Consider the following 54619-nt stretch of genomic DNA (forward strand, 5'->3'; position numbering starts at 1 on the left):
CCCGCGAGCAGTTTGGTCACCGAATGAATGACGATATCGGCGCCGCGCTCCACCGGCTTGATCGCGGCGGGGGTGGTAAAGGTGTTGTCCACCGCCAGCAGCACGCCCTTTTCCTTGCAGAGCGCGGCGATCCCGTCGAGATCGGCGATCCGCAGCGTCGGGTTCGACACCAGTTCGATCAGCACCAGCTTGGTCTCGGGCCGCAGCGCGGCGGCAAAGGCAGTGATGTCGGTCGGATCGGCCAGCGAGGTGGCGATGCCCAAGCGCGGCAGATCCTCGGCCATCATCCGCAGCGAGCGCCCGTACAGCTGATCGGCCCCCAGAACGTGATCGCCCGCGCTCAGCAGCCCAAGCAGAACGGCGGACACAGCGGACATGCCGGATCCGGTGACGATGCCGCCCTCCATCCCCTCAAGCGCGTCGATGCGCTGCGCCAGCATGTCGGCGTTGGGGTGACCTTCGCGCGCATAGGTGTAGCCGGAAGTGACGCCATTGTACTGATCGTCGAGCGAATCCGGGCTGTCGGAGGCGTAAACCACCGCCGGCATGATGGGCGTGACCACGGCCGAAGAAACCGATGCGGGTACGGGAACCGGGCGAATGAGAGTCTTGCGGGTGTCCATGGGGCCTCCTTAATTCGGCCACAGGCTTTGCACAGCGCCCCGGTCAGGACAAGATAGAGAATCTAGGCAAGAATCCGCGCAGAACCTAGGTGGAACAATCGCCCCGCATTCACACGCAAATATGAACAAAATCACCGAAAATTCAAAAGCATCTTCAACAATCCTGAGCACCCGCCTGAATTGTTTACTGTCGTCCGCTTTACACTCGTGTAACGGGAAGTTTGCAATAATTAAGGTTGATTTCAGCCCAATTCTTAACACATCCTAGAGACGTAGGTGGGGGCACCTACAACTTACAGGAGCGTCGACGAAGATGCAGAATGATCCTCTCGATGTACGCTGTAGTGATTGCGGCAAGGCTGCCCAGTTCTTCGAGCCTTTCCGGTTTACCTGTGTCGTACGGCTACCTGACGTCCCAGAGCATTCGCATGTCTGGGGCCGCGTTGTCGTAGAAGAACTTTTCCCCGAGCAGTTCAAGTGGCAACAGCCGGACTGCAAGAAGCCGAAGTTCCTGCAACCGGGTGAGACCGGCGAAGGTTATCGGCTGAACGAGCGGGGCATGGTGTGGTGCAAGGCCTGCAAGACCTTCGAGGCGAAGACGATCTCTTGGCCGGAGGACGCCTATTGGCAATGGACGGTGAAGGGCCACAAGCTTGTGGCGCGCAACCGTGATCATGCCGAGCAGATCCTTGGCTTCCTGCAGGAAAGCCAGCGCGCACCGAACCGCAAACCGGCGCTTCGCGGCATTCCGACGCCGCTGCTGACCCGTCGTCTTCAGGACGAAGTTAGCAGCAAGGTCGAATACGCGCTCGCCAACGCCTGATTCAGCATTCGCCGGATCAGACAGGGATTAGCCCGGCGCTGAAGCGTCGGGCATTTTCTTGATAGTTCAGGGCCGACTTCCGCAGCCCTTCGATCGCCGCCTCATCAAGCTGCCGGACCACCTTGCCCGGCATGCCCATCACAAGGCTACCATCGGGGATTTCCTTGCCTTCCGGGATCAGCGCCCCGGCACCGATCAGGCAGTTGCGCCCGATCTTCGCGCCGTTGAGGATCGTCGCCCCCATGCCGATCAGAGAGTTCTCGCCGATCGTACAGCCGTGCAACATCGCCTTATGGCCGATGGTGCAGCCCGCGCCGATGGTCAGCGGAAAACCCATATCGGTGTGGCACACCACGTTCTCCTGAACGTTCGAGCCTGCGCCCACGCGGATCTCCTCATTATCCCCGCGCAGCGTGCAGCCGAACCAGACCGAACTGCCCTCTTCCATGACAATTTTGCCGATGAGGTTCGCATCGGGCGCGACCCAGGCGCTTTCGTGAAGCTCCGGGGCCACCCCGTCCAATGCGTAAACTGTCATACGTCGCCCTCCTCAAACTCTGCCTGCAGCGCGCGCACATGGTTCAGCAGACCGGGCTGCTGGGTGCGGCGCAGCCGCGTGGCGGTGATGATGCTCTTGAGCTGCGCCTCGGTCTCGTCGAGGTCCTCGTTCACCAGAACGAAGTCATACGAGCCCCAGTGCGAGATCTCGTCCCAGCTTTTCTGCATCCGCTTGTCAATGACATCGGCACCGTCCTGACCGCGCGCCTCGAGCCGCCGCTTGAGCTCGCCGATCGACGGTGGCAGCAGGAAGATCGACAGCGTGTGCAGGCCAAGCTCGGAGTTGGTGATCTGCTGCGCGCCCTGCCAGTCGATGTCGAACAGCACGTCCTGCCCGTCGATAATCGCCTCGCGCACCGGGCCCTTGGGCGAGCCGTAGAAATTGCCGAAGACATGCGCGTGTTCGAGCATATTGCCGCTCGACACGGCCTTCTTGAAGTCGATCTCGGGCATGAAATGGTAGTCCTCGCCGTCCACCTCGCCGGGCCGCGGCGCCCGTGTGGTCGCCGAGACCGAGAAGATGATCGACGGGTCCCACGCCCGCAGACGCTTGGCCAAGGTCGATTTGCCCGCGCCCGAGGGCGAGGAAAGGATGATCAGGAGGCCGCGCCGTCCGCTCATAGTCATATTACTCCACGTTCTGCACTTGCTCGCGCATCTGGTCGATGACCGTCTTGAGGGTCAGGCCGACCTGCGTCAAGGCGGCGGAGCCGGATTTCGAGCAGAGCGTGTTCGCCTCGCGGTTGAATTCCTGCATCAGAAAGTCGAGACGCCGCCCCACGGCGCCTTCCGCTGCCAGAAGCTCACGCGCGGCGGCCACATGGGCGGTCAGGCGGTCAAGCTCTTCGGTGACGTCGGATTTCACCGCGATCACCGCCAGTTCCTGCGCGACGCGCGCCTCATCGACCCCACTCACCCCCTCCATCACGCGCTGCAACTGGGCGCGCAGACGCTCGTCCTGCTCGCCCCGACGCGCCTCGACCGCCTCGGCGGCCTGCGCCACCAAAGCCTCGATCTCATCAAGCTGCCCGGTCAGGATCGCGGCCAGAGCCGCGCCTTCGGTGCGGCGCATCTGGGTGAACTCCTCCAGCGCCTCGCCAAAGGCCGCCAGCATCTCGCCGCGCAACTGGGTGATATCGGCGGGCGCGCCAGAGGTGCTCAGCACGCCGCGAAGGGCCACAATCTGCGCCGCGGAGGATGGCGAGAGCACCAGCCCCTGCCCGGCCGCAGCCCCTTCGATCCGCGCCATCGCCGTAAGGATCCGCGTCAGCACCGCCTCATCAAGCTCCGCCGCCGCTTCCTCACCGTTGCCCTGCGTCTTGAGCGAAATCTGCACGTTGCCCCGTGCCAGCGCCTTTTGCGCCGCGGCGCGGACCTGCGGCTCGAGCCCCTCGATCCAGTCGGGCAGCCGAAGGCGCAGCTCCAGCCCCTTGCCATTCACCCCGCGCAACTCCCAGCTCCAGCGGAGCCCCGCGGTTTCCCCTTGGCGTGATGCAAAGCCGGTCATGGATTGCCGCATTTCAGACCCTTTCAAATTCGCGTCCGGGCAAAATTCGACGCCCGCTTTCAATGGCCTACAAGCCCATGCGTGGCCTGTCCAGCCGCACCCCAAAAGGCACTGTTAACCCTTCGGTCACAATTGGGGCGAAAACCGGACGCATTTGAGGTAACTTAATCTCCAATCAACGTCGGCTGCATTCGGGGGCGCGCATCCGGCGAAAAGTGTTAGCATTGGAGCGAGTGCAGATGTTCGGGTTGGGTGGTAACGGCGAGGGTGTGGTGTCTATGACAGAGCACGAGAAGGAACGGCGCCTCGCGCCGCTGCGGCTGATCGAGGCCTATTGGCAGGGGCTCGTCGGCGCCGACGGGCAGATCCCGCTGCGCAGCCAGATCGACCCTCGCGGCATCGAAAGCGCCTTGGAATATGCTTTCCTCGGAGAGCGCATTGCCCCGATGCTGGCAAAGCTGCGCGTGGCGGGCACCCATCTCAACGAGCTTATGGGAATGGAGACCTCGGGCATGCCGCTCTCGGCCCTGATCGCCCCCGAGGATCGCGACCAGCTGGGCGCGGCCATTGCCAAACTCTTTGCTGACGGCGTGGAAGTGCGGATGCACCTTGTGGCCGAGGAAGGCTTCGGCAAAAGCCGCCTGACCGGGGACATGGTGCTTCTGCCGCTGCGCTCGGACATGGGCGATCTCAGCCGGATGATCGGCGCGCTGGTGACCCATGGCCGCGTCGGTCGCACGCCCCGGCGCTTCCGTATCGAAAGCATCAGCATGCATGCGCCCGGCGAGGCTTTGGCCGAGCGCGAAGAGCACAGCATCAAGAAGCCCGTCAGCCTGCCCAAGCCGCCCGTCGCGCCGGTGCGCGCGCTTGCCGAAGATGGCTCGCCCTTCACGCCCGCTCCGTTCAAACCCGCGCAGGACAGCAGCGGGAAACGTCCGCCCTACCTGCGCTTGATCGTCTCTAACGACGATTGAGCCAGTTCGGCGACCCCATCGCGACATAAGAAAAACGCGGCGCCCGAAAGCGCCGCGTTTTGATTTTGCGGACCTGCGTCCGAAAAGATCACTCGGCCGCGATGGGCAGCGGCTGCAGTTCCTGCAGCACCGGATGGAACTCCTTCTGCGTTCCGGCATAGGCCAGCGTCGCACGCAGCATCCCAGCCTTGGATCCGCAGTCGAAACGGTCACCCGAGAAGCGGAAACCACACAGTCCCACCTTCTCTGCGCCAAGCGCGATGGCATCGGTCAGCTGAATCTCGCCGCCCAGACCGGCGGGCAGACCGTCCAGGTCGGCAAAGATCGACCCGTCGAGCACGTAGCGGCCAACCACCGCCTGCAGCGACGGCGCCTTGTCGGCCTCGGGCTTTTCGACCATGCCCGACGCGCGCAGCATCTGGCCGTCGGCCTCGCCCTCGGGCACCAGAACGCCATAGGCCGAAACCTCGTCGCGCTTCACTTCCATGGTCGCAACCATGTGGCCCGGCTCTGAGGTCTCATAGGCTTCGATCATCTCGGACAGGCAGCCCTTTTCGCCGACAATCAGATCGTCGGGCAGGATCACCGCCACCGGACCCGGCAGCGCATGTTCGGCAGCGCAGAGGACCGCGTGACCAAGGCCAAGCGGCTCGGGCTGCATGACAAAGAACACCTGCTCTTCATCGGGGTTGATCGCCGCCTCATGCAGCGAGTCTGCGATCTTGTGCTTGCCGCGCTCGCGCAGCGTGTCGCAAAGGTCTTTGTCCTGATGGACGTAGCGCTCGATGGCGCTCTTGCTGGGGTGCGAGACGAAGATCATCCGCTCGATCCCGGCGGCGCGCGCCTCGTCAATGGCGAACTGCAGCAGCGGCTTGTCGAGAACGGGCAGCAGCTCTTTCGGTGTTGCCTTGGTCGCGGGCAGGAAACGGGTCCCGAGTCCGGCAACGGGGAAAATCGCAGTTCTCACTTTGGATTTGCCGGTCTTCATATCGGGCGTGCTCACGTCTGGAACTCCTTTCGAGTGACCTGATCTCGGTGATCCGCCCTCGTGACGGACCGCCAAAATATCAATGCCGTGCTAAGGCCTGTCTAATCAGCCCCGCTGCACTGCGGCGTATGGGTAAGAGAGTATGGCCAATTTTCCGCAGGTCAAATCCGAGGCACCCGGAGATAAGCGGCGGAACGCTCAACCTCTTGTTTTCTCGAACACCACGAGCCGCCAAATGGTTCCATGATTAAAATTTAGGCAGTAATTTCAGATCAAAACATGCGTGTTATGTCAGCGGGTTGCATCGAAAATACCTCGCAAGCGCAGAAAAATTTCGCGTCCACTGGTGTTATTCCCGGAACAATCGACCTAGAGTCAGCGTTATCAGGACAACAGCAACGGAGAGAGCCCTCTGGGTCGCCGACGGTGCCACCACGTGGCAGCGGCCCCACATGTGTCATGGACGGACAGAGCATCCCAACCCCGCCCGCGCAGCCCGACAGCCTCACCGGCCCCCGGCGCGCCACGCCCTATTCTCGCCTGACCGTGATCGGCATGGGGAGCTGGGGCACCGCCCTTGCCACCACCGCCGCCCGCGCAGGATGCGAGACACGCATCTGGGGCCGCCGCCCCGATCTTGCCAAGGCCATGGCCGAAACCGGCCAGAACCCGGACCACCTGCCCGGCATCGACCTGCCCGCAACGCTGCGTCCAACCTCTGACCTGCGCGAAGCGCTCGACAACACCGAAGCGGTTTTGCTGGTCACCCCCTCCCACACATTGCGCGACGTCGCCCGCTCGATGCGCGAGTTTCTGCCCGAGGGCGTGCCCCTCGCGCTCTGCTGCAAGGGCATCGAGCGCGGCACCGGCTATCTGCTGAGCCATGTGGTCGAGGAAGAGCTTCCCGGCCATCCCGTCGGCGCCCTTTCGGGCCCGACCTTCGCCACGGAAACCGCGCTCGGCCATCCGACCGCCGCCACCGTGGCCTTCAACTTCACACACCATGACCGGATCGAGCCCGAGAAAGCTCCCGCCGCCCGGCTCGCGCTGACCATGCAGACCGACGCGTTCCGCCCCTATATCTCCGACGATCTGGTCGGCGTAGAGGTTGGCGGCGCGGTGAAGAACGTGATCGCCATCGCCTGCGGTATGATGACCGGCGCTGGCTTTGCCGAAAACACCCGCGCAGCGCTGATCACCCGTGGCATGGATGAGATGAAGTTCCTTGCCGAAGCGCTTGGCGGCCGCCGCGAGACGGTGACCGGCCTTGCCGGCGCGGGCGATCTCACGCTGACCTGCTCTTCCACCACCTCGCGCAATATGGCGCTTGGCACGCAGCTTGGACGCGGCATGGCGCGCGACGAATGCTTTGACGGCAAGCCGGTCGTGGTCGAGGGCGAGGTGAACGCCGTGTCGGTGGTCGATCTGGCCCGCCGCCTCGGTGTGCGCATGCCGATCTGCGAAGCGGTCCACGCCGTTCTGCACGAGGGCGCGCCGCTCACCGCCACTTTCCAGCAGCTTTGGGCTGCCCCGATCGAGGGCGAACCCCGCGCCCTCGACCTGCTACTGCATCCCCACGAAGGAGACCCCGCATGAGCCTCGACACCACGAAGGCCCGAGACATCGCAACCTGCCGCTTCGTGCTGGCGACCGATCTCGACGGCACCTTCCTCGGCGGCACCGATGCGGACCGGAAAACCCTCTATGACTGGATCGAGGCGAACCGCGACACTGTGGGCCTGATCTTCGTCACCGGCCGCGACCCGCGCTTCATCCGCGAGCTTTGCGACGGCGGCGTGCCGTGGCCCGAGTTCGTGGTCGGCGACGTGGGCACCACCATCGCCGAGGTGCAGGATGGCGACATCCACCCGATCGAGCCGCTCGAAGAAGAGATCGCCGAGACATGGGGCAACGCCGGTGACACGGTGCGCGCGGCGCTCCACGGCCACCCCGGCCTGACGCTGCAGCCCACCGATTTCCGCTACCGCATCAGCTATGACCTCGATGCCGAGGCGTTCGATCCTTCGGCGCACGACAAGGTGCGCGAGATGGGCCATGACCCGCTGGTCTCGGACAACCGCTATTTCGACGTGCTGCCGCGCGGCATTTCCAAAGGGCCGTCGCTGCGCCGTCTCGTCTCGCATCTGAAGATCGAAGAGCGCCGCGTGCTTGCCGCGGGCGACACGCTCAACGATCTGTCGATGCTGCAATGCGGGCTGCCCGCCGTCGCCGTGGGCGGCGCCGAGGACGCCCTGATCAAAGAGGTCAAGGACCTGCCGCATGTCCATAAAGCGCAGCGCATCGGCGCCGCGGGCATCCTCGAGGCGATCCAGACCTTCGAAATGCACGACCTTCCGAAAGGAGCCTGACCCATGCCCAGTGATCTGGTGATCGTCTACCACCGCCAGCCCTATGAAGAGGTTGAGGTGAATGGCAAGATCGAGTTCCGTGAAAACAAAAGCCCCAACGGCATCGTCCCCACGCTGAAGAGCTTCTTCGGCTCAGTCGACAAGGCCGCGTGGGTGGCATGGAAAGAGGCCGAGGACCCCTCGAACCCCGGTTTCGACCGCGTGGTGGATATCGAGGACAGCTTTGGCAAATACACCGTCTCGCGCCTGCCGCTGACCGCCGAACAAGTGCGCAGCTTTTACCACATCACCTCGAAAGAGGCGTTCTGGCCGATCCTGCACGGGTTCAAGGAAAAGTATAACTACGACCCGGTCGACTGGCCGACCTTCCGCGAGGTGAACTGGGCCTTCGCCGAGGCCGCCGCCTCGGAGGCCGCCCATGGCGCGGCGGTCTGGGTCCACGACTACAACCTATGGCTGGTGCCCGGCTACCTGCGCCAGATGCGCCCCGACCTGCGCATCTCCTTCTATCACCACACGCCCTTCCCGGCAGCGGATATGTTCAACGTGCTGCCGTGGCGCGGCGAGATCATCGACTCGCTGCTGGCCGCCGACGTGGTGGGCTTTCACATCCCGCGCTACGCCTCGAACTTCCTGAGCTGTGTGCGAAGCCTGCGCGACGTGGGCCAAGTGCCGCGCACCAAGGTCGCCGAAGACATGATGTCGGAAGGCTCGGCGCTGTCGGACCGCACGGTGCCGACCGAGATCCACCTCGACGACGGGCATGTGGTGCATCTTGGCGTGACCCCCGTGGGCGTGAACACCGACTACATCAAAAGCCTTGCCGAGAGCGAGGACACCGACAAGCTGGCCGCCCGCTTCCGCTCGGAGATCGGCGACGGCAAGCTGCTGCTGTCGGTCGGGCGCACCGATTACACCAAGGGCGGTGCCGATCAGCTTCTGGCGTTCGAGCGTCTGCTGGAGCGCCGCCCGGACCTGCGCGGTCAGGTGCGTCTGCTGCACGTCTCGGTGCCCGCCAACCGCAATATGACCGTCTACGAGCCGATCCAGAAAGAGCTCGAAGAGATCGCGGGCCGGATCAACGGGCGTTTCGGCAGCTTCACCTTCCAGCCCTGCGCGCTGATCTCGCGCGCCATTCCCTTCGAGGAACTGGTGGCGTGGTATCAAGTGGCCGACGTGGCGTGGATCACCCCGCTCGCCGACGGCATGAACCTTGTGTGCAAGGAATATGTCGCCTCGCGCAAGGATGGTGACGGCGTACTGGTGCTGTCGGAATTCGCCGGCGCCGCGGTGGAGCTTGGCGCGGCAGTGCTGACCAACCCCTGGTCGACGCGCGCCATGGATTTCGCCATCGATCTGGCCATCGACATGCCCGAGGAAGAGCGCCGTGCCCGGATCGCGCTGCTGCGAAGCGCGGTGGAAAAGCGCGACACCAACCATTGGGCCAGCGACCAGCTTGCGCTTCTGTCGCCGAAGGATTTCGGCAAGCAGGACGAGGACGCCGCTCCGGTCGGCGGCGAGACTGAAGACGCCTGAGCGCAAGGCATCGACACAGACAGGAAAGGCCCGCCCGCATCCGCGCGGCGGGCCTTTCTTATCGCCCGGCTGCGATTGCAGCTGCGAGCGCACCAGCCCATAACACTCCAGCAGAAGATGTCGCTCAGGAGGGCGCGTATGAACATCGCCCTAGAGCCCGCCATCGCTGACGACGCCGATACCCTTGCCGCGCTGCGCGTCGCGGCAATGCGCCCAAGCCTCGAGGCGCTGGGGCGTTTCGATCCCGACCGCGCGCGAAACAGGTTCCTTGACAGCTATACGCCTGAGGACACGACCGTGCTGCGCTGCGACGGCGCGCTCGCGGGCTTTATGGTTCAGCGCCATCGGCCCGAGGATCTCTATCTCGATCACCTCTACATCGCGCCAGAATTTCAGGGGCGCGGGCTCGGCGACCGACTCCTCTCCGCCGCGATGGAGCGGGCGCAAAGCGGCGGCCTGCCGATCCGGCTCATCGCCCTCGTTGGAAGCCCAGCCAATGGGTTCTACCGCTCCCGCGGCTTCGTCCCAGGCCCCGACGACGGAATCGACGTCTCCTATCTCTGGCAGCCGCGGCCCGCGTGAGCCACGGCGCTAGGGGTCTCAGTCGTTCGTTTCGTTCCGCCGCATCGGCATCCGGTCGATCGCCGCGAAAAGCTGCTCGGGGGACAGCACCGCGTCTTCTTCCAGCTTCACGCCGCCGTCCTTGCCGACCAGCACCAGCTTAAAGCCGCCGGGCGAGAACCCCTGCCGCAGCGGGCTCGGCTGATCCGGCTGCAGGTCGCTGAGCACCACGATATCGCGGTCGCGCAGTTCCGCCTCGGCCTGACGGAAGAGCGCCATCTGCTGGCTGTAGGTCTCATCGCTTTCGGACGGCGCGAAGAGCAGCACCGGGCGCTTGTCCCAGCGCATGTCCTGCAGGTCGCGCTGCTCTGCGGGAAGCGGGCGGAAAATCTCGCCAGCGGCCTGACCGGCGATTGGAGCGGCAAGCGTGGCTGCGGCGGCGAGGCCGACCGCGGTGAGGGGGAATGGGCGTCGAAGCATCTGCAATCTCCTTGAGGGTTACAAGGACTACGCAGAAGGTGCGGCTCCGGATCTCTCACAATTTCCGCGTTGGCCGAAATTGGCCGAACCGCGCAGCGATTTGTCGCTGCACGTCCCCAAAAGCAAAAAGGCGGCCCCGAAGGACCGCCTTTCTCAATTCTCAGGATGCGCTGGCTCAGGCCGAGGCAACATCCGCCGATTTGTCGCGCAGCGCGGTCAGTTCCTCGGCGACGAGGAAGGCCAGTTCCAGCGACTGCGAGGCGTTGAGACGCGGATCGCAAGCGGTGTGGTAGCGGTCCGACAGGTTCTCGTCGGACACGGCGTAAAGGCCACCGGTGCATTCGGTCACATCCTGACCGGTCATCTCGAAATGCACGCCGCCGGGCACGGTGCCCTCGTCGCGGTGCACGGCGAAGAACTCGCGCACCTCGCGCAGCACCGAGTCGAACGGGCGCGTCTTGTAGCCCGAGGCCGACTTGATGGTATTGCCGTGCATCGGATCGCAGGTCCAGACGACATTGGCGCCCATTTCCTTCACGGTTTTCACCAGACGCGGCAGGTGATCGCCCACATTGCCTGCACCGAAGCGCGAGATCAGCGTCAGCCGGCCCGCTTCGTTCTCGGGGTTCAACTTCTCGATCAGCACCTTGAGATCTTCGGTGGTCATCGAGGGGCCGCACTTGAGGCCGATCGGGTTCATCACGCCGCGGGCAAATTCCACGTGCGCGCCATCGGGCTGGCGGGTGCGGTCGCCGATCCAGATCATGTGGCCCGAGCCCGCGAGCCATTTGCCCGAGGTCGAGTCGATGCGGGTCAGCGCCTCTTCATACTCCAGCAGCAGCGACTCGTGGCTGGTGTAGAAGTTCACCTGATGCAGCGCCGCCGAACGGTTGCTGTCGACACCAGCGGCCTTCATGAAGTCCAGCGTGTCCGAGATGCGGTTCGCCATGTCGCGGTAGCGCGTGGCTTTCTCGCCCTCGACGAAGCCGAGCGTCCACTGGTGCACCTGATGCACGTCGGCATAGCCGCCGGTCGAGAAGGCGCGGATCAGGTTCAGCGTCGCCGCCGCCTGCGTGTAGGCCTGCAGCATCTTGCGCGGATCGGGCTTGCGCGCTTCGGGGGTGAAGGCCAGCTCGTTGATGATGTCGCCGCGGAAGCTCGGCAGTTCGACGCCATCCACGGTTTCCGTGGGGGCCGAACGCGGCTTGGCGAACTGACCGGCCATCCGGCCCACTTTCACCACCGGCACCTTGGCGCCATAGGTGAGCACCATCGCCATCTGCAGCATCACCTTGAAGGTGTCGCGGATGGAATTGGCCGAGAACTGATCGAAGGCTTCGGCGCAGTCACCGCCCTGCAGCAGGAACGCCTCGCCGCGCGACGCTTTGCCCAGCTCTTCGCGCAGGCGACGGGCCTCGCCCGCAAAAACCAGCGGTGGATACTTCGAAAGCTGAGCCTCGACAGCGTTCAGTTCTGCCTGATCTTGATAATCCGGCATCTGAATCCGCGGTTTGGTTCTCCAGCTCGATTTGCTCCACTCGGTCATGGCTCTCTCCCGACGACACTCCGTTAGCGTAAACGTTCCTTGAAACGTGGATCGCGTATAGCGAACCAAATGCGGCAATGCCACAGCTAATACACGCAGCGTCAAGGACGCCACGTCATAGCCCTGCGCATAGCGAAGCGGCAAATGTCCCGCGAAACCTCTGTCATCAAAACGACATGTCTTGACGCAGATTGGCTTTCCTGACCATGTGACCCCGCCTGCCCCTGCGCAGCAGGTAACCAGCAAGGATCCGCGCGATGCCCGACCCGCGAGTGCCCGCCGCACCAGCCAGCCTGCAGAAGCCGCGCCGCTTCACCTTTGTTTTGCTGGAGCAATTCACGCTTCTGAGCTTTTCCGCCGCGATCGAGGCTTTGCGCATCGCCAATCGCATGTCAGGTCAGACGCTCTACGAATGGAGCCTTGCAGGTGCCGATGGCGATACGGTGCGTTGCTCGGCGGGGCCGGAGTTCAAGGTTGCCTCCGAACTGCCCGAATTGGGCCGGGACGATACGATCTTGGTCTGCGGCGGTATCGACGTGCATCTGGCCACCTCCCGCAAGCTGCTGAACTGGCTGCGCCGCGAGGCGCGGCGCTGTCAGGCAGTTGGCGGGCTGTGCACCGCCAGTTGGACGCTGGCCAAGGCCGGGCTGCTCGACGGCAAGCGCGCGACGATTCACTGGGAGAACCACGACGGCTTCGCCGAGGAATTCGAAGAGGTGGAACTGTCAAAGCGGATCTATGTGATCGACGGCAACCGCATGACGGCGGCGGGCGGCACCGCCTCGATCGACCTGATGCTGAAGATCATCGCCGACGATCACGGTGCCGATCTCGCCAATGCCGTCGCCGACCAAATCATCTACAGCTCGATCCGCACCGATCAGGACAGCCAGCGGCTTTCGGTGCCCACCCGCATCGGCGTGCGCCACCCCAAGCTCAGTCAGGTCATCCACCGTATGGAGGCCAATATCGAAGAGCCGATCAGCCCTGCGGTGCTGGCCAAGGAAGTGGGCATGTCCACCCGCCAGCTTGAACGGCTGTTCCGGCGCTACCTTAACCGCTCGCCCAAGCGCTACTACATGGAACTGCGCCTGCAGAAGGCGCGCAACCTGCTGATGCAGACCGACATGAGCGTGATCAACGTCGCGCTGGCCTGCGGTTTTGCCAGCCCTTCGCATTTCTCCAAATGCTACCGGGCGCATTACCAGACCACGCCCTACCGCGAGCGCGGCACCCAAGGCACGGTGCGGGCCGAGGACTAACGGCTCAGCCGTCCTCGCCCGCTCCCGTCTGTGGCGTCATCCGGTAGAGCGTGCCGTCGATCTCGGACAGGAACCAGATCGCGCCGTCCGGCCCCTGATCCACGTCGCGCACCCGGCCCGTCTCCGGCGCTTCGATCCGCTCGACCTCGCGCAGCGGCTCCCCCGAGAGCCGCGAGATGAAATCGAACTTCAGCGAACCGACCAGCGCGTCGCCGTCCCATGCCGGCACGGCGCTGTCCTCAAGGAACACCATGCCCGAGGGCGCAATCGACGGGTCCCAGTAGAACACCGGCTGGGTCAGCCCCGGCTTTTCGGTACCCTCGCCGATCTTCGCGCCGGAATAATGCGTGCCATAAGAGATCACCGGCCAGCCGTAGTTGCCCGCGCGCTCGATCAGATTGACCTCGTCGCCGCCCTTGGCGCCATGCTCGGCCACCCACAGCCGCCCTTCGGCATCCATCGCCGCGCCCTGCGGGTTGCGGTGCCCAAAGCTCCAGATCGCCGCCTGCGCCCCGGCGGTGCCAATGAACGGGTTGTCCTGCGGGACAGAGCCGTCGCGCCCGATGCGCAACACCGATCCATTGTGGCGCGACAGGTCCTGCGCCGCCGCCGCCTCGCCCAGCTCGCCAACCGTGACAAAGAGCGTGTCGTCCGGCCCCTCGACCAGACGCGAGCCGAAATGCCGCCCGCTGGAATTGCCCTGCGTCATCTCAAAGATCAGCTGCACGTCCTGCAGCGCCGTGCCCGCCTCGGGAAGCACCGCGCGCAGCACCGCCGTGCCCGCGCCGCCGTCCTCCTGCGGCTTGGCATAGGTCATGAAGATCTCGCGGCTCTGCGCAAAATCCTCGGGCACCAGGACATCGAGCAACCCGCCCTGACCCCTGTCGGCGACCTCTGGCAGGCCCGAAAGGGGCTCGGCCCGCCCCTCCTTGACGCGCAGCAGAACACCCGCCTTCTCGCTGATCAGCACGCCGCCGCCGGGCAGGAAATCGAACCCCCACGGCATCTCGAGCCCGTCGACAACCGGCGTGATCCGCATTTCACCCGCGCTGGTCTCCAGCGCCAAAGCCGGTCCGCCCGCTAAGGCAATCATCACGCTCAGCGTGCTCGAAAAAGTGATGAAGCGGTCTCGCATGGTCGCATCCTCCTGACCCGACGACATGGGGCGCGAAAGACCTTGGACCAGCGCTTAACCGCCGATCTGTCGGCAACGTGATTGACGTTGGGAGAACGTAATTATCGCTCGCGGAACGCCCTTTTCTTTTGCATTTTGCCCGCATAGGCTCCGCCGAGAATAACAAGTAACCAATCTGGGAGATACCACATGAAGAAGTGGCTTCTGGCCTCTACGCTTCCGCTCGTCACCGCCGGTGCCGCCTTCGCCGATGACGCCAAGATCGGCGTGATCCTCGGCTACACCGGCCCCATCGAGTCGCTGACCCCGGCGATGGCCGACAGTGCCGAACTGGCAATGACCGAGGTGAACGACAGCGGCAAGTTCCTCGAGAACGTCACGCTGGTTCCGGTGCGCGCCGACAGCACCTGCATCGACAGCGCCGCCGCCACCGCCGCCGCAGAGCGCCTTGTCACCACCGACGGCATCGTCGCCATCATGGGCGCCGACTGCTCGGGCGTGACCGGTGCGGTGCTCTCGAACGTCGCCGTGCCGAACGGCGTGCCGATGATCTCGCCCTCGGCGACCTCGCCGGCGCTTTCGACGGTCGAGGACAACGGTCTTTTCTTCCGCACCGCCCCCTCTGACGCGCGTCAGGGCGAAGTGCTGGCGGGCATCCTGCAGGACCGCGGCATCTCTTCGGTGGCGCTGACCTACACCAACAACGACTACGGCAAAGGCTTTGCCGATGCTTTCGAGGCGGCCTTCAAAGAGGCTGGCGGCGAAGTGACCCTCGCCGCGCCGCATGAAGACGGCAAGGCCGATTACTCCGCCGAAGTGGGCGCGCTGGCCTCTGCGGGCGGCGACGTGCTGGTGGTGCTGGGCTATTCCGATCAGGGCGGCAAGGGCATGATCCAAGCCGCGCTCGACACCGGGGCCTTCGACACTTTCGCCATGGGTGACGGCATGTACTCCGACGCGCTGCTGGCCGATCTCGGCAGCGACATCGACGGGTCGTTCGGCTCGGTGCCCTGGGCTCAGGGCGAAGGCGCGGATAAATTCGCCGAGGTTGCCGAAGCCGCCGGTGTGAACGCCGAAAGCACCTACACCCGTGAAAGCTATGACGCGGCGGCGCTGATCGCGCTGGCCATGGCCAAGGGCGGCGAGCCGTCGTCGGCCGCGGTCGCAGCCAACATCCTCGACGTGGCCAACGCGCCGGGCGAGCCGATCCTGCCGGGCGAGCTTGGCAAGGCGCTGGAGATCCTCGCCGAGGGCGGCGACATCGACTACGTCGGCGCCACCAACGTCGAGCTGATCGGCGCAGGCGAAGCCGCTGGCACCTACCGTTACTACGAAGTCAAGGACGGCGCCTTCGAGACCGTCTCCTTCAAGTAAGCAAACCGGCGCGTCCGGGAGCGATCCCGGGCGCGCCTGCCAGCAAGGGCGCGGGAGAACACGCGCCGGACAGAACGCGGGACGCCGAACGCCCGCCACGAGAAACCCCACGCAAACCTCCGGGGACCCAAGATTTGATCCGCGTCGAAAATCTCCACCGCCACTTCGGCGGTTTCCGTGCCGTTGACGGGGCCAGCCTCGAGATCGCCAAGGGCTCGATCACCGGGCTCGTCGGCCCCAATGGCGCGGGTAAAACCACGCTCTTCAACGTCGTGGCCGGTGCGCTGCCGCCGACCTCGGGCCATGTCTTTATGGATGGCGAGGACATCAGCGGCCTGCCGCCGCATGAGCTGTTCCACAAGGGCCTGCTGCGCACCTTCCAGATCGCCCATGAGTTCAGCTCGATGACCTGCCGCGAGAACCTGATGATGGTGCCCGGCAACCAGTCGGGCGAGAGCCTGTGGAACGCCATCTTCGGGCGCGGCCGCATCGCGCAGGAAGAGGCGGCGCTGCTGAAGCAGGCGGACGAGGTGCTCGACTTCCTGACCATCTCGCACCTCAAGGACGAGAAGGCCGGAAACCTCTCGGGCGGGCAGAAGAAGCTGCTGGAACTGGGCCGCACAATGATGGTCGATGCCAAGATCGTCTTCCTCGACGAGGTCGGCGCGGGGGTAAACCGGACCCTGCTGAACACCATCGGCGACGCGATCCTGCGCCTCAACCAAGAGCGCGGCTATACGTTCTGCATGATCGAGCATGACATGGATTTCATCGGCCGCCTGTGCGACCCGGTCATCGTCATGGCCGAGGGCAAGGTGCTGGCCGAGGGCACGGTGGACGAGATCAAGGCCAATGAGGCGGTGATCGAGGCCTATCTGGGCACGGGACTGAAGAATAAGGAGATGATCGGCGGATGATCTGCTTGGACGACTTTGCAGGGGGCTCCGCGTCCGCGCGCCAAAGGCGCGCAGCAAAACATGAAAGGGGCTTCGCCCCCGCGCGCCAAAGGCGCGCAGTGAAAGACAGAGGGGGCTTCGCCCCCGCCGCGCTGCGCGCGTCTCCCCCGGCATATTTGGAAAGAGAAGAAGAGGCGGGCGCGGCATGAGCGGCGAGACCTATGACGATCGCGGCAACAACGACCGCTCGATCACCAATCCCGCAGGGATGGGAGAGGCTATGCCGGTCAGCGGCGGCGGTCATGCTGCACCCGTAGGCAAGACTGAAGGGCCGTTCCTCATCGGCGACGCGATGACCGGCGGCTACGGCAAGGGCGCGGATATCCTGCACGGCTGCACCATCGCGGTGGAGCGCGGCGAGATCGCCGTAATCGTGGGGCCCAATGGCGCCGGTAAATCCACCGCCATGAAGGCGGTCTTCGGCATGCTCGACCTGCGCTCGGGCGCGGTGCGGCTCGACGGTGAGGACATCACCGGGCTCAGCCCGCAGGAGCGGGTGCGGCGCGGCATGGGCTTCGTGCCGCAGGTCCGCAACATCTTCCCCTCGATGACCGTCGAGGAGAACCTCGAGATGGGCGCCTTCATCCGGCGCGATGACATCCGCGAGACCATGGAGCAGATCTATGGCCTCTTCCCGATCCTCAAGGACAAGCGCAAGCAGGCGGCGGGCGAGCTTTCGGGCGGCCAGCGCCAGCAGGTCGCCGTGGGCCGCGCGCTGATGACCCGGCCCAAGGTGCTGATGCTGGACGAGCCCACGGCGGGCGTCTCGCCGATCGTCATGGACGAGCTTTTTGACCGCATCCTCGAAGTGGCGCGCACCGGCATTCCGATCCTCATGGTCGAGCAGAACGCCCGGCAGGCGCTGGAGATCGCCGACAAGGGCTATGTGCTGGTGCAGGGCGCGAACGCCTTCACCGGCAGCGGCAAGGAGCTGCTGGCCGATCCCGACGTGCGGCGGAGCTTCCTCGGTGGCTGAGCGGCGGCGGAGAGGGTTGGATATGGGTATTTGCGGAACGATGAAGCTGCTGGTGCTTTGCGCCATGGCCGCGCCCGCGCTTGCGCAGGAGGGCCCGCAGATGTCGCTGCAGGACGCGCCGGTGCAGCGGCAGGTCGCGCTGGCCTGCGATTTCGCCACGGAATGCCGCGAATCCGCGCCCTGCGGCGAGACCGATTTCGCGCCGGTGCTGAACGGCAGCTCCGGCGGGCTCGACGAGAACAGCATGGTGGTGCGCGCGCAGCTGTCCTCGGGCGGGCGCGGCGTCGAGCTCATAGGGGTTTCGGACGGCAGCACCATGTCGCTTTGGGGCGGTGAGATCGAAGAGCGGCATTTCTTCACCCGCGCCGCCACTGGCGAGACCCGCTACACGGTGCACCGCGCCGAGGGGCCGGAGGTGATCAGCTACCTGGGTGTGTGCAAATGAGGGGTGTGCAAATGAGCGCTTTGCGGATCGCGGCGCTGGCCGCCCTGCCCCTTCCCACGCTTGGCTTGCCCCACCCGGCTGCCGCCGAGGGCGCGCGGCTGGTGCTGGAGTGCAGCTTTGTCACCGCCTGTTCGGAGGCCGGGGCGTGCGCTGCGGGCGACGGGCCCGTGCGCTTCGTGCTGGCCCCGCTGGAGACCGATGCCGCAGGCGCCGGGCGCTATGAGGTCACTGTCGACGAGCAGCCCGCGCAGCCCGCCGAGGCGCTCGGCTTTGCCGGGCCGTTCCTCTGGCAGCCCTCCGAGGGCACGCGGATGGTGCTGAGCCTGACCTCCGAGACAACGGCGCTCTGGACGCGCCAGATCGTCGACAGCGGCACCGATGCGCCGCCCTCGGCGGAGATAGATTTTCTGACATGCGGGATCCTGCCCTGATGGATATCCTCAACGCCTTCGTGGCGCTCGCCAATTTCGTTCTTGTCCCCGCCATCGCCTATGGCAGCCAGTTGGCGCTTGGCGCGCTGGGGGTGACGCTGACCTACGCCATCCTGCGGTTTTCCAACTTCGCCCATGGCGACACGATGGCCTGGGGCACCATGTGCGCCGTGCTGGCCACATGGGGGCTGCAGGCGCTTGGGGTGAACCTCGGGCCGCTGCCCACCGCGCTGCTGGCGATCCCGGTCGGCATCCTCGGCGCTGCCCTGCTGGTGCTGATCACCGACCGCGCGGTCTATCGCTTTTACCGCAGGCAGAAGGCCAAGCCGGTGATCCTGGTGATCGTCTCGATGGGGGTGATGTTCGTCTACAACGGGCTGACGCGCTTCGTCATCGGACCGGATGACCAGAACTTCGCCGACGGTGAGCGGTTCCTGATCTCGGCCCGCGATTTCAAGGCGATGACTGGCCTTGATGAGGGGCTGGCGATCAAGACCACGCAGGCGCTGACCGTGGTGGTCGCGCTGATAACCGTCTCGCTGCTCTTTTGGTTCCTGAACCGCACGCGCACCGGCAAGTCCATGCGCGCCTATTCCGACAATGAGGATCTGGCGCTGCTTTCGGGCATCAACCCCGAGCGCGTGGTCACCGTCACCTGGCTCATCGTGGCGGCGCTGGCGACCATCGCGGGCGTGCTCTACGGGCTCGACAAGAGCTTCAAGCCCTTCACCTACTTCCAACTGCTGCTGCCGATCTTCGCGGCGGCCATCGTCGGCGGTATCGGCAATCCGCTGGGCGCCATCGCCGGCGGCTTTGTCATCGCCTTTTCCGAGGTCGGCATCACCTACGCGTGGAAGAAGGTTCTGGGCTATCTGATGCCCGAGAGCCTTGCGCCCGACGGGCTCGTGCAACTGCTTTCCACCGACTACAAATTCGCGGTCAGCTTCGTGATCCTGGTGATCGTGCTGCTGTTCCGCCCGACCGGACTGTTCAAGGGGCAGACCATATGACCCGCACCCTCGGCCTCTTTGCGCTGGTAGCAGCGCTGATCCTCGGCACCGGCGTTCTGCAAAGCTGGAACTCGGCGCTGATCATTCTCAACATGGGCCTCGTCAGCGCGATCATGGCGCTGGGGGTGAACCTGCAGTGGGGCCTTGCCGGGCTTTTCAATGTGGGTGTCATGGGCTTTGTCGCCGTGGGCGGTCTGGCGGTGGTGCTGGTGTCGATGGCGCCGGTGCCCGAGGCTTTCGCCGCAGGCGGGCCGCGCGTGCTCGGCGCGCTGGCTTTCGGCGCGGCGGTGATCGCCGCGGCGGTGCTGGCATGGAAACGGCTTGGCAAGGGCCTGCGCGGCTGGGCCGTGGCGGCGATCACCATTGCCGGTTTCTTTGCCTATCGCGCGCTGCTCGATCCCGGTGTCGAGGCCATCGAGGCGGTGGATGCGGCCTCGGCGGGCTATCTCGGCGGGCTGGGCCTGCCGGTGCTGCTGGCATGGCCGGTGGGCGGGCTGATGGCGGCGGGCGTGGCCTGGGCGATCGGCAAGACTGCGCTTGGCCTGCGTTCGGACTATCTGGCCATCGCCACGCTGGGCATCGCCGAAATCATCATCGCCGTGCTGAAGAATGAGGACTGGCTGTCGCGCGGCGTCAAGAACGTCATCGGCCTGCCGCGCCCGGTGCCCTATGAGATCGACCTGCAGGCCGATCCGGGCTTTGTCGAAACGGCTGGATCTCTGGGCCTCGACGCCACCACCGCCTCGACGCTGGCGGTGAAGCTGGGCTACTCGGTGCTGTTCGCCGTGGTGCTGGTGGTGCTGCTGATCCTCGCCCAACTTGCGCTGAACTCGCCCTGGGGCCGGATGATGCGGGCGATCCGCGACAATGAGGTCTCCGCCGAGGCGATGGGCAAAAATGTCACCCGCCGCCATTTGCAGGTGTTCATCCTTGGCTGCGCGCTCTGCGGCATGGCGGGCGCGATGATGACCACGCTCGACGGGCAGCTGACACCCGGCACCTACCAGCCGCTGCGCTATACCTTCCTGATCTGGGTGATGGTCATCGTCGGCGGCTCGGGCAACAACCTCGGCGCGGTGCTCGGCGGATTTCTGATCTGGTTCCTCTGGGTGCAGGTCGAGCCCATGGGGCAGTTCGTCATCAATGCGATCACCGCGGGCATGGCCGATGGCAACTGGCTCAAGGGCCATCTGCAGGACAGCGTGCAGCACATGCGCCTGCTGACCATGGGGGTGATCCTGCTGTTGGTGCTGCGTTTCGCCCCGCGCGGACTGCTCCCCGAGCGCTGAGCGCAACCGCTTGCAATCACCGCCGGTGGCGCTACCGGCGGTGATTGGCTCATTCGCCTGCCCCATGCGCTGGCTTTGGCCGAGCGGACGGCGTGTCGCATCCTAACGCTATGGTAATTCGCCTGCCTCATCTTAGGTGGACGTCACCGCCAAGGCGCGGCCTTCGGATCGGGCTTCTGATCGAGCTTCTGATCCTGCGGAGCGCGCCTGCGGAAACCTCCACCTGCGGTGACCCGCATGTGGGAACAACCGCCGGGCGACCTCGTTCAAGAGTCATGAGACATGGAGTGATGACAGACATGGAATGGCAAGACACCACCCGCAACTGGGGCCTCACCGTCGAGCGCCTGAAAGCACGCTTCCCGCATATCGATGACGCCGCTCTGCGTGCGCGCCGCCACGATCATACCGAGACGGCGCAGCATATCGCCGCCCGCCATGACCTTACGCAGCAGGAAGCCACGCGCGAGCTGGATGATTGGGCCTTCGCCAATGTCCTGCATCAACAGATCGACCGGCTGGCTGGCTAACCGGCGGGCTGACTGATGGGATGACCGGCGAGGTGGGGGCCGGGTCCAAGCTCAGACGAGCCTCAGGCCAGCCTGAGATCAGCCTCAGGTCAGAGACGTGACCCAGAGGATCGTCGCATCCTCGGGGCTGACTGACACCACGTTGTGCCCCATCGAGGCGTCGTAATAGGCGGAATCGCCGCGGCGCATCTCGATGGGCTCATAGAACTCGGTGTAGAGCGTCACCACTCCGGTGAGCACGTAGAGGAATTCCTCGCCGTCGTGCCGCACCCATCCGTCGAATTCATCCATCGACCGCGCGCGGACCCGCGCCCGGTAGGGCAGCATCTTCTTGCGCGTCAGGCTCTCGGCCAGCAGCTCGTGCTCGTAGGTCGTGGTGACCTGATGCAGCCCCTCGCCATCCTTCACATGCACCATCCGGCCCGAGACCTGCTCGCGCTTGGGCGGAGTGAACAGCTGCGGCACCGAAATGCCCAGCCCCACGGCCAGCTTCTTCAGCGCCTCGTAAGTGGGTGACATCTGGCCGTTTTCGATCTTCGAAAGAGTCGAGCGCGCAAGCCCGGCCTGTTTCGCCGCCTGCTCGAGCGTCCAGTCGCGTTCCTTGCGAAGCTCGCGCACACGCATCCCCAGATCGAGGGGTTCGGCGGTTTGCTCCTGCCCGGACTCGCGGGCAATGCGGATGAGTGTTCGAGGATCGCGCGACATGACGTTTGCCATAGCGCCCGCGCGGCGCGCTGGCAATGGCGCTCATGCAGGCTTGCGCGAATGCGGCGCGCTGCCTAAGCCTTTTGTCATGCAGTCCGTTTTCGATGAAGGGCCCTTTGCGCCCTGTCCCGCTCCGTTCAACCTCGCGGCCCATGTGCTCGCCGCCGGAGAGGCCGTGCCCGACAAGATCGCCCTGTCGATCCTGCGCACCACCGGGGCCGAGCGCTGGTCCTATGCAAGGCTGATCGCCGCGGTGCGGGGCACCGCCACCGGGCTGCTGCAGGCGGGCGTCGCGCCGGGCGAGATGCTGCTGCTGAGACTGGGCAATACGGTGGATTTCCCCATCGCCTATCTCGGCGCGATCACCGCCGGGATCGTGCCGGTGCCCACCTCCTCGCAGCTGACCGCGCCGGAGGTGGCCAAGCTGCTGGAGCAGATCAGCCCCGCCGCGATCCTGCTTGGCGCGGGCATCGCCTGCCCCGAAACCGAAACGCCGGTCATCTCCGAGGCCACATTCACCACATGGCGCGACCTTCCCCCGGCGGACTATGCCATGGGCGATCCCGAACGGCTGGCCTATGTGGTCTTCACCTCCGGCACCTCGGGGATGCCGCGCGCCGTCGGTCATGCGCATCGCGCGATCTGGGCGCGGCAGATGATGATGCGCGGCTGGACCGGGCTGCAGCCCAGCGACCGGCTTTTGCACGCGGGCGCGTTCAACTGGACCTACACGCTGGGCACCGGGCTGATGGACCCTTGGACCGTTGGCGCGACCGCGCTGATCCCCAAGGCGGGCACCGACCCCGCGCAGCTGGCGCTTTTGATGAAACGCAATGATGCCAGCCTCTTCGCCGCCGCGCCGGGCGTGTTTCGGCAAATCCTGAAGTACCCGGTGCCGCCGCTGCCAAAGCTGCGCCATGCGCTGGCCGCAGGTGAAAAACTGCCCGAGGCGCTGCGGCAGGCATGGGGCGCGGCAACCGGGACCGAGATTTTTGAGGCCTTCGGCATGTCCGAATGCTCGACCTTCATTTCGGCCAATCCCGAAAAACCAGCCAGCGAGGGCGCGCTCGGCTGGCCGCAGCACGGGCGGCGCGTGGCGATCCTTAGCGAAGACGGCGCGCCGGTGCCCCGGGACACACCCGGAACCATTGCCGTGCACCGCAGCGATCCGGGCCTGATGACCGGCTATATCGGCGCAGCGGAAGAGACCGCGGCGCGCTATATGGGGGACTGGTTTATCACGGGAGATCATGGGGTTATGACCGACAGCGGCGCGATCACCTATCTTGGCCGCGACGACGACATGATGAACGCGGGCGGCTACCGCGTCTCACCGCTGGAGGTCGAAGCGGCGCTCGCGGATCTGCCCGGTGTGCAGGAACTGGCGGTGACCGATGTGGCGGTGAAAGATGGCGTGTCGGTGATCGCGGCCTTCTACACCGCCGAGCAAGAGCTCGACAGCGATGCGCTAGCGGCACTCGCGGCAGAACGGCTGGCCCGTTACAAGCAGCCGCGCGCGTGGGTGCGGGTCGAAATGCTGCCGCGCAATCCCAACGGCAAGCTGCAGCGCAAAGCGCTGAAGGACTACGCTCTGGACTAGGCCCGCCGCTTCAAGACCAGCCCGCACTTCACTGATCACAAAAGAAAAAGAGCCCCCGAAGGGGCTCTGAGGTTCATGCGCCAAGGCTCATCCTGTTGTGCTGCTCGCGATGTGTTCTGCCTGCGGCCCGGGCATGTGCGGAGCGGGCGCACCCGCTCCGAAACCATGGGCCGATCTGCCGACCCCGGTGATCCGTTTCAGCTGCAGCCGCTGGTCGAGCCGCAGGTGTTGCACTTCATGCAGGTGCCGTTGCGCACCAGCGTGTAGTTGCCGCATTCGCCGCAGGCCTCGCCCTCATAGCCCTGCATCCGCGCCTTGGCGCGCGCATCCATGGCCAGCGACGAGGTGGCGGTGGCGGTCACAGAAGTCACACCCGTGCTTACCCGCTCTTCGGCGACCAGCGTGCCGAGCGCCGAAAGCTCCTCGGGCAGACGCTTGCGCAGATAGCCCGACGAGGAGATGTGCTTGAGCACTTCCAGCGAGCGGTTCGCGGCGCGTTCGCTGAGTTCCTCCACATTGCCCAGCCCGTCTTCTTCGCCGCGGCCCAGATCGTCGAAGGTCGCGCCCGAGGGCTTCACGTGCGCCAGATCGGTGCGGTCGAGGTAGGACACCGCCAGTTCGCGGAACACATAGTCGAGGATCGAGGTAGCGTTCTTGATGCTGTCGTTGCCCTGCACCATGCCCGCCGGTTCGAACTTGGTGAAGGTGAAGGCGTCGACGAACTCCTCCAGCGGCACGCCGTATTGCAGTCCGACCGAGACCGCGATGGCGAAGTTGTTCATCATCGCGCGGAAGCCCGCGCCTTCCTTGTGCATGTCGATGAAGATCTCGCCAAGCGAGCCGTCGCCATATTCGCCGGTGCGCAGATAGACCTTATGCCCGCCGACAACCGCCTTTTGGGTGTAGCCTTTGCGGCGGTCGGGCATCTTCTCGCGGTGGGACCGGACCAGTTCCTTGACCACGACCTTCTCGATCACCTTCTCGGCCAGCACCTGCGCCTTCTCGGTGGGTGTGCCGGTCTCGAGAACCTCCTGCGCGTCCTCGTCATCTTCGACCAGCGCAGAGGCCAGCGGCTGGCTGAGCTTCGAGCCGTCGCGGTAGAGCGCGTTGGCCTTCACCCCCAGCGACCACGACAGCTCATAGGCCTGCTGGCAGTCCTCGATGGTGGCGGAGTTGGGCATGTTGATGGTCTTGGAGATCGCCCCCGAGATAAAGCTCTGCGCGGCGGCCATCATGCGGATGTGGCTGTCGACGCTGAGGTAGCGCTTGCCCTTCTTGCCGCAGGGGTTGGCGCAGTCGAAGATTCCGATGTGCTCGGCCTTCAGGAACGGCGCGCCTTCCAGCGTCATGGTCCCACACACATGGTCGTTCGCCGCCTCGATCTCGGCCTTGCTGAAGCCGAGGTGGCGCAGCAGATCGAAGCTCGGGTCGTTCAGCTTGTCGGCCGGAATGCCCAGCGTGCCGCGGCAGAACTCTTCGCCCAGCGTGAACTGGTTGAACACGAAACGGATGTCGAAGGCGGTGGCCAGCGCCGCCTCGATCTTTTCCAGCTGCGCCTTGCCAAAGCCGTGGCCGATCAGCGCCGTGTGGTTCACCCCCGGCGCATTGCCAAGCGAGCCATGGCCCACCGCGTAAGAGGTGATCTCTTCGATCTGGCTGGAGGTGTAGCCCAGCCCCGCCAGCGCCGAAGGCACCGAGCGGTTGATGATCTTGAAATAGCCGCCGCCCGCCAGCTTCTTGAACTTCACCAGCGCGAAATCGGGCTCGATCCCGGTGGTGTCGCAATCCATCACGAGGCCAATCGTGCCGGTGGGCGCAATCACCGTCGCCTGCGCGTTGCGGAAGCCGTGTTTCTCACCCAGTGTCAGCGCCTCGTCCCACGCGGATTTCGCAAGATCGACAAGGGCTTGATCCGGACAGTTCGCGTGATCCAGCGGCACCGGCGGCACCGCCAGCCCCTCATAACCCTCGGCGCGCCCATAAGCGGCGGCGCGGTGATTGCGCATCACCCGCAGCATATGCTCGCGGTTGCGCGCGTAGCCCGAGAAGGCCCCAAGCTCTGCCGCCACCTCTGCCGAGGTCGCATAGGCCGTGCCGGTCATGATCGCCGTCAGAGCCCCGCAGAGCGCCCGGCCCGCGTCGCTGTCATAGCTCAGCCCCATGGTCATCAGCAGCCCGCCGATGTTTGCAAAACCAAGGCCAAGTGTCCGGAAGTCATAGGAAAGCTGCGCGATCTCCTTGCTGGGGAACTGCGCCATCAGCACCGAGATTTCCAGCGTCAGCGTCCACAGCCGCGTCGCGTGCACATAGCCGTCTGCATCGAACTTGCCGTTCTTGAGGAAGGTCAGTAGGTTCATCGAGGCGAGGTTACAGGCGGTGTCGTCGAGGAACATATATTCCGAGCACGGGTTCGAGCCACGGATCGCGCCATCTTCGGGGCACGTGTGCCATGCGTTCACCGTGTCGTGGAACTGGATCCCCGGATCGGCGCAGGCCCACGCAGCATGGCCCACCTGCTCCCACAGATCGCGTGCCTTGATCGTCTTGGCCGTCTTGCCGTCGGTGCGGCGGATCAGTTCCCAATCGGCATCGTCGCGCACCGCCTGCAGGAAGGCATCGGTGACGCGGATCGAATTGTTGGAGTTCTGGCCCGAGACGCTGGCATAGGCTTCGCTGTCCCAGTCGGTGTTGTAGGTGGGGAACTCGATGCTGGCGTAGCCCTGCTTCGCGTAGTCCAGCACCCGCTTGATATAGGTCTCTGGGATCGCGAGCTTTTTCGCCTCACGCACGGCGGTTTTCAGCCCCGCGTTCACCTTGGGATCATAGGCGTCGCTCTCAATTCCGTCCCAGCCCCGGATCGCGTCGAAGATGGCGTTGAGCATCTTCTCGTGCATCTTCGAGCCGGCGACGATGCTGGCCACCTTCTGCTCTTCGCGGACCTTCCAGTTGATGAAATCCTCGATATCCGGATGGTCGGCATCGACGATCACCATCTTCGCGGCCCGGCGCGTGGTGCCGCCCGACTTGATCGCCCCCGCCGCGCGGTCGCCGATCTTCAGAAAGCCCATGAGGCCCGAAGATTTGCCGCCGCCCGACAGCGGCTCATTCTCGGCGCGCAGGCTCGAGAAGTTGGTGCCGGTGCCCGAGCCATATTTGAACAGGCGCGCCTCGCGCACCCATAGGTCCATGATGCCGCCCTCGGTCACCAGATCGTCGCTGACCGATTGGATGAAACAGGCGTGGGGCTGCGGATGCTCGTAGGCGGATTTGGATTTGGTAAGCTTGCCGGTCTTATGGTCCACATAGAAATGGCCCTGACTCGGCCCGTCGATGCCATAGGCCCAGTGCAGGCCGGTGTTGAACCATTGCGGCGAATTTGGCGCGGCCATCTGGCGGGCAAGCATGTGGCGCATCTCGTCGTAATAGGCGCGCGCATCGCTCTCGGCGGTGAAGTAACCGCCCTTCCAGCCCCAGTAGGTCCATGCGCCTGCGAGACGGTCAAAGACCTGCTTGGCCGAGGTTTCGCCGCCGCGCGGCGTGTCGGCCGTGGCAGGCACAGAGCGCCAGAGAAACTCGGGCACACCCTGCTCTTTGACGGTCTTGAGCTCGCTCGGGACACCGGCCTTGCGGAAGTATTTCTGCGCGATCACGTCAGAGGCGACCTGACTCCAGCCCGCCGGAACCTCAAGCGTGTCGAGCTTGAAGACCGAACTGCCGTCGGGGTTGCGGATCTCGGAACTGGTGGTGACAAAATCGATGCCCGCGTATGCGTCCTGCCCCGCGGTGGTAAAACGTCTGTCGATCTTCATGTTCGCCTCTGCCTTTGCCTTGGCCACAATTCAAATCCGGATTGCGAGGCACAGAGCTTTCCCAGCCGGACACGCCATCGCGCGCCCGCCAGATTTAGAAAGGCTTCGGTTTGATCTGACCCTGCTGAAGGCCACTACATATTGTGGCTCTTGATCCGCTGACAACAAACTGGATCAAGAAAGCGTCATCGGTCAACGAAAAATTCCGCATCTCTCCATATATTTGGTGAGCCGGACCTCTTGGGACACCATCTGTATGAAAAATGCACCCCTGTCCGATGGCCTGAAAATCGCGCCAAAGCTTACGTAACGTAGGCTTTTAGCCCGTTGGGCAACAAACCCGCCCCCGTCTGACACAAGATGTGGCCGATTGTTTTCAGGTCAGCCCTAATGACTTTTTTTGTAGGGAACGCGCCATCGCCAAAAAAATGTGCGGTGCTCGTCGGTTGATCACGGATGCCGTTGCGGAAGCATTTGTGCTGAAGCAAGAGGCCAGAGACGCGGAACACGGGTTCTGCCGCTCTGTGCTGGTCGGGGCGAGAGGATTCGAACCTCCGACCTACGGTACCCAAAACCGTCGCGCTACCAGGCTGCGCTACGCCCCGACGCGACAGGCAATACAAGCCTCGTCAGGGATTGAAAAGCGGAAAACTCACTCGCAGGGCCATGCGGCGTCAGAGATGCGCGGATGTTGCATTTCGCTGCCCTCGGCAATGCCCAGCTGGGCCGCCAGACCGCCGTTGATCTCAAGCACATATTGCGCCTCTCCCGCGCTGGGGATCGGCGTCAGATCGCCGGGCACGGCGTTTTCATGCACCGAGATGACCACGCCTTCGGAGTCCGCAAAGACCATGTCCAGCGGGATCAGCGTGTTCTTCATCCAAAAGCTCATCTCATGCGGCGCGTCATAGACGAAGAGCATCCCCGCGCTGGAGGGCATCTGCTCGACGAACATCAGCCCCCGCGCCCGCTCGCGCGTGTCATCCGCGACCTGCACCGCAAAGCGTGCGCTGCCCCAATCACCGCGGAGCCACAGGCTCTCGTCACTGCAGGCCGCCTGCGCCGCCTGCCCTGACAGAATGCTCAGCCCAACCCCAAGCAGGGTCAGGGCACCAAGGCGGTTTCCCATGCGCAGACCTCCGTGGCCATCTGGCCGCGTTTGCCGTCGATCACGCGGATCGCCAGCGCCTCGCCGGGCTGCAAATCGGCCAGCCCCGAGCGCCGCAGCACTTCGATATGGATGAAGACGTCCTGATCACGCCCGAAGACATTCGCAAAGCCAAAGCCCTTGGCCTTGTCGAACCATTTCACCCGCGCCGGCTCCAGCGGAGCTGCCTTGATGATCTCGGGGTCAATCTCTTCGAAGTCCGCAAGCGGGGCGCCCGCGGGCGCCTCCGGCGGTTCGATCCGGAACACTTCGGTGGCTTGTATGCCGCGATCGGTGCGCTGGACGCCCACTTCGATCCGCGCCGCATCGGCGACCGAACTCTGCCCAAAGTTGCGCAGCACATTGGCATGCAGCAAAATATCGGGCCCTCCCTCATCCGCGATGACGAAGCCAAACCCTTTCACCGGGTCAAACCATTTTACCCGGCCGAGCACGCGCCGCGTTTCACTCTCTTCTTGTGTCAAATGCGTTTCCACTGGTCGTCTTGCGTATCCCCACCACTGTCTTGCGCCAGTGTGGCTCTCAATTGCAAGTCATTGAAACCTGTATTCTCTACGAAATTGCATTTCGCGTAACATGAAATTCAAGGATTTAATCTGGTCACTGTCCACTCATCCGAAACACTTGTGCGCCTCCAGACGAACCTGTCATGCAACCGGAACGCCCCATCGGCCCAAAATTCAACTTCAACGGGAGTGATGCGAAATCCCCCCCAAAATTCAGGCCGCGGCGGGTTCGGCCCCTTGGTCGCCGTAATCTTGGCAACTTCCGCCATGAGTGCCGCTCGTGACGCAAGAGGCCGGGACTGTTTGGAAGCCCAGGCCCCGAGACGCGATTTGAGCGAACGAGACGCGTAATATGCATCCGCTTGCGGGCCATCCTCCCTGTCGACAAATCCACGAACACGGATCTGACGCCGCAACGATTTCCAATGTAACACAAAAGCTGCCTTACCGCTGCCTAAAATTTCCTTAGATTTGGCACTTTCGTAGTTGGTGTAGAAAACAAAGGCACTCGCCTCGATTTCCTTGAGCAGCACCATACGCGCATTCGGCAAGCCATCCTCGTCGACCGTCGACAGGGCGATGGCGTTGGGATCGTTCAGCTCGGTCGCTTCGGCCTCTTTCAGCCAGTTGCGTGCGATCTCGAAAGGATCGTCCCCTGCAAAGATGCCGGTCCGGTCGCTCATCTGTCTGTCTCCCTGTACTGCCCGCTTTGCGCCACCCGCTTTCTGACGTGGCGTCGCTCAAACCCTTGATGCCCCCCGGCCAATCGCCTAAAGGACACAAACAAAATCAATGCCGGGTAGAGGTGAGGGATGTCAAATACTCTGATGGCCGGAAAACGCGGCCTGATCATGGGTCTCGCCAATGACAAGTCGATTGCCTGGGGCATCGCGAAGAAACTGCGCGAGGCGGGGGCAGAGCTTGCCTTCTCCTACCAAGGGGACGCACTGAAAAAGCGGGTCGATCCGCTGGCCGAGCAACTTGGCTCGAACATCGTGCTGCCTTGCGACGTGTCCGACGAGGCGTCGATCGACGCGCTCTTCGACAGCCTCAAGGAGCGCTGGGACAAGATCGATTTCATCGTTCATGCGATCGGCTTTTCCGACAAGAACGAACTGCGTGGCCGCTACGTCGACACCAGCCGCGACAACTTCAAGCTGACCATGGATATCTCGGTCTACAGCTTCACCGCAGTGATGCAGCGCGCCGAGAAGATGATGACCGATGGCGGCTCCGCGCTGACGCTCACCTATTACGGTGCCGAGCGGATCATGCCCCATTACAACGTGATGGGCGTGGCCAAAGCGGCCCTCGAAGCCTCCGTACGTTACCTCGCCGAAGACCTCGGCAAGGATGGCATCCGGGTCAACGCAATCTCCGCAGGTCCGATCAAGACGCTGGCCGCCTCGGGCATCGGCGATTTCCGCTACATCATGAAGTGGAACGAATATAACTCGCCCCTGCGCCGCAACGTGACCATTGACGACGTCGGCGGATCGGCGCTTTACCTGCTGTCTGATCTGGGCGCGGGCGTGACAGGCGAGACGCACCACGTGGACGCGGGCTATCATGTCGTGGGCATGAAGGCCGTCGACGCGCCCGACATCTCCAAGGGCTGAGCCCTTCACACCGACGACAGATATCCGCCAGGGAGTGCTCCCATGCCCGAGATGACCGACCGCCTGCCCCATGAAAAGGGCTTTCACGTAAGCTGGGATCAGCTGCACCGCGACAGCCGCGCGCTGGCGTGGCGACTGCAGAGCCACGCGCCCGAAGGGGGCGGCGAATGGCGCGCCGTGGTGGCAATCACCCGCGGCGGCATGGCCCCCGCGATGATCATCGCGCGCGAGCTCAACATACGCATGGTCGATACGATTTCGGTCAAGAGCTACAACCACCAAGAGCAGTCCGAGCCGAAGGTCATCAAGTTCCCCGACATGGAGGTGATGGGCGACGGCGACGGCGTGCTGATCATCGACGATCTGGTCGACACCGGCCGCACGCTGGAAGTGGTGCGCAAGCATCTGCCCAAGGCGCATGTGGCTACCGTCTACGCCAAGCCGATGGGCCGCCCGCAGGTCGACAGCTACATCACCGAGGTGAGCCAGGACACGTGGATCTTCTTCCCGTGGGACATGGCGCTGCAATACGTCAAACCCTTCCACGGCACCGCGGACTGATCTTCGGGTCTTCTACAATGCAAAGGGGCGCTGCCATCGCGGCAGCGCCCCTTTTCGTTTGTGCCCTTAGCGCCGGTTATGCGTCCAGTTTGACGCCCGCTTTCAAGGTCTGGCGCCACGGCGTGGTCGGGCGACCGATCAGCTGCGAGAGCGTCTTGTCGTCGCTGTAGAGCCCGCCCTGAGCCGCGCCATTGTCGCTGTCGGCCAGCATATGCGCCACCGGACCGGGCAGGCCCGCGCCCTCAAGCGCCGCGGCGTAATCGGCCTCACTCATGTTCACATAGGGGATCTCTTTGCCCGCGATCTCCGACAGCGCCGCGGCAAACTCGGTCAGCGTGTAGCTGTCGTCGCCTGCCAGCTCATAAACCGTGCCGCGCGCCGGGGTCTCGCCGGTCAACACAGCCACGGCCGCCGCCGCGAAATCTGCCCGTGCCGCCGAGGCGATGCGCCCGTCGCCCGCCGCGCCAATCAGCGCGCCATGCTCGAGCGCGGCACCGGCGCCCATCACGTAGTTCTCGCTGTACCAGCCATTGCGCAGCAGCGCGTAGGTCAGACCCGAGGCGGCCAGCGCCTCTTCGGTCGCCACATGTTCGCCGGGCAGGACGGTCAGCGGTGAGCTCGTGGCGTTCAGGATCGAGGTATAGGCGATGAAGCCAACCCCGGCCTTCTCTGCCGCGGCAATCACATTGCTGTGCTGCTCCGCCCGCTTGCCGACCTCGCTGGAGGAGATCAGCAGCAATTTGTCGACGCCCGCAAACGCCGCCTCCAGAGCCGCCGGATCGTCGTAACTGGCGACCCGCACCACGAGGCCCTGCGCCTCCAGCGCGGCGGCGGCCTCGGCGCGGCGCACCAGCGCGCCAATGCGTGCCTCCGGGGCCGCTGCGCGCAGTTGCTCCAGCACGAGGGCGCCAAGCTGCCCGGTGGCGCCGGTGATCAGGTAGTCAAGCTTCTCCGACATGGTCTTTCCTTTCTGTCCGCCCTGCCCGGTCCGTTGCGATCTGGCGAAGGGTTCTGATTCGAGTTATGGTCTCTTTTCTAGACCTACACGCATCATCCCGGAAGGAGGCACATTGGCATGACAAGGTTACACGCAGGGAACCCCGATGCGGTGCGCGCCATGCTCGACAGTATGGCCGCATGGACCGGCGCGCCCGAGGATGAGGCGCAATGCCCGGTGCGGGATGTGCTCGACCGGGTGGCGCAAAAGTGGACGCTGCTCATTCTCGTCGCGCTCGAACCCGCTCCAAAGCGATTTTCCCAATTGCAACGGCAGGTTGGAGACATTTCCAAACGTATGCTCACACAGACCCTGCGGCAGCTGGAGCGCGATGGCATGGTGTCGCGGCAGGTCTTTCCGACCAAGCCCCCGTCGGTCGAATACGCGCTGACCGAGCTTGGCCGCTCGTCGCTTGCGCCGATTGGCGCGCTGCTGGTCTGGGCCGACAGCCACCATGGCGAGATCACCGCCGCCCGCGCAAGTTTCGACGCCGGGGAAGCCGCCTGAGACCTCTTCCCCCGGCTGCATGGCGCTGATAGCGTCCGCGCAGTTTTGAGGGAGAGACCAGACATGACCAAGCTCAGCCGCACCCAGACCACCTTCGCCCCGCCGGTGATGGAGGCGCGCCGCTGGCTCGACGGGGTCACTTTCCCGCCCGACCGCCCGCTGATCAACGTCAGTCAGGCCGCGCCGATCGACCCGCCGCCCGCACCGCTGGTGGCGGCGATGGCCGAGGCGCTGCAGGATCCGGCAACGCACCTTTATGGGCCGGTTTTGGGACTGCCCGAATTGCGCGCGGAACTGGCGGCGCATTGGTCTGCGCATTATGGCGCAGAGGTTCGCCCAGAAAATGTCGCAATCACCGCGGGTTGCAACCAAGCCTTCGCAGCCAGCATTAGCGCGATCTGTGGTGAAGGAGACGAGGTTCTTCTGCCAACCCCCTGGTACTTCAACCATAAAATGTGGCTGGATATGGACGGCGTCGCCACCGTGCCGCTGCCGACCGACGAACACCTCATTCCGCAGACCGAAACCGCCTCCTCTCTCATCACCGAAAGAACGCGCGCTATCGTTCTGGTTTCACCGAACAATCCGGGTGGCGCGGAATATCCCACAGAGACCCTGCGCGCCTTCATGAAACTGGCCAAGGCGCATGACCTCAAGCTGATCGTCGACGAGACCTACAAGGATTTCGACAGCCGCAGCGGCGCGCCGCATGATCTGCTGACCGAGCCCGAGGACCGCGCGCATCTGATCCAGCTTTACAGTTTCTCCAAGGCCTACCGTCTGACCGGGCACCGCGTCGGCGCGGTGATCGCGTCTGAGGACCTGCTGCCCGAGATTGAGAAATTTCTCGACACTGTAACCATTTGCACGCCGCAGCTCGGGCAGCGCGCGGCGCTCTGGGGGCTGCGGAACCTTGGCCAATGGGTGGCCGGAGAGCGCGATGAAATCCTCGACCGCCGCGCCGCCATCGCCGACAACATGCCCAAGCTCGAAGCCAAGGGCTGGAAGCTGCTCGGGCTCGGGGCCTATTTCGCCTATTTCGAGCATCCTTTCGAGGGCAGCTCTGCCGATCTGGCGCCGAAGCTGGTGCGTGAGGCAAGCGTTCTGACCCTGCCCGGCACGATGTTCATGCCCGCCTCGGACCCGCGCGGCGCGCGGCAGTTCCGCTTTGCCTTCGCCAATGTGAACCGGGAAGAGATCGGCACGCTCTTCGACCGGCTTGCCGCGCTCGACTGGCCGCAGGCCAACAAGGCCGAGAGGCCCCTTGCGAGCAAGGGCTTGGCCCAGTAAACCCCGACGCCAGAAACAGGACGAGCGAGAGGCAGCGATGGCACGCGGCAAGAGCAGTATCAGCAAGACCCTTGTATGGGGTCTCCTGATCCTCGTGGTGATGGGCTTCGGCGCCTTCGGCACGGTCAACTTCAGCGGCGGCGTAAGCGGCATCGGCTCGGTGGGCGACACCGATATCTCGACCACCGATTACACCCGCGCGCTGCAGAACGAGATGCGCGCGTTTGAGGCGCAGACCGGCCAGCCCATGACGCCGGATCAGGCGCAGCAGTTCGGCCTCGACCGGCAGGTGCTGGCACAGGTGGTGACCGGGGCCGCGCTGGACGACGAAGCACAGCGCATCGGGCTTTCGGTCGGCGACGATCAGGTGGCCGAGGCGCTGAGCGAGATGCCGGCCTTCCAAGGCCCGGATGGCAAGTTCAACCGCGAAAGCTATTCCTACGCGCTGAAGAACGCCGGTCTGACCGAGGCGGAGTTCGAAACCGATCTGCGCCACGAGAGCGCCCGCAACCTGATCAACGCCGCGATCTACTCGGGCACCGCGCTGCCCGACACTTATGTCGACACGCTGCTTGGCTGGGCGGGCGAGACGCGCTCGTTCACTTGGGCGCGCATCGGCCGCGACGCGCTGGAGACCGGCCTGCCGGTGCCCTCCGATGACGAGCTGCAGGCATGGTACGACGATCACATCGATCAGTTCACCATGCCCGAGACCAAGGTCATCACCTACGCTTGGATCACGCCCGACATGATCGTCGACAGCGTCGAGCTGGACGACGCAGCGCTGCAGGCCGCCTATGACGAGCGCAGCGAAGAGTTCAACCTGCCCGAACGTCGCCTGATCGAACGTCTGGTCTTTGGCGACGACGCCGAAGCGCAGGCGGCGATGGCGCGCATCACGTCGGGCGAGATCGACTTCGAAGGTCTGGTCGAAGAGCGTGGGCTGGAGCTGAGCGACACCGACATGGGCGATCTGACCGAGGACGCGCTTGGCGAGGCCGGTGCCGAAGTCTTCGCCGCCGGAAGCGGCGATGTCGTCGGCCCGCTGCCGTCGAACCTCGGCCCGGCGCTCTACCGGGTGAACGGCATCCTGCAGGCGCAGGAAACGCCCTTCGAGGAAGCCGTGCCGCAGCTGCGCGACGAGCTGGCGCTGGACCGCGCCCGCCGCGTGATCGAGGGCATGGCGCAAAGCCTCGACGACGAGCTTGCAGGCGGCGCGACGCTCGAAGAGCTTGCCGGTGACACCGATATGGAGCTTGGCCAGATCGAGTGGAACCAGCAGAGCGATCAGGGCATCGCGGGCTATGACGTGTTCCGCGAGGCCGCCCAGCAGGTCACCGAAGACGACTACCCGGCGATTGCCGAACTGGGCGATGGTGGCGTCTATGCCATGCGCCTTGACGAGATCCGCCCGCCCGCGCCGCGTCCGTTCGAAGAAGTGCGCGCCGAGGTTGCCGAAGGCTGGGACAAGGACAAGACCACCGAGATGCTGGTCGCGCAGGCCGAAGACCTCGCGCAGCAGATCAAGGACGGTGCCAGCTTCGAGGATCTGGGCCTCGAGCCGACCCGCGAAGAGCGGCTGACCCGCGACGCGCAGATCCCCGAGATGCCCGCCGCGCTGCTGCCCGCCGCCTTTGAGATGACCGAAGGCGAGACCCGCGCCCTGCCCGGCGACGGTGCCGCGCTGGTCATGCAACTGGACGGGATCGCACCGGTCGACCGCGAGACGGATGCCTCCAAGCAGCTTGAAGGGCTGCTGCGTGACCGGGCCGCAAACAGCGTGGCGCAGGACCTCTTCCGCGCCTATGTCACCGACATTCAGGAGCGTGCCGGGGTCTCGATCGACCAGCAGGCGGTGAATGCCGTTCACACCAACTTCCGGTAAGCCAATGGTCACTCTCACGCCTTCCTACGAAGAGTTCGCCCGCGCCTATGAAGCGGGCGAAAACCAAGTCGTCTACACGCGGCTCGCCGCCGACCTCGACACGCCGGTGTCGCTGATGCTCAAGCTGACGGGGGCGGCCAAGGACGCCTTCATGCTGGAGTCGGTGACCGGCGGCGAGGTGCGCGGTCGCTACTCGATCATCGGCATGAAGCCCGACCTCGTGTGGAAATGCCACGGCCAGCAGGCGCGGCTGAACCGTCAGGCGCGCTTTGATCCCGAGGCCTTCGAGGAGGAAACCCTCGATCCGCTCGCCTCGCTGCGCGCGCTGATCGCCGAAAGCAAGATCGACCTGCCCGAGGATCTGCCGCAGGCCGCAGCAGGTCTTTTCGGCTACCTCGGCTACGACATGATCCGTCTGGTCGAGCGCCTGCCCAACGTGAACCCCGATCCGCTCGGCCTGCCCGATGCGGTGATGCTGCGCCCCTCGGTGGTGGCGGTGCTCGACGGGGTGAAGGGCGAGGTCACGGTCGTGGCCCCCGCTTGGGTGCAGTCGGGCCAGTCGGCGCGCGCCGCCTATGCGCAGGCCGCAGAACGGGTGATGGACGCGGTGCGCGATCTGGAACGCGCGCTGCCGCAGGCGGGCCGCGAACTGGGCGAGGCGCGCGAGGTCGGTGAGCCGGTCTCGAACTTCACCCGCGAGAGCTATAAGGCGGCGGTCGAGAAGGCCAAGGACTACATCCGCGCCGGCGACATCTTTCAGGTGGTTCCGGCGCAGCGCTGGACGCAGGATTTCCCGCTGCCGCCCTTCTCGCTCTACCGCAGCCTGCGGCGCACCAACCCGTCGCCCTTCATGTTCTATTTCAACTTCGGCGGCTTTCAGGTGGTCGGCGCGAGCCCCGAGATCCTTGTGCGGGTCTTTGGCCGCGAGGTCACCATCCGCCCGATCGCCGGCACCCGCCCACGCGGCGCGACCCCCGAGGAAGATCGCGCGCTCGAGGCTGATCTGCTGGCGGACAAGAAGGAACTGGCCGAGCACCTCATGCTGCTCGATCTGGGGCGCAATGACACCGGCAAGGTCTCGAAGATCGGCACCGTGCGCCCGACCGAGCAGTTCACCATCGAGCGCTACAGCCACGTGATGCACATCGTGTCGAACGTCGTGGGCGAGCTGGCTGAGGATCAGGACGCGCTGTCGGCCTTCTTTGCCGGGATGCCCGCAGGCACCGTCTCGGGCGCGCCCAAGGTGCGCGCGATGGAGATCATCGACGAGCTGGAGCCCGAAAAGCGCGGCGTCTATGCGGGCGGTGTGGGCTACTTCAGCGCGGGCGGCGACATGGACATGTGCATCGCCCTGCGCACCGCCATAGTGAAGGACGAAAAGCTCTACATTCAGGCGGGCGGCGGCGTGGTCTACGACAGCGACCCCGAGGCCGAGTATATGGAGACCGTCCACAAGTCGAACGCCATCCGCCGCGCGGCCGCCGACGCGGCCCGTTTTACCGGGTCGGGCAATGGCTGACGCGGCGCAGGTCACCATCCGCCGGGCCACCCCGGCGGATGTGCCGGGGCTCTCGGCCATGCTGAAAGCCCTCGTGGCCGCTGGGAAGCGCAGCCGCCCGGCGGACGAGGCTTTCGTGATGGCGAGTTATGTGGCGAATCCTGACGGGATCAGCTGCTTTGTCGCCCTGTCCGAAGACGGTGAGGTGCTTGGCTTGCAGGCGCTGTCGCGCGCCACTGCGGGCAATCCCTATGGCACCCCCGAAGGTTGGGGCATCATCGGCACCCATGTCTCTCCTGCCGCCGCCCGGCGCGGCGTTGGATTGGGCCTCTTCCGCGCCACGCGCGAAGCGGCGCAGGCCGCGGGGCTTCCGGCCATCGAGGCCTATATTCAAACCGCCAATGCCGAGGGTCGGGGTTATTACGCGGCCATGGGCTTTTGCAGCTGGCGCAGCCCGGTTGGCGTGGATTGCAAACGCTTTGACCTGAGCACCTGAAGCCGCCCCGAGATTTCCGCGCGGTTTTCTGCTAATCTCCCGCGTAAGGGGGAGTGCGCATGACACCGATCGATTTCTGGTTCTCCATCGGCAGCACCTACAGCTACCTGACCGTCATGCGCCTGCCTCAGCTGGCGGAAGTCAAAGGGATTGAGGTCCGCTGGCACCCGTTCAACGTCCGCCATGTGATGGTCGCGCAGAACAATATCCCCTTCAAGGGTAAGCCGGAAAAGACCACCTACATGTGGCGCGACATCGCGCGGCGGGCCGAGGGGTACGGGCTGTCGCCGAAGCTTCCGGCACCCTATCCACTGGCGGGGCTGGTGCTGGCCAATGAGGTGGCCGAGCTTGGCATGCGCGAGGGCTGGGGCATCGACTACACGCGCGCCACCTATCGGCGCTGGTTCGAGCAGGGCGAGCCCGCGGGCGAGGCACCGAACCTGCCCGAGAGCCTGCGCGAGATCGGCCAGGACCCCGAACGGGTGATGGAGCGTGCTGGCTCCGAAGAGATCGTGCAGGCGCTCGCCAGCGCCACCGCCGATGCCATGACGCTGGGGGTGTTCGGCTCACCGAGCTTTCTGGTGGGACACGAGCTTTTCTGGGGCGATGACCGGCTTGATGACGCCATCGCATGGGCTAAGAGCCACTGACACGGCGCGCGGGATACCCGCCGCGCACCGCGTCAGATCAATGGGCCGTGGGTCAGTCCGCTTCGAACACACCGCAGGCCAGACGGCTGCCCGCATCGCCCGAGGGTTGGCTTTCGTAATCATCCGGCCCCGCGTGCACGATGAAGGCCGAGCCATCGTCGTCCATCATCAGGCTTTCCACATCGAAATCGGGCAGGAAAGCCTCGACCGTCACCGCGCCATCGGCGGGCACATGCGCGTTCGGCAGATCGCCCGGATGCGGCCCGCCTTCGACCATCACGCCATGCTCGGCATCGCCCGCGAGGTGGCCGCCCGCAGAGGTGAAATCGCTGGCCGAGCAATCACCGGTCTCGTGGATGTGGATGCCATGCACGCCTTCCGGAAGGCCCTGCAGTTCGACCGTGGCATGCGCCATGCCCGAGGGGGTGTCGGTGACCGTCACGGTGCCAATGGCGCTGCCATCGGTGCCCGACAGCTGCGCGGTGGCGGTGGCGGCGGCAACCGGCGCGGCGGCGAGAGTGACAAGCGCGGTGGCTAGGGCAAATCGTTTCATGAAATTCTCCTCTGTGCGGCGCGATGCGCGCCTGCCTCAAAGGGCCAACGCGTGGCGCCACACGCGGTTGCAGCATCGCGGCAAAAAACCGCGCGTGGTTGCGACCTCTTCCGAAACAGGCGGAAATGATTAACTCTTCCGAGGAAGGCAGCGGCCACAGGTGCCGCCCGCCCAGCGAGAGAGGATCCGCCCATGTCCTGGTCATTTCCCATCGGCCGCCTGTTCGGCTCGGAACTGCGGGTACATGCGACCTTCTTTCTGCTGCTGCTCTGGATCGGCGCGGCGGCGTGGTCGGTGGGCGGCGCGGCGGCGGCGGTGCAGAACATCCTCTTCATCCTCGCCCTCTTCGCCTGCGTCGTGGCGCATGAGTTCGGCCACGCGCTGACCGCCCGGCGCTTCGGCATCAAGACGCCCGATATCACGCTGCTGCCGATCGGCGGGCTGGCGCGGCTCGAGCGGATGCCCGAAAACCCGGTGCAAGAGATCCTCGTCGCGCTGGCCGGGCCGATGGTGAACGTGGTGATCTGGCTGGTGCTGGTGTTGCTTGGCGCCTCTTCGGGCTTCGGCGGGCTGGAAGGGCTTGGCACCGGCACAGGCGCCTTTCTCGGCCAGCTTGCGGCGATCAACCTCGCGCTGGCGCTGTTCAACATGATCCCCGCCTTTCCGATGGACGGAGGCCGCGTGCTGCGCGCCGTGCTGGCGCTGCGCATCGGACGGGTGAAGGCAACGCAGGCGGCGGCCACCACCGGGCAGATCCTCGCCTTTGGCCTTGCCTTCTGGGGGCTCAGCTCGGGCAATTTCATCCTGATCCTGATCGCCATCTTCGTGTTCTTCGCCGGACAGGCGGAAAGTCAGGACGTCGCAAGCCGCGCGGTGGCGCATGATCTTCTGGCGCGCGACGCGATGATCACCAGCTTCGAGGCGCTGCGCCCCGAGGACACGCTGGCGATGGCCGGACAGACCCTGATCCGCACCACCCAGCACGAGTTCCCGGTGCTGGCCCCCAGCGGCGAGCTTGCGGGCTTTCTGACCCGCGACGCGCTGTTTCGCGGCATGGCCGAGGATCACGCGGCGCGGCAGGTCTCCGAGCTGATGACCGAGGTGCCGCAACTGCCCCTCGCCGCGCCGCTGCAATCGGTGCTGGACGCGCTGGCACAAGCGCCCGCCGTGGCGGTGATCGACGCGCAGAGCCGCGTTCTGGGCTATGTCACGCGCGAGAATGTGGGCGAGCTGATGGTGCTGCGCGGGCCGGGCATGACCGGCTGAGCGTTGCCGTCTCGCACGGGGAAAACCGGCTGATTGGCGCCGCCGCGACGGGAGGGATTGCGCCATGTGCCATGATGTGGAAAGCCCACGGCGGGGGAGAATTTCCAAGAGGCATACTATGACGAATGCGCTTTCCAAGCTGCTCGGCGCGCGCGATTGGCTGCTTGCCGATGGCGCCACGGGCACCACGCTGTTCAACATGGGGCTTGCGCCCGGCGATGCGCCCGAACTGTGGAACGAGACGCAGCCGGGCAAGATCCGCGCGCTCTACCAAGGGGCGGTCGACGCGGGATCCGATATCTTTTTGACCAACTCTTTTGGTGCCAATGCCGCGCGGCTGAAGCTGCATGACGCCGGGGGCCGAGCCCGCGCGCTGTCGCGCTGCGCCGCCGAACTGGGGCGCGAGGTGGCCGACGCCGCCGGGCGCCCGGTGGTGGTCGCCGGATCGGTCGGCCCGACGGGCGAGATCATGGAGCCGGTCGGCACGCTCAGCCACGCGCTCGCGGTTGAGATCTTCGAAGAAACCGCCGCCGGGCTGAAGGAAGGCGGCGCCGATGTGCTCTGGCTCGAGACCATCTCGGCGCCCGAAGAGGTTCGCGCCGCCGCCGAGGCCTTTGCCCGGCAGGACATGCCGTGGTGCGGCACCATGAGCTTTGACACCGCCGGGCGCACGATGATGGGGGTCACCTCGGCCGAGTTCGGGCGACTGGTCGAGAGCCTGCCGAACCCGCCGCTGGCCTTTGGCGCCAATTGCGGCACCGGAGCCTCGGACCTTCTGCGCACGGTGCTGGGCTTTGCCGCCAGCGGCACCGAACGGCCGATCATCGCCAAGGGCAACGCCGGGATCCCGCGCTATGAGGACGGCCATATCCACTATGACGGCACACCGGATCTGATGGCCGATTACGCGGTGATGGCGCGCGACGCCGGGGCGCGGATCATCGGCGGCTGCTGCGGCACGACGCCGGAGCACCTGCGCGCCATGCGCGCGGCGCTGGAAGAGCGCCCGCTGGGCCCGCGCCCGACGCTCGAGCAGATCGTCGCGGCGCTGGGTCCATTCAGTTCCGAGAGCGACGGGCTGAGCGGCTCTGCCCCCGAGCGTGCGCGGCGCGGGCGGCGCAGGGGCTGAGCGGCGAGACGTGGCTCCGGCCGACACATCTCATTGAGCACGTCTCGTTGAGCACGTGTCCTTAACCAAGTTGGCGGCAGGCTTCGGCGATGACCGACCTGCCGCTTCCGATTCGTCCCGAGGACTGGCTGCGCCAGATGTTCCTCAGCCGCGCCGCCGCGCAGGGCGGCGTTGTCCGGCGCAAAACGCGCGATATCGACCGGATCGTCGGGCGGGAGCGGTTTCTGGCAGAGCTCGACCGGCGCGGCTTCCGCGCGGTCGAAAATGCCGGTCAGACGGTGATTTTCTGCAATTGCGAGCCGGTGCGGGTGGTGCGCTAGGCAACGTCCTTCGAAGGACGTTGCAAATCTCTTCGAAGAGATTTGCCGCTCAGAACAGCGACAACTGATCACCGGCCCGGGGCGGCGCACGGAACAGATCGCAGCGCAGCGCCGGCTGCGCCGCGTCCAGACCCAGCCGCCGCACCGCCTTGTCGAACCGCTGCGCGATCAGCTGCGCATAGGTCCCCTCGCCGCGCATCCGGCTGTGCCAGCGCGCCGAGTAGTCCTGCCCGCCGTGCATCTCGCGCAGCCGCGCCATCACCCGCGCCGCGCGCCCCGGGTAATGCTCTTCCAGCCATGCGCGCCAGAGCGGCGCGACCTCGCGCGGCAGGCGCAGCATGATCCAGCTGGCGGCGCTCGCCCCGGCCTCGGCCCCGGCGGCAAGGATGCTTTCAAGCTCGGGGTCGGTCAGCGCGGGCACCATGGGCGAGGCCATGACCCGCACCGGGATGCCCGCCGCGCTCAGCCGCTGGATCGTCGCCAGCCGCCGCGCTGGCGCAGGCACCCGGGGCTCCATCCGGCGCGAAAGATCGGCGTCCAGCGTGGTGACCGAGATGCCCACCCGCACCAGCCCGCGCGCAGCCATATCCGACAGGATGTCGATGTCGCGCTCGATCAGCGTGCCCTTGGTGACGATCGCCACCGGGTGGTTGAACTCCGACAGCACCGTAAGGCAGGCGCGCATGATGCCCCGGTCGCGCTCGATCGGTTGGTAAGGGTCGGTGTTGGTGCCAATCGCCAGCGGCGCCACATCGTATCCCTTTGCCCGCAGCTCGCGCGCCAGCACCTGCGGCGCCTCGGGCCGCGCCACCAGCCGCGTCTCGAAATCCAGCCCCGGCGAGAGCCCGAGATAGGCGTGACTGGGCCGCGCAAAGCAGTAGATGCAGCCATGCTCGCAACCACGGTAGGGATTGATCGACCGGTCGAACGGCAGGTCGGGCGAGCGCACGCGGTTGATCATACTGCGCGGGCGCTCGTCCGAGACCTCGGTGCGCAGCGGCGGAAGATCCTCGGGAATGTCCCAGCCATCTTGCGCATCGGCATAGGAATAGCGCTCGAACCGGCCGCTGTCGCGCGAGCCCGCACCGCGCCCCCGGCGGCGCTCTTTTTCGACGATGCGGGACATCTCGCTCATGGCGTCACGCTAGAACATAAAGGGAACACGCGCAATCCCCCCGGCGCGCAGGTCGCCTCCGGGCCCGGCGGTGTCGCAATCGGCCATGAGCGGAAGCGCACCCGGGCGCAGGCTGGAAAGAAGTTGCAAGGCAGTTGCAAGGGAGGTGACCATGGCCGACGACGAGATCATTCTCTCGGAACTCGATGACGCCGAACTGGTCGAGCAGATGTTCGACGATCTCTACGACGGGATGAAGGAAGAGATCGAGGAAGGCGTGACCATTCTTCTGGATCGGGGCTGGGCGCCCTATCGGGTGCTGACCGAGGCGCTGGTCGGCGGCATGAAGATCGTCGGCGAGGATTTCCGTGATGGCATTCTCTTCGTGCCCGAGGTGCTGCTGGCCGCCAATGCGATGAAGGGCGGCATGTCGATCCTCAAGCCGCTGCTGGCCGAGACCGGTGCGCCGACCATCGGCAAAATGGTGATCGGCACGGTCAAGGGCGATATCCACGACATCGGCAAGAACCTTGTGGCGATGATGATGGAGGGCGCGGGGTTCGAGGTGGTCGATCTGGGGATCAACAACGCCGTCGAGGCCTATCTCGAGGCGATGGCCACCGAAAAGCCCGACATCCTCGGCATGTCCGCGCTGCTCACCACCACGATGCCCTATATGAAGGTGGTGATCGACACGATGGTCGCCGAGGGGCTGCGCGACGATTACATCGTGCTGGTCGGCGGCGCGCCGCTGAACGAGGAATTTGGCCGTGCCATCGGGGCCGACGCCTATTGCCGCGATGCCGCCGTCGCCGTGGAAACCGCCAAGGAACTGGTCGCCCGCCGCCACAACCGCGCCCCCGCGCAATGAGCCCAGCCTTTGTGGCCCGCCTCCGGCCCGAGCGCCTCTGCCCGCCGGTCCGGCGCAGGAATGTGGCCGAATTTCGCTTTTGCCTTTGCTTTCACGGGGACAGGCCCCTATCTTTAGAGACAGGGAAAGGAGATGCCCATGCCGGTGACCACGCTTGTGACCCTTCTTATCGCGGTTCTCGCTTCTGCGGGGCTGACCGTGTGGGCCTTCGTCGCCTGGGGCGCCAGCAAGGTGATCCCGCTGCTTCTCGCCGTCGCGCTGCTGATCCGCTGGGGCATGTCCTCGGTGCCAGCAGATGACACCCGCGCCTGACCTCATCGGGCCTGACACTTCCGGTTCTGAGCCTTCCGAGGCCGACTTTTCTGGACCTGACACTTCTGGGCCTGACTCTTCTGGGCATGACGCAGAGGTAAGGCCGCGCCGTGACGGGCCGCCCCCCGCGCCTGCCCGCATCCTGCTGATCGCCTGCGGCGCGCTGGCCCGCGAAATCCTCGACATCAAGGCGCAGACCGCTGGCAGCTTGGACCATCTGGACCTGCGCTGCCTGCCCGCCGAGCTTCACAACACGCCGGACCGCATCCCCGAGGCCGTGCGCGCTGCCGTGGCGGCGCAGCGCGCGCAGTATGACGAGATCAAGCTGCTCTACGCCGATTGCGGCACCGGCGGGCGGCTGCAGACGCTGTGCGACGAGCTTGGCATCGAGATGCTGCAAGGCCCCCATTGCTATGCGTTTTTCGATGGCGTCGCGCGGTTCGAGGCACGGGGTGAGATGCGCAGCTTCTTCCTCACCGACTTCCTCGTGCGCCAGTTCGACGCTTTCGTCTGGCGTCCGCTCGGGCTCGACCGGCACCCGGATCTGCGCGAGATGTATTTCGGCCAATACACCACGCTGGTGCATCTTGCGCAGATCGACGACCCGGCGCTTGCGGCGCTCGCCGAGATGCATGCCGCCCGCCTTGGCCTCGCCTTCGAACGGCGGCTGACCGGCTATGGCGATCTTGAGCGCGACCTCAGCCGCTGGGCGCGCGCCAAGGGCTGACGTGCCCACCCTCAAGCCCGCCAGCCGCTCAGTGCCCGTCAGACGAAAAGATCAGCCGTCGTTCTGCTGGCGCTGGAGCAAGGCCGAGACCGGCACCAGCGCGACGCTGTTGGCGCGGTCCTGCAGCCCCCACAAGAGCAGCGCCGAGACCGTGTCGGCGCGCAGACGGCCCAGCATCACCACGCCCTCTTCCTGACGCGCCTTGAAGGCGGCCTGATCGAGGAACCGGCGCATCACCCGCGGGTCCTGCCCCTTGCCGTCGAAGTCCCGGAACACGGTCAGCGCCGGAACGCCCTCGCGCCGGGCCAACGCCTCGGCGGTGTTGAGCCCATTGGCCATCAGCAGCAGCCCATGGCCGGTATCGCGCAGGAACTGCGCCGCCTGCGTGCCGATCTCGCGGCTTTGATGCAGGCCTAGATCAGGCCCTTCGAGCACGCCGATGGCCTCGGGCACCGCGCCAAGCGCGCCTTCGAGCGCGACCTCGGTATCGGCGGGCGTGGCATTCTCGGGCAGGTCCGACAGCGCCAGCACTTCGAACCCACGGGCGCGATAGGCCGCCGCGGCCGCCGCGGCATCGGGATGGTCCGCCGAGATCGCAAAGCTCACCGGGAAGGGGAATGCCTCCACCGCCTCGGGCCCAAGCGGCCCGCTGCCGTCATCTATCAAGACAATCGACAGTGCAGGCTCGCCGGCGGGAAGATCCGTCGCCGCCGCATAACGATAGAGCGGGCTGTCCTGCGGCGCGGGGGCTGTGGTGTCCGGTGTTTCTTCGGCGTCCGAGACCACCGGCAGGCGGCTTTGCGGCACCGCGCCCTCGCGCCCCACCAGCGTGTCGGCCGGCGTGCCAATGGCCGGACGCTCCTCTTGCGACGCGGGCTCGGGGGGGTCGCTGCGCTCCGGGGTCAGCACGGTGACGCGGGGCTTTTCCGGCTCTGCCTCGGGCAACGGAGATTTGTCCATTTCGGGTGCTTCCGAAACAGCGTCGGTGGCCGGTTCCGGCTCTGCGGCCAGCCCGCTGTCCTCGGCTGGTTGCGGCGGCTGGGCCGGGTCGGTGGAAACGGCGGGCTGCGCTTCGGCCAGCGGTGCCTCGGGTGGCAGCGTCGGGAGCCCCGGCTGCACCGGCGCGTCACCGCCCACGGCCAGCCGCGCGGCCTCGGAGGTGCCGGGGGCGTCGGGGGCCTGCGGCGCGGGAATGGGCTCGGGCCGCTGCGAGGGCTGGGTGTCGGGCGCGCTGCCCTCGGCCAGTCCCGGCGCGGCGAGCGACGGCCCGGCGCTGGCAGCCTCGACGCCGCGCTCTTCGCTGGGGCGGCGGGCGGGCGGCGTTACCGGCTGCGGCTCGGACTCCTCAGCGGCACTCTCGCTCTCCGGCGCGGCCTCTTCGGCGCTCGGCGTCGGAATTTCGGTCGGTGTTTCGGATGCGGCGACCTCCGCTTCCGCTTCGGCTAGGGCGTCATCCGCTGGCTCGGGTGTCTCTACCGGCGGCGCCTCGGACGGGCTCTGGTCCTGCGCGCTGCCCGAAGGCGTCTCAAGGTCCTGCGGCGCAGGCATTTCGGCGGTATCCGAAACAGCCACATCGCCAGTTTCGGGCTCCTCGGCCTCCGCGACACTGGGCGGCGTCGGGCGATTGGCGGGCGGCCCCATCGCCACCGAAATCGCCGCCAAACCGACACCAGAGACCACCAGCCCCCAGATCGCCCCTGCCAAGAAACCACGTGCCATGTCCCTGCCCGTCCTTTTCTCTACCCCGGGCCCCGTTGCCGGACCCTTTGCCGCCATGCTACGGCGCCTGTGCCGCTCCCGAAACACTTGTTCGGGACATGGCCTTGACGCTGCACCACCTGCGGGCGCATGTATACCCCCACCGCGGGTTCGCCCGCCAGCCTGAAGAGTCTACCATGCTGCTTCTCATCGACAATTACGACAGTTTCACCTGGAACCTCGTGCATTACGTGGGCGAGCTGGGCGTGGAGGCCAAGGTCATCCGCAACGACCAGATCGACGTGCAGGAGGCGATGGCGCTGAAACCCGAGGGCATCCTGCTCTCGCCCGGCCCCTGCACCCCCACCGAGGCGGGCATCTGCCTGTCGCTCACCCACGCCGCCGCCGAGACCGGCACGCCGCTCTTTGGGGTGTGCCTTGGGCATCAGACCATCGGTCAGGCGTTCGGCGGCACGGTCAAGCGCCACGACGAGATCGTCCACGGCAAGATCGCGCAGATGCACCATGATGACACCGGCGTTTTTGCCGGGCTGCCCTCGCCGTTCGAGGCGACGCGCTATCACAGCCTCGTCGTCGCGCGCGACGATCTGCCCGAGGAGCTGGTGGTCAACGCTTGGCTCGAGGATGGCACGATCATGGGGCTGCGGCACCGCGAACTGCCGATCCACGGCGTGCAGTTCCACCCCGAGAGCATTGCCTCGCAGCACGGCCATGCCCTCATCGAGAATTTCCTGAAGACCATGAAAGTCCCTGCATGAGCGATCGACTGAAGCCGCTGATCGGCGCCGCCTGTACCCGCCCGCTGAGCCGGGAGGAGGCCGAGGCGGCCTTCGAGATCCTCTTTGAGGGCGAGGCCACTCCGGCCCAGATCGGCGGCCTGCTGATGAGCCTGCGCACCCGCGGCGAGACGGTGGAGGAATTTGCCGCCGCCGCCGCCGTGATGCGCGCCAAATGCAACAAGGTGGTCGGCCCCGCGGGCGCGATCGACATCGTCGGCACCGGCGGCGACGGCAAGGGCACGCTGAACATCTCGACCGCCACCGCCTTCGTGGTCGCGGGCGCGGGCGTCACCGTGGCCAAGCACGGCAACCGCAACCTCTCGTCGAAGTCGGGCTCGGCGGACGCGCTGGGGCAGATGGGCATCAACGTGATGCTGCCCGCCTCGGCCATCGCGCCCATTCTGAACGACGTCGGCATCTGCTTTATGATGGCGACCATGCACCACCCGGCGATGAAGCACGTGGGCCCGCCGCGCATGGAGCTGGGCACGCGCACGATCTTCAACATCCTCGGGCCGATGACCAACCCGGCGGGCGTGAAGCGGCAACTGACCGGGGCGTTCTCGCGCGATCTCATCCGCCCGATGGCCGAAACGCTGGGCCAGCTCGGCTCGGAGCGCGCATGGCTGGTGCACGGCTCGGATGGCACTGATGAGCTGGCGATCTCTGGCGTGAGCTGGATCGCCGCGCTGGAAGAAGACGGGCAAATCCGTGAGGCGGAAATTCACCCTGAGGACGCCGGCCTGCCGGTGCATCCTTTCGAAGACATCGTCGGCGGCGAACCTGCGGAGAATGCCAAGGCGCTGCACGCGCTTCTGGATGGCGCGCAGACCGCCTATCGCGATGCGGTTCTGCTGAACTCGGCTGCCGCGCTGGTGGTTGCGGGCAAGGCGAGCGATCTCAAGGAAGGTGCCGCCATGGCCCGCCAGAGCATCGACAGCGGCGCGGCCAAGGCCAAGGTCCAGGCGCTTGCCGAGGCGACGCAAGCCGCCGCATGAGCCTGCCTGCCGCCTGGGCGCATCTGCCCTTCTTCACCGAAGAGTTTCCCCGCATCGCCGAGGCGCTTGCGGCGGAACCCCGGCAGGTGCTGCCCCCCGAGGCGCAGCGCTTCGCCGCGCTGGAGGCTTGCGCGCCCGATGATGTGCGGGTGGTGATCCTCGGGCAGGATCCCTACCCCACGCCCGGCCATGCGCATGGGCTGTCTTTTTCGGTCGAACCCGAAATACGGCCCCTGCCGCGCTCGCTGACCAATATCTACAAGGAACTGCAGGAAGAGTTCGGCGCCGTGCCGCCCAATGGCGATCTGCGGTTCTGGGCCCGGCAAGGCGTCCTGCTGCTCAACACCGCGCTCTCGGTCCCCGCGGGCAATGCTGGCGCCCATGCCAAGCTTGGCTGGTCCGGGCTGACCGCGCAGGTGCTGGACGCGCTGTCGGACAAGCCGCGGGCTTTCATCCTCTGGGGCGGTCACGCTCAGAAGTTCGCCAAGCACATCCATGGCGACGATCATCTCATCCTCGCCTCGGCCCATCCTTCGCCGCTCTCGGCGCGGCGCGGCTTTTTCGGCTCGCGCCCCTTTTCCCGCGTCAACGACTGGCTTAAAGCCAGAGGGGACACGCCGATCAACTGGACAACGCCCTGAGCGGCAGCCTGACCGGCCCAGACAGACGATTACCGGAGCCCGCCATGACCCAGACGATCCTCGACAAGATCAAGGCCTATAAGCTCGAAGAGGTCGCCGCCGACAAGGCTGCGAAATCCATGGCAGAGGTCGAGGCCGAGGCCCGCGCCGCAGGCCCGGTCCGCCCCTTCGCGCAGGCACTGTTCGACGCCGCCAAAACCGGATACGGGCTGATCTCTGAGGTTAAGAAAGCGTCTCCCTCCAAAGGCTTGATCCGCGAAGACTTTCACCCCGCGACGCTGGCGCAGGCCTATGAGCGCGGCGGCGCGACCTGCCTGTCGGTGCTGACCGATACGCCCTCTTTCCAAGGCGCCAAGAGCTTCCTGACCGAGGCGCGTTCGGCCACCAACATGCCCGCGCTGCGCAAGGATTTCATGTATGACCCCTATCAGGTCGCCGAGGCCCGCGCGCTTGGCGCCGATTGCATCCTGATCATCATGGCTTCTGTCTCGGACGCGCTGGCTGCCGAGCTTGAAGACGCCGCATTCCACTGGGGCATGGACGCGCTGATCGAAGTGCATGACGCCGAGGAACTGGAGCGCGCGCTCAAGCTGAAATCTCCGCTGATCGGGGTCAACAACCGCAACCTCAAGACGTTCGAAACCTCTTTGGACACCACCCGTGAGTTGTCGAAGAACGCGCCCGAGGGGCGCTTCCTGATTTCGGAATCCGGCCTCAACACCCCCGCCGATCTGGCGGACATGGCGCAATATGGCGCGCGCGCCTTCCTCATCGGCGAGAGCCTGATGCGGCAGGAGAACGTCGAACAAGCGACCCGCACGCTGCTCGCCGACCCGGTGCCCGCATGAGCGGCCTCACCCATTTCGACGCCAAGGGCGATGCCCATATGGTCGATGTTTCGGATAAACCCGTAACGTCTCGTATCGCCACCGCCGCCGCGTGGATCCGCATGGAGCGCGCCACCTTCGATCTGATCGCAGAGGGTCAGGCGAAGAAAGGCGACGTCATCGGCGTGGCCCGTCTGGCGGGCATCATGGGCGCCAAGAAGACGCCCGAGTTGATCCCGCTGTGCCATCCGCTGCCGGTGACCAAAGTGACCGTCGAGATCACCCAAGACCCGGAACTTCCCGGCCTGCAGATCGAGGCCACGGTGAAGACCACTGGCCAGACCGGCGTCGAGATGGAGGCGCTCACCGCTGCCTCGGCCGCGGCGCTCACCGTCTATGATATGGTCAAGGCCGTGGATCGCGGTATGGAGATCGGCGGCCTGCGCGTCCTTCTCAAAGATGGCGGAAAATCCGGACGTTACGAGGCGAAATGATCTCCGTCGCCGAAGCTCTCGACCGCCTGTTTTCGCTCGCCAGCCCGCTGGATATCGAGGAGGTGCCGCTGCGGAGCGCCGGAGGCCGCGTTCTCGCCCGCCCGGTTGAAGCGCAGCGTGACCAGCCTCCCTTTGCAGCCTCGGCCATGGACGGCTATGGCGTCGCCGAGGCGGCGCCGGGGCAGCGGTTTTCCGTGATCGGCGAGGCCGCCGCGGGCCGCGCCTTCACCGGCGGCGTCGGCAGCGGCGAAGCGGTGCGCATCTTCACCGGCGCGCCCATCCCGGACGGCGTGAAAACCGTTGTGATCCAAGAGGATGTGGATCGCGATGGCGATGTGATCACGATCACCGACCGACTTGGCCCCGGCGACAATATCCGCCCCTATGGCAATGATTTCCGCAAGGGGCTGCGCATTGACGCGCCGCGCGTTCTGGGGCCGCAGGATATCGCGCTGCTCGCCGCGATGAACATCGCCAATGTGCCGGTCACCCGCCGCCCGAAAGTGGCGATCATCTCGACCGGCGACGAATTGGTGATGCCCGGCGAAGACCCCGGCCCGGATCAGATCATCGCCTCCAACACATTCGGTCTTTATGTGCTGATGCAACAGCTTGGCGCCGATCCGCGCCTGCTGCCGATCGCGCGCGACACCGAAGCCTCGCTGCGCACCATCTTTGGCATGGTCGATGACGCTGATCTGGTGGTCACCATCGGCGGCGCGTCGGTCGGCGACCATGATCTGGTGGCCCATGTCGCCGCGGACATGGGTCTGCAGAGCGCCTTTCATAAAGTCGCCATGCGGCCTGGCAAACCCTTGATGTCGGGGCGTTTTGGCACCGCGATGATGGTTGGTCTGCCGGGCAATCCGGTCTCGGCGATGGTCTGCGGGCACGTCTTTCTCGCGCCTGTGATCCGGGCGATGCTCGGCCTTGGTGCCGCAGCAGCCCCGCGCGAAACGCTGCGCCTTGCCGCACCGATTGGCGGGAACGGCCCGCGCGAGCACTATATGCGCGCGCGCCTCTCCCCCGACGGCGTGACGGTGTTCGACCGGCAAGACAGCGCCCTGCTGAGCGTGCTGGGCAGTGCCGACGCTCTCGCCGTTCGTCCGCCGCACGATCCTGCGCGCGCCGCTGGGGATGAGATCGAGGTGATCCGTCTCTGACCGCTCGCGGACGCTGTTTCGGGCCTCCCCGAAATCCCAATTCTCGGCCCGCCAGCGCGGCTTGCGCGACGCTATTAACTTTCGTTTAACGAAAGCGGGGATTGACACAAAACGGGAACATGCCTAGAACAAAATCGAACATCTTCACTGGGCAACCCACGGGGCACGGCGCATGCTGACCAAGAAACAGCTCGATCTGCTGGATTTCATCAACACGCGCGTCGCCCGCGACGGCGTCCCCCCAAGTTTCGACGAAATGAAAGAGGCGCTCGATCTGCGGTCGAAATCCGGCATCCACCGGCTGATCACCGCATTGGAAGAGCGCGGCTTCATTCGCCGCCTTGCCCACCGCGCCCGCGCGATCGAGATCGTCAAACTGCCCGACAGCCTCGCCGGGCGGCCCAGCGGCTTTGTCCCCCATGTGATCGAAGGCGATCGTGGCGCGCCTGCGGCGAATAACGCGGTGGCCGAGGCGCTGGAAAGCGTCGGCGCCATGGAACTGCCCCTGATGGGCCGCATCGCCGCCGGTGTTCCCATCGAATCGATCTCGGATGTCCCGCCGAATGTGGCCGTGCCCAGTGCAATGCTCGCCAGCAGCGGCCGCCACTACGCGCTGGAAGTCAAAGGCGACTCGATGATCGAAGCCGGGATCAACGATGGCGACGTGGTGATCATCCGCGAAACCTCATCCGCCGAAAACGGCCAGATCGTCGTGGCGCAGGTGGAGGGTTATGAATCCACGCTCAAGCGGTTCCGCCGCAAGGGCAGCAGCATCGTCCTCGAAGCCGCCAACCCGGCGTTTGAGCCGCGCGTGCTGCCCGCGGGATCGGTTTCCGTGCAGGGGCGTCTTGTCGGGCTCATCCGCTCCTATTGATCGCGGCGCACCGCTGGGCTCTGCCACAGGCGGGCACTGGGGCCTTTGGCCGCCTCAATCCTGATGCCGTCCGGAGCCTCGTATAGCGCCACCGCGCCAGTCACCTGCAGGCCCACGGGATCGAAAACCATGCACCCCTCTCGGCGCAGCATGGGCGCGCTCGAGACGAGGATTGTTGCACCTGCGCAGCCTGTCACCTTCTGCGCTTCGCGCGCGCCGATCACATGCACGATCTGCTGATCCGCCGTTGCGGCGCGGCGCAGTTTGCTCTCGCTGACCGGCCAGAGCGCCGCAGCGGCGGGCTGCCCTCCAGCCTGTCCGTCATTCTCGAGCCAGCTTTCGGCGACAAAGCCGCTGCCGACATTGCGTGACAGAGCGCGCCCTTCCTCGGTCATCAGACCAACGAGGCGTCCCGTCTCGGAGATCAGCAGCAGGGGCCGCACGGTTTCCATCCAGAGGAAGGCCCCCGCAAGCACCGGCACCGCGCCCATCCAGCGACCGCGTCCCTGCCAGAGCAAGACCAGCAACCCGCCGCCAATCAGCAGCGGAAGCACCGCCGGCGCCGGTGCCACCACCGGGACCACGGCCCCTTGCAGCGCGGAGACGCGCTCGGCGACGGTTAGGATCCAGCGCAGCGCCAGCGCCATGCCCTGCAGCGCCAGCGCATCGAGCCCAAACGGCAGGAGCAGCGCAGACAGCACCGCCATGGGCACCGCCACCAGCCCCATGGCCGGGACAGCGAGCAGGTTCGCCAGCAGACCGTAGCGCGAGAGGATGTTGAAATGCGCCATGGAAAAGGGCACCGTCGCCAGCGAGGCGGTCGCCGAGGAAAGCAGCAGCGTGACGAGCGGGCGGGCGACAGGTGCGAGGCGCATCAGCCGCCCCGAGCCCGCGCTTTCGAACACCCGGACGAGGGCGGTCGTGGCGGCAAAAGACATCTGAAAGCCCGGGCCAAGCAGTGCTTCGGGCCGCAAGGTCAGCACGATCAGCGCCGCAAGGGCCACCGCGCGCAGCGACAGCGCCCGTAAGTCCGCCAGCACCGCGCCGAGCATGACCGCCACCATGATGAAGGCGCGCTGCGTGGCCACATTGCCGCCCGAGAGCGCCATATAGGCGGCGGCGGCCAACAATGCGCCCACCGCCGCGATCTTTTTGCCCGGCCAATGGTGACGCGAGCGCCGCGGCAGCAGCAGCGCGATCCGCAGTGCCGCAAAGACGAACCCCGCGAGAAGGCCCATGTGCAAGCCGGAGATCGCCAGAAGATGCGCGAGATTGCTGTGCCGCAGCGCCTCCAGCGTTTCCTGCCCCATCGCGCTGCGGTCGCCGGTCATCAGCGCCGCCGCAAAGGCACCGATCTCGCCGGGCAATTGCGCCTGCACATGGCGTGACAAAGCCATGCGGGTGCGAAAGAGATATTGCCCTCCCTCCGGCGGCGCGAGCAAAAGCACCGGCGTGCGCGTGTAGCCGACCCCGCCGAGTTCCTGAAACCAAGCGTGTCGCCGAAAGTCGAAGCCGCCCGGCTCGACGGGGTCACCGGGCGGCAGGAGATGGCCGGTAAGCATGACCCGTTGACCCGGCGCGGGCTGCAGCACACGCGCCTGAACATCGGGATCACCATGCAGCGCGATGCGCACGCGGCGCGGCTGGTGGTCAGCAGGCAGGCCCTGCAGGCGCAGATCGTCGAGCGTCAGCCGCAGCGCATCCGATCTTGCGCGGTCAATCTGCACCACGCGCCCTTCGATCGGTCCGTAGTAGCGCCCGGCAAGCTGCGGCGCGGCGACCAGATGCGCCCGCCCCCCGGCGACCGCCAGACCGAGCAGCACGAGCCCAAAGACAAGCGGCAGCACCGACTGATCAGAGGCCATACGCAGGCAAAAGAGAAGCAGCCCGCCGCCCATGAGGGCACTGAAAAGAAGCGCCTCCGGCACCGGCTCGTACGGCAGCGCGAAATAGAGCGCGATGCCGAGGCCAAAGCAGACCGGCACCCAAGGGAAGAGATGACCGCGCTGGCGGCGCAGCGCGCTGAGGCCCCAGCCTGCCGGCACGCCAAGCAGACGGCTGATCCGCGCCCCCATGCTTGCCCCCGCCCCCTGTGCTGTTTAAGGAACCTGCAAATCCTAGGCTCACCACGATTACCGCGAGGTTAATGACCATGACGAACACCCAGG

56 protein-coding genes and 1 tRNA gene (2 of these 57 running past the window's edge) are annotated in these 54619 nt (G+C 65.6%); 38 read left to right on the forward strand and 19 right to left on the reverse strand.

The features are described 5' to 3' along the window. Positions 1–623, reverse strand: partial view of a trans-sulfuration enzyme family protein gene (locus tag AYJ57_RS01070; protein ID WP_066099983.1) — the 5' portion only. It extends 562 nt beyond the left edge of the window; 623 of the gene's 1185 nt are visible here — the first part of the coding sequence; its start codon is at positions 621–623; its stop codon lies off the left edge, out of view. 313 nt (positions 624–936) lie between these two features. Here AYJ57_RS01070 and AYJ57_RS01075 point away from each other — a divergent pair, with 313 nt between their 5' ends. After that, the gene (locus AYJ57_RS01075) at positions 937–1446 is read left to right on the forward strand and encodes a hypothetical protein (protein WP_193789499.1); all 510 of its coding nucleotides are present in this window, start codon (positions 937–939) and stop codon (positions 1444–1446) included. Positions 1447–1462: 16 nt separating this feature from the next. Here AYJ57_RS01075 and AYJ57_RS01080 read toward each other — a convergent pair whose 3' ends face one another. The 3 genes from AYJ57_RS01080 to AYJ57_RS01090 are packed head-to-tail and all read right to left on the reverse strand — an operon-like array spanning position 1463 to position 3523. Then, positions 1463–1984, reverse strand: coding sequence for a gamma carbonic anhydrase family protein (locus AYJ57_RS01080; protein ID WP_066099990.1), 522 nt, complete (start codon positions 1982–1984; stop codon positions 1463–1465). Then, positions 1981–2625 (reverse strand): guanylate kinase, encoded by a 645-nt coding sequence (gene gmk / locus AYJ57_RS01085; RefSeq protein ID WP_066106482.1) that lies wholly within the window; start codon positions 2623–2625, stop codon positions 1981–1983. Before gmk ends, AYJ57_RS01080 begins: the two co-directional genes overlap by 4 nt. A gap of 7 nt (positions 2626–2632) precedes the next feature. Continuing rightward, positions 2633–3523, reverse strand: coding sequence for a YicC/YloC family endoribonuclease (locus AYJ57_RS01090; protein WP_066099993.1), 891 nt, complete (start codon positions 3521–3523; stop codon positions 2633–2635). 266 nt (positions 3524–3789) lie between these two features. Here AYJ57_RS01090 and AYJ57_RS01095 point away from each other — a divergent pair, with 266 nt between their 5' ends. Then, positions 3790–4485, forward strand: coding sequence for a PAS domain-containing protein (locus tag AYJ57_RS01095; protein WP_237220177.1), 696 nt, complete (start codon positions 3790–3792; stop codon positions 4483–4485). An 88-nt stretch (positions 4486–4573) separates the two neighbouring features. Here AYJ57_RS01095 and AYJ57_RS01100 read toward each other — a convergent pair whose 3' ends face one another. Further along, on the reverse strand, positions 4574–5488 hold the full coding sequence (locus AYJ57_RS01100) for a UTP--glucose-1-phosphate uridylyltransferase (protein WP_237220178.1): 915 nt from the start codon (positions 5486–5488) through the stop codon (positions 4574–4576). A 444-nt stretch (positions 5489–5932) separates the two neighbouring features. Between AYJ57_RS01100 and AYJ57_RS01105 the strand changes: the two genes are divergently transcribed. The 4 genes from AYJ57_RS01105 to AYJ57_RS01120 all read left to right on the forward strand — a co-directional run bounded on the left by AYJ57_RS01105 (position 5933) and on the right by AYJ57_RS01120 (position 9960). Beyond that, a complete protein-coding gene (locus AYJ57_RS01105; protein WP_083191111.1) occupies positions 5933–7069 on the forward strand; it encodes an NAD(P)H-dependent glycerol-3-phosphate dehydrogenase in 1137 nt (378 codons plus the stop codon). Beyond that, positions 7066–7842 carry an HAD-IIB family hydrolase gene (locus AYJ57_RS01110; protein ID WP_066100003.1) on the forward strand — a complete coding sequence of 259 codons (777 nt, stop codon included), beginning with the start codon at positions 7066–7068 and terminating at the stop codon, positions 7840–7842. The genes AYJ57_RS01105 and AYJ57_RS01110 overlap by 4 nt, the downstream gene beginning before the upstream one ends. 3 nt (positions 7843–7845) lie before the next feature. Next, on the forward strand, positions 7846–9378 hold the full coding sequence (gene ggpS / locus AYJ57_RS01115) for a glucosylglycerol-phosphate synthase (protein WP_066100005.1): 1533 nt from the start codon (positions 7846–7848) through the stop codon (positions 9376–9378). A 138-nt stretch (positions 9379–9516) separates the two neighbouring features. Next, complete coding sequence (locus AYJ57_RS01120; RefSeq protein ID WP_066100007.1) at positions 9517–9960, forward strand: GNAT family N-acetyltransferase; 444 nt, start codon at positions 9517–9519, stop codon at positions 9958–9960. 18 nt (positions 9961–9978) lie between these two features. Here the strand turns inward: AYJ57_RS01120 and AYJ57_RS01125 are convergent, their stop codons facing one another. Continuing rightward, on the reverse strand, positions 9979–10419 hold the full coding sequence (locus AYJ57_RS01125) for a DUF4174 domain-containing protein (RefSeq protein WP_066100010.1): 441 nt from the start codon (positions 10417–10419) through the stop codon (positions 9979–9981). Between the two features lie 175 nt (positions 10420–10594). Further along, positions 10595–11965 carry a class II 3-deoxy-7-phosphoheptulonate synthase gene (locus AYJ57_RS01130; protein WP_066100013.1) on the reverse strand — a complete coding sequence of 457 codons (1371 nt, stop codon included), beginning with the start codon at positions 11963–11965 and terminating at the stop codon, positions 10595–10597. Between the two features lie 257 nt (positions 11966–12222). Here AYJ57_RS01130 and AYJ57_RS01135 point away from each other — a divergent pair, with 257 nt between their 5' ends. Continuing rightward, on the forward strand, positions 12223–13227 hold the full coding sequence (locus AYJ57_RS01135) for a GlxA family transcriptional regulator (RefSeq protein ID WP_066100016.1): 1005 nt from the start codon (positions 12223–12225) through the stop codon (positions 13225–13227). A gap of 4 nt (positions 13228–13231) precedes the next feature. Here the strand turns inward: AYJ57_RS01135 and AYJ57_RS01140 are convergent, their stop codons facing one another. Beyond that, entirely contained in the window at positions 13232–14362 is a 1131-nt protein-coding gene (locus AYJ57_RS01140) for a PQQ-dependent sugar dehydrogenase (RefSeq protein WP_066100019.1), read from the reverse strand. A gap of 189 nt (positions 14363–14551) precedes the next feature. Here AYJ57_RS01140 and AYJ57_RS01145 point away from each other — a divergent pair, with 189 nt between their 5' ends. From AYJ57_RS01145 to AYJ57_RS01180, 8 genes are all read left to right on the forward strand, one after another. After that, positions 14552–15736 (forward strand): ABC transporter substrate-binding protein, encoded by a 1185-nt coding sequence (locus AYJ57_RS01145; protein ID WP_066100022.1) that lies wholly within the window; start codon positions 14552–14554, stop codon positions 15734–15736. A 134-nt stretch (positions 15737–15870) separates the two neighbouring features. Then, positions 15871–16653 carry an ABC transporter ATP-binding protein gene (locus AYJ57_RS01150; RefSeq protein WP_066100025.1) on the forward strand — a complete coding sequence of 261 codons (783 nt, stop codon included), beginning with the start codon at positions 15871–15873 and terminating at the stop codon, positions 16651–16653. A gap of 184 nt (positions 16654–16837) precedes the next feature. Further along, positions 16838–17668, forward strand: a complete 831-nt coding sequence (locus AYJ57_RS01155; RefSeq protein ID WP_083191112.1) for an ABC transporter ATP-binding protein — start codon at positions 16838–16840, stop codon at positions 17666–17668. A 22-nt stretch (positions 17669–17690) separates the two neighbouring features. After that, positions 17691–18113, forward strand: a complete 423-nt coding sequence (locus AYJ57_RS01160; RefSeq protein WP_157373889.1) for a hypothetical protein — start codon at positions 17691–17693, stop codon at positions 18111–18113. An 11-nt stretch (positions 18114–18124) separates the two neighbouring features. Next, positions 18125–18544: a hypothetical protein gene (locus tag AYJ57_RS01165; RefSeq protein ID WP_066100030.1), complete on the forward strand. Its 420-nt coding sequence runs from the start codon at positions 18125–18127 to the stop codon at positions 18542–18544. After that, on the forward strand, positions 18544–19554 hold the full coding sequence (locus tag AYJ57_RS01170; protein WP_066100034.1) for a branched-chain amino acid ABC transporter permease: 1011 nt from the start codon (positions 18544–18546) through the stop codon (positions 19552–19554). Before AYJ57_RS01165 ends, AYJ57_RS01170 begins: the two co-directional genes overlap by 1 nt. Further along, the gene (locus AYJ57_RS01175; RefSeq protein WP_066100037.1) at positions 19551–20843 is read left to right on the forward strand and encodes a branched-chain amino acid ABC transporter permease; all 1293 of its coding nucleotides are present in this window, start codon (positions 19551–19553) and stop codon (positions 20841–20843) included. The genes AYJ57_RS01170 and AYJ57_RS01175 overlap by 4 nt, the downstream gene beginning before the upstream one ends. Before the next feature lie 290 nt (positions 20844–21133). Further along, complete coding sequence (locus AYJ57_RS01180; protein ID WP_157373891.1) at positions 21134–21373, forward strand: hypothetical protein; 240 nt, start codon at positions 21134–21136, stop codon at positions 21371–21373. 84 nt (positions 21374–21457) lie between these two features. On the opposite strand, the gene AYJ57_RS01185 is transcribed toward AYJ57_RS01180, so the two are convergent. Further along, positions 21458–22078: a helix-turn-helix domain-containing protein gene (locus tag AYJ57_RS01185; protein ID WP_066100043.1), complete on the reverse strand. Its 621-nt coding sequence runs from the start codon at positions 22076–22078 to the stop codon at positions 21458–21460. Positions 22079–22166: 88 nt separating this feature from the next. On the opposite strand from AYJ57_RS01185, the gene AYJ57_RS01190 reads away from it, so the two are divergent. Next, the gene (locus AYJ57_RS01190) at positions 22167–23678 is read left to right on the forward strand and encodes a class I adenylate-forming enzyme family protein (protein WP_066106491.1); all 1512 of its coding nucleotides are present in this window, start codon (positions 22167–22169) and stop codon (positions 23676–23678) included. Between the two features lie 197 nt (positions 23679–23875). On the opposite strand, the gene AYJ57_RS01195 is transcribed toward AYJ57_RS01190, so the two are convergent. The 5 genes from AYJ57_RS01195 to pdxH all read right to left on the reverse strand — a co-directional run bounded on the left by AYJ57_RS01195 (position 23876) and on the right by pdxH (position 29844). After that, entirely contained in the window at positions 23876–27487 is a 3612-nt protein-coding gene (locus AYJ57_RS01195; protein ID WP_066106493.1) for a vitamin B12-dependent ribonucleotide reductase, read from the reverse strand. Between the two features lie 528 nt (positions 27488–28015). Further along, positions 28016–28092 (reverse strand) — tRNA-Pro (locus AYJ57_RS01200). A 47-nt stretch (positions 28093–28139) separates the two neighbouring features. After that, entirely contained in the window at positions 28140–28616 is a 477-nt protein-coding gene (locus AYJ57_RS01205; protein ID WP_066100047.1) for a DUF192 domain-containing protein, read from the reverse strand. Then, a complete protein-coding gene (locus AYJ57_RS01210) occupies positions 28592–29119 on the reverse strand; it encodes a cold-shock protein (RefSeq protein ID WP_263620157.1) in 528 nt (175 codons plus the stop codon). Before AYJ57_RS01210 ends, AYJ57_RS01205 begins: the two co-directional genes overlap by 25 nt. Positions 29120–29238: 119 nt before the next feature. Next, positions 29239–29844, reverse strand: a complete 606-nt coding sequence (gene pdxH / locus AYJ57_RS01215; RefSeq protein ID WP_066100052.1) for a pyridoxamine 5'-phosphate oxidase — start codon at positions 29842–29844, stop codon at positions 29239–29241. A 129-nt stretch (positions 29845–29973) separates the two neighbouring features. Between pdxH and fabI the strand changes: the two genes are divergently transcribed. Continuing rightward, complete coding sequence (fabI, locus tag AYJ57_RS01220) at positions 29974–30780, forward strand: enoyl-ACP reductase FabI (protein WP_066100055.1); 807 nt, start codon at positions 29974–29976, stop codon at positions 30778–30780. A gap of 51 nt (positions 30781–30831) precedes the next feature. After that, the gene (gene gpt / locus AYJ57_RS01225; protein ID WP_066106495.1) at positions 30832–31341 is read left to right on the forward strand and encodes a xanthine phosphoribosyltransferase; all 510 of its coding nucleotides are present in this window, start codon (positions 30832–30834) and stop codon (positions 31339–31341) included. 76 nt (positions 31342–31417) lie between these two features. On the opposite strand, the gene AYJ57_RS01230 is transcribed toward gpt, so the two are convergent. Next, positions 31418–32299: an NAD(P)H-binding protein gene (locus AYJ57_RS01230; RefSeq protein ID WP_066100057.1), complete on the reverse strand. Its 882-nt coding sequence runs from the start codon at positions 32297–32299 to the stop codon at positions 31418–31420. A 117-nt stretch (positions 32300–32416) separates the two neighbouring features. Here AYJ57_RS01230 and AYJ57_RS01235 point away from each other — a divergent pair, with 117 nt between their 5' ends. The 6 genes from AYJ57_RS01235 to AYJ57_RS01260 all read left to right on the forward strand — a co-directional run bounded on the left by AYJ57_RS01235 (position 32417) and on the right by AYJ57_RS01260 (position 38664). Continuing rightward, positions 32417–32845 (forward strand): winged helix-turn-helix transcriptional regulator, encoded by a 429-nt coding sequence (locus AYJ57_RS01235; RefSeq protein WP_083191113.1) that lies wholly within the window; start codon positions 32417–32419, stop codon positions 32843–32845. A 63-nt stretch (positions 32846–32908) separates the two neighbouring features. After that, on the forward strand, positions 32909–34135 hold the full coding sequence (locus AYJ57_RS01240; protein WP_066100063.1) for an aminotransferase: 1227 nt from the start codon (positions 32909–32911) through the stop codon (positions 34133–34135). Positions 34136–34172: 37 nt separating this feature from the next. Next, positions 34173–36020 carry a peptidyl-prolyl cis-trans isomerase gene (locus AYJ57_RS01245; RefSeq protein WP_066100065.1) on the forward strand — a complete coding sequence of 616 codons (1848 nt, stop codon included), beginning with the start codon at positions 34173–34175 and terminating at the stop codon, positions 36018–36020. A gap of 4 nt (positions 36021–36024) precedes the next feature. Further along, positions 36025–37539, forward strand: a complete 1515-nt coding sequence (trpE, locus tag AYJ57_RS01250; protein ID WP_066100068.1) for an anthranilate synthase component I — start codon at positions 36025–36027, stop codon at positions 37537–37539. Continuing rightward, on the forward strand, positions 37532–38014 hold the full coding sequence (locus tag AYJ57_RS01255) for a GNAT family N-acetyltransferase (RefSeq protein WP_066100071.1): 483 nt from the start codon (positions 37532–37534) through the stop codon (positions 38012–38014). Before trpE ends, AYJ57_RS01255 begins: the two co-directional genes overlap by 8 nt. Before the next feature lie 59 nt (positions 38015–38073). After that, a complete protein-coding gene (locus tag AYJ57_RS01260; protein WP_066100074.1) occupies positions 38074–38664 on the forward strand; it encodes a 2-hydroxychromene-2-carboxylate isomerase in 591 nt (196 codons plus the stop codon). Between the two features lie 52 nt (positions 38665–38716). Here AYJ57_RS01260 and AYJ57_RS01265 read toward each other — a convergent pair whose 3' ends face one another. Continuing rightward, positions 38717–39217 carry a superoxide dismutase family protein gene (locus AYJ57_RS01265; protein WP_066100077.1) on the reverse strand — a complete coding sequence of 167 codons (501 nt, stop codon included), beginning with the start codon at positions 39215–39217 and terminating at the stop codon, positions 38717–38719. Between the two features lie 192 nt (positions 39218–39409). Here AYJ57_RS01265 and AYJ57_RS01270 point away from each other — a divergent pair, with 192 nt between their 5' ends. The 3 genes from AYJ57_RS01270 (at position 39410) to AYJ57_RS01280 (ending at position 41932) form a co-directional block, all read left to right on the forward strand. After that, positions 39410–40483 (forward strand): site-2 protease family protein, encoded by a 1074-nt coding sequence (locus tag AYJ57_RS01270; RefSeq protein ID WP_066100080.1) that lies wholly within the window; start codon positions 39410–39412, stop codon positions 40481–40483. Between the two features lie 118 nt (positions 40484–40601). Beyond that, positions 40602–41612 (forward strand): betaine--homocysteine S-methyltransferase, encoded by a 1011-nt coding sequence (bmt, locus tag AYJ57_RS01275; protein WP_066100084.1) that lies wholly within the window; start codon positions 40602–40604, stop codon positions 41610–41612. Positions 41613–41701: 89 nt separating this feature from the next. Continuing rightward, positions 41702–41932: an N-(5'-phosphoribosyl)anthranilate isomerase gene (locus AYJ57_RS01280; RefSeq protein ID WP_066100086.1), complete on the forward strand. Its 231-nt coding sequence runs from the start codon at positions 41702–41704 to the stop codon at positions 41930–41932. 49 nt (positions 41933–41981) lie between these two features. On the opposite strand, the gene AYJ57_RS01285 is transcribed toward AYJ57_RS01280, so the two are convergent. Continuing rightward, a complete protein-coding gene (locus AYJ57_RS01285) occupies positions 41982–43058 on the reverse strand; it encodes a PA0069 family radical SAM protein (protein ID WP_066106497.1) in 1077 nt (358 codons plus the stop codon). Between the two features lie 160 nt (positions 43059–43218). Between AYJ57_RS01285 and AYJ57_RS01290 the strand changes: the two genes are divergently transcribed. From AYJ57_RS01290 to AYJ57_RS01295, 3 genes are all read left to right on the forward strand, one after another. Next, complete coding sequence (locus AYJ57_RS01290; RefSeq protein WP_066100089.1) at positions 43219–43917, forward strand: corrinoid protein; 699 nt, start codon at positions 43219–43221, stop codon at positions 43915–43917. 138 nt (positions 43918–44055) lie between these two features. Continuing rightward, positions 44056–44229 (forward strand): hypothetical protein, encoded by a 174-nt coding sequence (locus AYJ57_RS26155; protein WP_193789500.1) that lies wholly within the window; start codon positions 44056–44058, stop codon positions 44227–44229. After that, a complete protein-coding gene (locus AYJ57_RS01295) occupies positions 44213–44956 on the forward strand; it encodes a DUF1638 domain-containing protein (RefSeq protein ID WP_083191114.1) in 744 nt (247 codons plus the stop codon). The genes AYJ57_RS26155 and AYJ57_RS01295 overlap by 17 nt, the downstream gene beginning before the upstream one ends. Positions 44957–45007: 51 nt before the next feature. Here AYJ57_RS01295 and AYJ57_RS01300 read toward each other — a convergent pair whose 3' ends face one another. Further along, the gene (locus tag AYJ57_RS01300; RefSeq protein ID WP_066100092.1) at positions 45008–46675 is read right to left on the reverse strand and encodes a divergent polysaccharide deacetylase family protein; all 1668 of its coding nucleotides are present in this window, start codon (positions 46673–46675) and stop codon (positions 45008–45010) included. 176 nt (positions 46676–46851) lie between these two features. Here AYJ57_RS01300 and AYJ57_RS01305 point away from each other — a divergent pair, with 176 nt between their 5' ends. The 7 genes from AYJ57_RS01305 to lexA all read left to right on the forward strand — a co-directional run bounded on the left by AYJ57_RS01305 (position 46852) and on the right by lexA (position 52451). Next, positions 46852–47433 (forward strand): anthranilate synthase component II, encoded by a 582-nt coding sequence (locus AYJ57_RS01305; protein ID WP_066100095.1) that lies wholly within the window; start codon positions 46852–46854, stop codon positions 47431–47433. Then, positions 47430–48452, forward strand: coding sequence for an anthranilate phosphoribosyltransferase (gene trpD / locus AYJ57_RS01310; protein ID WP_066100098.1), 1023 nt, complete (start codon positions 47430–47432; stop codon positions 48450–48452). The genes AYJ57_RS01305 and trpD overlap by 4 nt, the downstream gene beginning before the upstream one ends. Then, a complete protein-coding gene (locus AYJ57_RS01315; protein WP_066100103.1) occupies positions 48449–49093 on the forward strand; it encodes a uracil-DNA glycosylase in 645 nt (214 codons plus the stop codon). The genes trpD and AYJ57_RS01315 overlap by 4 nt, the downstream gene beginning before the upstream one ends. Before the next feature lie 44 nt (positions 49094–49137). Then, positions 49138–49941 carry an indole-3-glycerol phosphate synthase TrpC gene (gene trpC / locus AYJ57_RS01320; protein WP_066100106.1) on the forward strand — a complete coding sequence of 268 codons (804 nt, stop codon included), beginning with the start codon at positions 49138–49140 and terminating at the stop codon, positions 49939–49941. Then, complete coding sequence (moaC, locus tag AYJ57_RS01325) at positions 49938–50414, forward strand: cyclic pyranopterin monophosphate synthase MoaC (protein ID WP_066100109.1); 477 nt, start codon at positions 49938–49940, stop codon at positions 50412–50414. The genes trpC and moaC overlap by 4 nt, the downstream gene beginning before the upstream one ends. Next, a complete protein-coding gene (locus tag AYJ57_RS01330; protein ID WP_066100112.1) occupies positions 50411–51577 on the forward strand; it encodes a molybdopterin molybdotransferase MoeA in 1167 nt (388 codons plus the stop codon). Before moaC ends, AYJ57_RS01330 begins: the two co-directional genes overlap by 4 nt. Before the next feature lie 172 nt (positions 51578–51749). Continuing rightward, on the forward strand, positions 51750–52451 hold the full coding sequence (gene lexA, locus AYJ57_RS01335) for a transcriptional repressor LexA (RefSeq protein WP_066100115.1): 702 nt from the start codon (positions 51750–51752) through the stop codon (positions 52449–52451). Here the strand turns inward: lexA and AYJ57_RS01340 are convergent. Beyond that, on the reverse strand, positions 52445–54526 hold the full coding sequence (locus tag AYJ57_RS01340) for a ComEC/Rec2 family competence protein (protein ID WP_066100118.1): 2082 nt from the start codon (positions 54524–54526) through the stop codon (positions 52445–52447). The two genes, lexA and AYJ57_RS01340, sit on opposite strands and share 7 nt — an antisense overlap. Before the next feature lie 77 nt (positions 54527–54603). Here AYJ57_RS01340 and gltX point away from each other — a divergent pair, with 77 nt between their 5' ends. Beyond that, positions 54604–54619 carry the start of a glutamate--tRNA ligase gene (gene gltX, locus AYJ57_RS01345; RefSeq protein WP_442974580.1) on the forward strand. Its footprint extends 1403 nt past the window's final position, so only the first 16 of its 1419 coding nucleotides appear in the window; its start codon is at positions 54604–54606; its stop codon lies beyond the right edge, outside the window.

Source organism: Salipiger sp. CCB-MM3, assembly GCF_001687105.1.
In the GTDB taxonomy this organism is placed as follows: domain Bacteria; phylum Pseudomonadota; class Alphaproteobacteria; order Rhodobacterales; family Rhodobacteraceae; genus Salipiger.

Coding starts and splice junctions, on each gene's coding strand:
- AYJ57_RS01095 (WP_237220177.1), top strand. CDS start 3,790: ATGACAGAGCACGAGAAGGAACGGCGCCTCGCGCCGCTGCGGCTGATC.
- gmk (WP_066106482.1), bottom strand. CDS start 2,625: ATGAGCGGACGGCGCGGCCTCCTGATCATCCTTTCCTCGCCCTCGGGC.
- AYJ57_RS01155 (WP_083191112.1), top strand. CDS start 16,838: ATGAGCGGCGAGACCTATGACGATCGCGGCAACAACGACCGCTCGATC.
- AYJ57_RS01255 (WP_066100071.1), top strand. CDS start 37,532: ATGGCTGACGCGGCGCAGGTCACCATCCGCCGGGCCACCCCGGCGGAT.
- AYJ57_RS01240 (WP_066100063.1), top strand. CDS start 32,909: ATGACCAAGCTCAGCCGCACCCAGACCACCTTCGCCCCGCCGGTGATG.
- AYJ57_RS01205 (WP_066100047.1), bottom strand. CDS start 28,616: ATGGGAAACCGCCTTGGTGCCCTGACCCTGCTTGGGGTTGGGCTGAGC.
- AYJ57_RS01125 (WP_066100010.1), bottom strand. CDS start 10,419: ATGCTTCGACGCCCATTCCCCCTCACCGCGGTCGGCCTCGCCGCCGCA.
- AYJ57_RS01140 (WP_066100019.1), bottom strand. CDS start 14,362: ATGCGAGACCGCTTCATCACTTTTTCGAGCACGCTGAGCGTGATGATT.
- AYJ57_RS01265 (WP_066100077.1), bottom strand. CDS start 39,217: ATGAAACGATTTGCCCTAGCCACCGCGCTTGTCACTCTCGCCGCCGCG.
- AYJ57_RS01180 (WP_157373891.1), top strand. CDS start 21,134: ATGACAGACATGGAATGGCAAGACACCACCCGCAACTGGGGCCTCACC.
- fabI (WP_066100055.1), top strand. CDS start 29,974: ATGTCAAATACTCTGATGGCCGGAAAACGCGGCCTGATCATGGGTCTC.
- AYJ57_RS01295 (WP_083191114.1), top strand. CDS start 44,213: ATGACACCCGCGCCTGACCTCATCGGGCCTGACACTTCCGGTTCTGAG.
- AYJ57_RS01260 (WP_066100074.1), top strand. CDS start 38,074: ATGACACCGATCGATTTCTGGTTCTCCATCGGCAGCACCTACAGCTAC.
- AYJ57_RS01120 (WP_066100007.1), top strand. CDS start 9,517: ATGAACATCGCCCTAGAGCCCGCCATCGCTGACGACGCCGATACCCTT.
- AYJ57_RS01170 (WP_066100034.1), top strand. CDS start 18,544: ATGGATATCCTCAACGCCTTCGTGGCGCTCGCCAATTTCGTTCTTGTC.
- AYJ57_RS26155 (WP_193789500.1), top strand. CDS start 44,056: ATGCCGGTGACCACGCTTGTGACCCTTCTTATCGCGGTTCTCGCTTCT.
- AYJ57_RS01160 (WP_157373889.1), top strand. CDS start 17,691: ATGGGTATTTGCGGAACGATGAAGCTGCTGGTGCTTTGCGCCATGGCC.
- AYJ57_RS01090 (WP_066099993.1), bottom strand. CDS start 3,523: ATGCGGCAATCCATGACCGGCTTTGCATCACGCCAAGGGGAAACCGCG.
- pdxH (WP_066100052.1), bottom strand. CDS start 29,844: ATGAGCGACCGGACCGGCATCTTTGCAGGGGACGATCCTTTCGAGATC.
- bmt (WP_066100084.1), top strand. CDS start 40,602: ATGACGAATGCGCTTTCCAAGCTGCTCGGCGCGCGCGATTGGCTGCTT.
- AYJ57_RS01190 (WP_066106491.1), top strand. CDS start 22,167: ATGCAGTCCGTTTTCGATGAAGGGCCCTTTGCGCCCTGTCCCGCTCCG.
- AYJ57_RS01330 (WP_066100112.1), top strand. CDS start 50,411: ATGATCTCCGTCGCCGAAGCTCTCGACCGCCTGTTTTCGCTCGCCAGC.
- AYJ57_RS01285 (WP_066106497.1), bottom strand. CDS start 43,058: ATGTCCCGCATCGTCGAAAAAGAGCGCCGCCGGGGGCGCGGTGCGGGC.
- lexA (WP_066100115.1), top strand. CDS start 51,750: ATGCTGACCAAGAAACAGCTCGATCTGCTGGATTTCATCAACACGCGC.
- AYJ57_RS01195 (WP_066106493.1), bottom strand. CDS start 27,487: ATGAAGATCGACAGACGTTTTACCACCGCGGGGCAGGACGCATACGCG.
- gpt (WP_066106495.1), top strand. CDS start 30,832: ATGACCGACCGCCTGCCCCATGAAAAGGGCTTTCACGTAAGCTGGGAT.
- moaC (WP_066100109.1), top strand. CDS start 49,938: ATGAGCGGCCTCACCCATTTCGACGCCAAGGGCGATGCCCATATGGTC.
- AYJ57_RS01185 (WP_066100043.1), bottom strand. CDS start 22,078: ATGTCGCGCGATCCTCGAACACTCATCCGCATTGCCCGCGAGTCCGGG.
- ggpS (WP_066100005.1), top strand. CDS start 7,846: ATGCCCAGTGATCTGGTGATCGTCTACCACCGCCAGCCCTATGAAGAG.
- AYJ57_RS01305 (WP_066100095.1), top strand. CDS start 46,852: ATGCTGCTTCTCATCGACAATTACGACAGTTTCACCTGGAACCTCGTG.
- AYJ57_RS01230 (WP_066100057.1), bottom strand. CDS start 32,299: ATGTCGGAGAAGCTTGACTACCTGATCACCGGCGCCACCGGGCAGCTT.
- AYJ57_RS01130 (WP_066100013.1), bottom strand. CDS start 11,965: ATGACCGAGTGGAGCAAATCGAGCTGGAGAACCAAACCGCGGATTCAG.
- AYJ57_RS01080 (WP_066099990.1), bottom strand. CDS start 1,984: ATGACAGTTTACGCATTGGACGGGGTGGCCCCGGAGCTTCACGAAAGC.
- trpD (WP_066100098.1), top strand. CDS start 47,430: ATGAGCGATCGACTGAAGCCGCTGATCGGCGCCGCCTGTACCCGCCCG.
- trpE (WP_066100068.1), top strand. CDS start 36,025: ATGGTCACTCTCACGCCTTCCTACGAAGAGTTCGCCCGCGCCTATGAA.
- AYJ57_RS01340 (WP_066100118.1), bottom strand. CDS start 54,526: ATGGGGGCGCGGATCAGCCGTCTGCTTGGCGTGCCGGCAGGCTGGGGC.
- AYJ57_RS01300 (WP_066100092.1), bottom strand. CDS start 46,675: ATGGCACGTGGTTTCTTGGCAGGGGCGATCTGGGGGCTGGTGGTCTCT.
- AYJ57_RS01235 (WP_083191113.1), top strand. CDS start 32,417: ATGACAAGGTTACACGCAGGGAACCCCGATGCGGTGCGCGCCATGCTC.
- AYJ57_RS01175 (WP_066100037.1), top strand. CDS start 19,551: ATGACCCGCACCCTCGGCCTCTTTGCGCTGGTAGCAGCGCTGATCCTC.
- AYJ57_RS01105 (WP_083191111.1), top strand. CDS start 5,933: ATGGACGGACAGAGCATCCCAACCCCGCCCGCGCAGCCCGACAGCCTC.
- AYJ57_RS01245 (WP_066100065.1), top strand. CDS start 34,173: ATGGCACGCGGCAAGAGCAGTATCAGCAAGACCCTTGTATGGGGTCTC.
- AYJ57_RS01280 (WP_066100086.1), top strand. CDS start 41,702: ATGACCGACCTGCCGCTTCCGATTCGTCCCGAGGACTGGCTGCGCCAG.
- AYJ57_RS01110 (WP_066100003.1), top strand. CDS start 7,066: ATGAGCCTCGACACCACGAAGGCCCGAGACATCGCAACCTGCCGCTTC.
- trpC (WP_066100106.1), top strand. CDS start 49,138: ATGACCCAGACGATCCTCGACAAGATCAAGGCCTATAAGCTCGAAGAG.
- AYJ57_RS01075 (WP_193789499.1), top strand. CDS start 937: ATGCAGAATGATCCTCTCGATGTACGCTGTAGTGATTGCGGCAAGGCT.
- AYJ57_RS01135 (WP_066100016.1), top strand. CDS start 12,223: ATGCCCGACCCGCGAGTGCCCGCCGCACCAGCCAGCCTGCAGAAGCCG.
- AYJ57_RS01315 (WP_066100103.1), top strand. CDS start 48,449: ATGAGCCTGCCTGCCGCCTGGGCGCATCTGCCCTTCTTCACCGAAGAG.
- AYJ57_RS01165 (WP_066100030.1), top strand. CDS start 18,125: ATGAGCGCTTTGCGGATCGCGGCGCTGGCCGCCCTGCCCCTTCCCACG.
- AYJ57_RS01145 (WP_066100022.1), top strand. CDS start 14,552: ATGAAGAAGTGGCTTCTGGCCTCTACGCTTCCGCTCGTCACCGCCGGT.
- AYJ57_RS01270 (WP_066100080.1), top strand. CDS start 39,410: ATGTCCTGGTCATTTCCCATCGGCCGCCTGTTCGGCTCGGAACTGCGG.
- AYJ57_RS01290 (WP_066100089.1), top strand. CDS start 43,219: ATGGCCGACGACGAGATCATTCTCTCGGAACTCGATGACGCCGAACTG.